Raw genomic sequence first — 56,228 nt, 5'->3', positions numbered from 1 at the left:
GTGACCGGGTCCATCCAGCTGCCGGAAGGGGTAGAGATGGTGATGCCTGGTGACAACATCGAGATGACGGTGGAGCTGATAAACGGTATCGCAATGGAAGAGGGCGTGAAGTTCGCCATCCGCGAAGGTGGACGTACCGTCGGTGCTGGCTACTGCACCCAGGTTATCGAATAAGAAGAACTTTCACACGTGGACGCTACTGCCTGGCGGATGCGTCCACGTTGTTTCGCTAGCAGACGGTCACTATCCACTCAGGCTGTAGTGGCAAGCCAAGCACGAAACGTTAACGGAGAAAGTCATGGCTAAAGGCAAAGAAAATCGTATTGTGGTAACGCTGGCTTGCACAACCTGCAAGAGCCGCAACTATACCACTTCGAAGAACAAGAAAAACAATCCAGATCGCCTTGAACTGAGGAAGTTCTGTACCACCTGCCGGGTACATGTTCCTCATCGTGAAACCAAGTAGGGTCGTAAAGTACTCGCTACTCAACTAGTGATGTCTAACTAGTACGACGGTCGCTACTGATCGGGAAAGGCTAAACGTGGCAAACAAGATGGCCGAAAAGAAGAAGAGTACTAGCCAGAGCCAAGTGGCAGCCTCGAAAAGCGGCAGTGAAAAAGGGGCGGCTAGAAGCGCCAGAACAGCACCGAGGACGAGCAAACAAGAAGGAAAGTCGGCTCGTAAGGGAAAAAATACCTTACTGGGTCGTTTCCGCAGTACTCGTTTCGGCGGCTTTATCTACGATGCCTATTATGAGCTCCGCTATAAAGTAACATGGCCTTCCTTTCAGCAGGCAAGGAACATGACGATAGCGGTCTTAATTATCTCTGGTGTGGTTGGCTTATTGCTGTGGCTAGTTGACACAGGACTATATTATCTGTTCATCCAGCTTATTGGCGGCGGTAAATAGCTTCGTCACCTGGAAACCAGAAGGGGAAAGCCGTGTTTACTGAACATACCGGTGAGGAAAAAGAGAAATCTGGCGAGAAAACCGGTGAACCGGCCTGGTATGCAATTCACACATATTCAGGCTACGAGAACAAGGTCAAGAGTCACCTCGAAGCCCGTATTGCGTCGATGGACATGAAGGGCAAGATCTTTCGTGTGATTGTGCCGATGGAGGAAGAGGTTGAGATCAAGCAAGGCCAACGGCGTACGGTCCAGAGAAAGGTCTTCCCCGGCTATGTGCTGGTTGAGATGATTATGAGCGACGAAGCGTGGTATGTCGTTCGTAATACTCCTGGTGTCACAAGCTTTGTGGGTTCGGGGAACAAACCGGTTCCCCTGCAAGAACACGAGATCAAATCGATCTTGAAGCAGGTAACGAAAGAGTCCGAGAAACCCAAAGCCAAAGTCAGTTTCACGAAGGGCCAGAGTGTTCGCGTTATCGATGGTCCCTTTGCTGATTTCATTGGCACGGTAAGCGATCTGAATATGGATAAGAACAAGGTCACTGTTCTGGTCTCTTTCTTCGGTCGTGAAACCCCCGTGGTACTGGACTTCCTGCAGGTAGAAAAGATCTAGCGACTTTTTGACGGTTTTACCAGACACGTACGTACGAAAGAACGATTGTTTGAGTTGAGTCGGCCCGGTTCTAAGGGCTGGATCTCGCATAAGCAAGACACAACCGTACCGATAGACAATCGGGAACGGACAGGGGATTTCCCCTGACAATTGCAGAAATGCTTCTGGACCGGCCGCTTCTCCTTATGAATGCGGCGACTGGACGAAGCAAGCATCCTCGCCCAGGGGCGAGAAACCTGTCAATTGGTACATGTTGTAGAGGTATCTTGAGGAGTTTGAGCAACCTATGGCAAAGAAGATTAAGGCTGTAGTACGCCTACAGATTCCAGCAGGTAAGGCAAATCCTGCTCCTCCGATCGGTACAGCGCTTGGCCCTCACGGCGTCAACATCATGATGTTCGTGAAAGAGTATAACGCGCGTACAGCGGACAAAGCGGGCATGATTATCCCTGCTGATATTACGATTTACGAAGATCGCTCGTTTACTTTTGTTACCAGGACTCCCCCCGTTTCCTATCTGCTGAAGAGCGCGGCGGGTCTTGAAAAGGGTTCTGCTGCCCCCAACAAAGATAAAGTGGGCACGATCTCCCGCGAGAAACTGCGCGAGATTGCAGAACTGAAGATGCCGGATCTGAACGTCAATAGCATTGAAGCGGCTGAGAATACAATTGCCGGCACTGCCCGCAGCATGGGCATCACGATCGAATAAGAAGATGCAGGCTACCCGGTAGTCACTGCGGCTTATAGCCTCAAGGAGGGCACACGAGAGAATGGCGAAAAATCAACACGGAAAGAAGTATCTGGAGGCCGCCAAGCTCGTCGACGAGACGAAGTTGTACGAGCCCCAGGAAGCTATCTCACTCCTCAAGAAGCTCAACTACGTAAAATTTGACCCTACGGTCGAGATTCATATGAAGCTCGGCGTTGACCCGCGCCATGCTGATCAGATGGTGCGTGGTGTGGCGAATCTCCCCGCCGGAACCGGTAAAGAAGTGAAAGTCCTGGTGTTCGCGCAGGGTGAGAAGGCGAACGAAGCTGCGGCCGCTGGCGCTGATTTCGTGGGTCTCGATGATCTGGTAAAGCAGATCGAGGAAGATTGGTTCGGTTTTGATGTCGCAATCGCGACTCCCGACGTCATGGCAAAGATCAGCCGCCTCGGTCGTAAACTTGGCCCTCGTGGCTTGATGCCCAGCCCGAAAGCAGGGACCATCACATTTGATCTGGCGAAGACTATCCGCGAAGTAAAGGCCGGTCGCGTCGAATTTAAAGTCGACCGCACTGCCCTGCTTCATATTCCTGCCGGAAAGCTTTCGTTCAGCGAAGATGCCTTGATGCAGAACCTTGCCTCTGTCGTTGATGCGGTCGTTCGTGCTCGACCCTCCGGCGCAAAGGGCACCTATGTGAAGAGCATTGTGTTGACATCAACGATGTCACCGAGCGTCCGTCTGGATGTTCCGTCTGCTCTGGCGCTCAAAGTCTCATAATCGCGCCACCCTGCCGCACCCGTACCGATCGGGCTATCGGGAACGGGAAAGGGATCTTCCCTGGCAGGTGAAGTAGAGAATGCTTCTGAGCAGGCTGTAGCGCGTGTATACTCTGGCCTGCTGGAAAGAAGAAGCCCTGCCATGAAAGGCAGGACATGCCCCGCCTGATCTTCGGGTCGGGTGTTGTACGCGGCTCATGCAACTGAAGACAGCAAGTATGCTTTTAGAGCATGTAAATGATATGCCAGATGGCGTATCGGCTTGCCGAGGGATTGTTTGCCATACTGTTTGCGTTTCGGCTGGCGGCACTGCAAGAAAGAATATGCCGTGAATGTGCTTGAACGCACGCACAAAACAAGAATCTCTCTCTGCCTTCGGTTGCACTGACCGAAGGCTTTTTTCATGGCAAATTCGCAAGTATTAGGGAAGAAAGGAGGGAGAGCTCCCATGCCTACAGAGGCAAAGGCCCAGAAGATCGAGGAACTTGCTGAGAAACTGAATCGTGCCAGCATCGCTATTTTGATGCAGACGCAGGGCCTCTCCGTTAAGGATATGAACGACCTGCGCAAGAAGCTGCGCGACGTCAATGTTGAGCTTTCGGTGGCGAAGAACACGCTGCTGCGTATCGCTGCTGAGCGCAATAACATGACCGAGGTCGATAAGAATATCTTCAATGGTCAGACCACTGTTGCTTTCGGGTATGATGACGAGGTCGCTGCTGCGAAAGCAGTTGTTGACTTTGTGAGCGGTTCTAAGATCGCTGTTTTAAAGTCCGGGATTCTCTCCGGTCGCTCACTGTCCGCCGAGCAAATTGAGGGTATTGGTAAACTCAAAGGCGGCAAGAATCAGACAAAGGCCGAGGTTGTCGGCACCATTCAGGGACCACTGTCGAACTTCTATGGTTTGATCAGTGCTCCTCTGCGCGATCTTGCATATGTTTTCCAGGCAAGAGCTGACCAGTTGCAAAAGGGTGAAGCTGCCCAGTAATTCATTTGGAGGTTAAAAAATGTCCGCAGTCGAAAATATCATTGCAGAAATTGAAAAGTTGAACGTTCTTGAGCTCGTTGAGCTGAGCAAGACCCTTCAGGAGAAGTGGGGCGTGAGCGCTGCTCCTGCTGCCGTTGCCGTTGCTGCTCCCGCAGGTGAGCAGGCTGCTGCTCCCGCAGTTGAGGAGAAGACCGAGTTCGACGTTATCCTGTCCGAGGTTGGCCCCAACAAGATCAACGTCATCAAAGCCGTGCGCGAAATCACCGGTCTCGGCCTCAAAGAGGCAAAGGCTGTTGTCGACGAGGCTCCGAAACCCGTCAAAGAGGGTGTCTCCAAAGAAGAGGCAGACAGCATTGCTGCCAAGCTCCAGGAGGCAGGCGCAAAGGCAACCATCAAGTAAGATGGTCCTTTCTGCAGGGAGATCCCGCCGGTTGGGCCGGGCTCCCTGCGTCGCTTTTCCTGCATAGAACATATCAGATACCGGGGAAGTAATTGCACCCGTAGGCCGGTCATGTTATAATGCAGAAGATATTGTGTTGCAAGTATTCATCCTTCGTTGGAGGAGGTGAACAAGAAGCGTGGCTTTAACTGTCGAAAAAAAGAACGAAATTATTGAGAATACCCGTGTACATGAGACCGATACCGGTTCTCCTGAGGTGCAGGTTGCACTGCTGACCGAGCGCATTCGTCAGCTTGGTGCTCATCTGGATGCACATAAGCATGACCTTCATTCACGTCGTGGTCTGAAGATGCTTATTGGTCAGCGCCGCCGTCTACTTACCTATTTGAGTAAGAAGAGCCCGGATCGCTATCGCGCTTTGATCGAAAAGCTTGGCCTGCGCCGCTAATCACGGGGTCGCTGTGGATGCGGTCGGCGCACAAAGGCAAGCGCCATTCTGTTCATGCCCGACCGCTGCTCCATTTTCCCCCCACCTAGCAAAAGTGAGTATTTGCGGTTTCTGGAAGAAGAGGGAAGTACGGAAAGCGAAGAACGCATTAGAAGAGGACCTTTCTCCATATCGAGCAGAAAAAAAAGAAGCACACCAGGATCGAGAATGGTTTTGCAGTACGAGACTGAAGATTTCCCGAGAACATGTTTATGTAACTACACCCAGGCCCTGGCGTAAGATGGAGAGTTCCCAGAGACGAGAACAAGAGTATATTGGTTTTAAACGGTTAGATTTGTTTAGGTTAGGGTGCCAATAAGTCGGAGGCAATATGATTCACCGTCAAGAAGCTGTCATAGGCGGCCGCGTCATGAGTATAGAAACAGGCCGCGTGGCTGAGCAAAGTAGTGGCGCAGTGCTGGTTCGTTATGGAGATACTGTGATACTGGCAACTGCCGTCGGAAGCGACGAACCGCGAGAAGGTATTGATTTTTTTCCATTAACTGTTGATGTTGAAGAGCGTATGTACGCTGCCGGTAAGATCCCCGGTGGTTTTATCAAACGTGAAGGGCGTGCTACTGAACACGCAATCCTCGCCAGCCGCCTGGCTGACCGTCCCCTTCGTCCTCTCTTCCCGAAAGGATATCGCAACGATGTCCAGGTTGTGATCACTGTCCTTTCTGTTGACCAGGAAAACGATCCCGATATTATGGGCATCGTTGGCGCGTCCGCTGCTCTCTCCATTTCCGATATCCCCTTCGCCGGTCCGGTTGGCGCGGTTCGTATCGGCTATATTGATGAGCAGCTGGTTATCAACCCCCTTGAGTCTCAGATGGAGCAGAGCAAGCTCGATCTGGCAATCGCCGGTACTGCTGACGCCATTATGATGGTTGAGGCTGGCGCGAAGGAAGTTCCCGAAGAAGTTATACTGGAAGCGCTCCGTGTCGGTCATGAGGCTATCAAAGATCTGATCAAGATGCAGGAGAAGCTGGTTCAGGTATGTGGCAAACCGAAAAAGGTGTTTGAACCCGCTCCTGTTGATGAAGAGCTTCAGCGCAAGGTTGCCGAGTTTGTACTACCTCGCTTTGAAACTGCGGTAAACAACCCTGATAAGACAGCTCGCTCCGCTGCCCTTAATCAGGTGCAAGACGAGCTGCTTACCGAGCTAGGAACTGAGTATCCTGACCGCCTGAAGGAAATTATTGCGTTCTATGAGAAAGAACTGAAATCCTATGTTCGCAATATGATCCTCGATCAAGGTGTACGCCCGGATGGTCGCGATACAAAGACGATTCGTCCAATCACTTGTGAAGTTGGTCTGCTGCCCCGTACACATGGTTCAGCCCTCTTTACACGCGGTCAAACACAGGTGTTGAGCGTGGTAACGCTTGGCTCACCCGGAGAAGAGCAGGTACTTGATGGTCTGGGTCTGAGCGAGAGCAAGCGCTTTATGCATCACTACAACTTCCCACCCTTCTCAACTGGCGAAAGCAAGCCCTTGCGCGGACCCGGACGCCGTGAAATTGGTCATGGCGCGCTGGCCGAGCGTGCGGTTGCTCCCGTCATTCCTTCAGAGGGCGAGTTCCCCTACACGATTCGCGTCGTCTCTGATGTGCTTTCGTCTAATGGCTCAACGTCGATGGGCTCCGTGTGTGGTACAACGCTTGCACTTATGGATGCCGGCGTGCCCATTCATGCTCCCGTTGCTGGCGTTGCGATGGGCCTGATTACCGGGGAGGGTGAGCGCGAAGGGAAGTTCGCTATCCTGTCCGATATCCAGGGCATTGAGGATGCATTAGGCGACATGGACTTCAAGGTTGCTGGTACCGCGGATGGTATTACGGCCTTGCAGATGGATATTAAGGTCAAAGGCATTACTCCTGAGATTATGGCGCAGGCGCTGGCACAGGCGCGTGAGGGCCGTATGTTCATCATGGAGAAGATGCTTGATACCATCGATGCCCCGCGCGAAGCCCTGTCGACCTTTGCTCCACGTATCCAGACGGTCAAGATCAATCCCGATAAGATCGGGACAGTTATTGGACCGGGCGGAAAAACGATTCGCAAGATTCAAGACGAGAGCGGCGCGAAAATCGATATCGAGGATGATGGCACTGTCAATATCTCCGCAACCTCCGGTGAGGCGATGCAGACAGCGATCGATGCTGTGCGTGCGCTGACCGAGGATGTCGAGGTTGGACGCATCTATACCGGTACCGTTCGGCGCCTTGTTGACTTTGGCTGTTTTGTTGAGATTCTCCCCGGTAAGGAGGGTCTGGTTCGGACCTCGCAGTTGGCTGATTATCACGTGTCTCGCCCGGAGGACGTTGTCTCTGTCGGCGATCAGATCACGGTCATGGTCATTGAAGTTGACTCGCAGGGACGTATCAACCTTTCTCGCCGTGCTGCACTCAGCGGAGAGCTCCCTTCCCCGAGCGAGCTGGAAAGTGAACGCGGTCCTTCGCGTGGTGGTCGTGGCGGTGGCCGCGGCGGCTATAGCGGTGGTGGCGGTGTTCCCGGTGGTCGCATGGGAGGTGGCGGCTACAATGAGCGTGGCGGCGGCTACGGCGGAGGCGGCGGAAGAGGCTCCTATGGCGATCGCTATGGTGATCGTGGTGGCTATGGCCAGCGTCGCCCTATGGGGGGTGGCACCAGTCGCCCGGGCGGCGGACGCCGTGAGGGTGGCTACGGTCAGCGCCCCGGAGATCGTCGCTGGTAGGCTCGCTCTTCCTGCGGAATAGCAAGCAAAAAGATTTTTGGGGGAGACAAGGAAAGCCTGTTTTCCTGTCTCCCCCTTACTGGCAACCTCATTGATAGTTGGGAAAAGGGGTAAAAGTTATGTCGACGGAGGAGATTCTACAAGAAGTAGCGCTGGAAGTCTCCACGTGTTCAAAATGTAACCTTTGTAAGGGTCGGAAGCGGGCCGTGCCAGGCGAAGGAAACCCCAATGCCAGAGTCCTATTTATTGGTGAAGGTCCGGGTTATCACGAAGATCAGCAGGGACGCCCCTTTGTTGGACCTGCCGGACAATTTCTAGATGAATTGCTGGCAAGCATCAACTTGAAACGTTCTGATGTTTTCATTACCAATGTTGTCAAATGTCGTCCCCCCTCGAATCGTGATCCACTTCCTGAAGAGATAACCGCCTGCAATGACTATCTCGATCGTCAGATTGCCGCTCTGAAGCCCCAGGTGATTGTGACATTGGGTCGCTTCTCGATGGCGAAATTTTTCGGCAACGCGAAGATCAGCGCTATTCATGGACGTGCCCAGAAGAAAGATGGATATATTTGCATTGCAATGTATCATCCTGCTGCCGGGCTCCATCAGGCAAGCCTGAAAAACGTGATCCGCGAGGACTTTAAGAAGATCCCACTCGTGATTGCTGAAGCTGAGCGGATGAAGGCAACAGCCCCGAAAGAGGCCGGTACTTCTGCCCCGAAAGAGGAACCACCTCAGCAATTATCACTTTTCTAGTCTGTGAGAAGCCTGTGGGAAGTAAGCCGCAGGTTTTCTTTTTGGCTCGCTGCCTCCGAAGGAATGCCCTGCGGAGGCAGAAACGGCTATTGGCTTTTATTCCCCGGGAAGGGCGACATCCAGCACAAAAGCGTCAACTGCGGTTATTTTGCCCCGCCAGTATGGAACGGTCAACTGACTCCCTGCGCTGATAATAGTGGCATCACGCAGGTGCAGATATTCAAACAGAATTGGCAGGCCAGCAGGCCCGATTTCCGGTTGATCCTCTGGGGGAATCAGGTTGGAATACAGGTCTTCCAGCAACTCCGCTGCCTGCGGTGCCTGCTGAAGCCTTTCTCTGATCGAGGTGATATGCGACTCGACATATGCTCTGGTACTGATCAGTGTGCCGAAGATCAGCACCCCATGCATCTGAAGCATGATAGGAATCTCTCCGTTTTCCCGCTCGACCAGCTTGACCCAGACCTGTAAAGAGATATCGTGATCGCCGTATGACTTGAGCCACAGGTTTCGGCGTTCGGTGCGTGTAAGTGGTCGATAGTTTGGATCGACCGCAGGTGGCTGTTCTGGTTTATCAGCCATAATAGCGAAACCTCCCAAATAGCTTGTATGCCTTTGCCAACCCGGCAAAGAAACCAACATATTTACGCATATCATATCGCTCAAAGCAAGAGAGGCACCAGCATAGTGGTGCCTCTCTTTGATCTGTATGTTCCCGGTTGCTTACGGCTTCTTGTCGTCCTTTTTCGGGGGCGTACACGGTTTCCCGTTCTGGTCCTTCCCGTTGACACAGGTTGCGGTCGGGACGTAGTAGTTCGAGCCGTAGATGGTTGGCTGCAAGCTATCAATCATCCAGTCCTCGTTGACAGGATCGCCTGCTCCCGGAAGGAGCCCGGTGTAATTGGAGACGGGCACTTTATGCACGTTTCCTGGCGGGGTGAAGCCATCCATTGGGAAGTTATACTTCTTCGAGGCGTAGTCCATCACCTGATTCCAGATCGGGCCTGCACCTGTCAGACCGATGACGTCATGCATCTCGCTGTTATCGCTGTTTCCTGCCCAGACACCGACGGTCAGATATGGTGTATAACCGATCGTCCAGTTATCTTTGAAGCTATCGGTCGTACCGGTTTTCACTGCTGCCGGACGGCCATCAGGCAACTCAAGATCGTTTCCGGGTGGGAATTCCAGGTAACGAGCCTCTTTATCTGAGAGCATATCGCTGATCATGAAGGCAACTTCAGGCTTGACGACCTGCTGACCTTGCGGCTTTTTGGGATCGTACTGATAGATGGTTCGTCCCTGGTTGTCGACAATCTTGAGAATAGAGACCGGTGGAACGCGCTTTCCTTTGTTGGCGAAAACAGCATATGCGCCGGTCATCTCATACAGCGATGCCTCTTTTGCACCGAGTGCCAGCGATGCGCCGGTGTTTTTTGGATCTACTTTGGCAACGGTGTCAATTCCCAGACGTCCGGCCATGTTCAGCACGTTGGGAATACCCGCGAACATTACTGTGTCAACCGCGGAGATGTTGAACGAGTTTCCGAGCGCTTTTCGGGCGGTCATCGGAATATTGGTGCGGAACTGACGGTCATAGTTCTGCGGGGTGTACCAACCGTTGACGCCGTTCCCATCAGGATAGGGATAGAGCGTTTCTCGGTCTGGCAGGATCATGCCAGGATACCAGCCCATCTCAAAAGCGGTTGCATAGACGATAGGCTTGAAGGATGAGCCCGGCTGCCTGAAGGTCTGGGTGACAGCATTCACCTGCCCTTGCGCTTCTGGCGTTGAGCTGTTGTAATTGACGCTTCCGTTCATTGCCAGAATCTCGCCAGTGCGTGGATTCATGACCATGACTGCCGCATTGTTCACGTTCCGATCCCGGCTCAGGACGGTATAGACGCCGTTCAGCTTATCATACGTTTCCTCGTAGAGGTTTGAATAGGTGATCTGCTCTACCTTCTTTTCCAGATCAAGATCAAGGGAAGTGTAGATGCTATAACCACCATTGCGCAGATTTTCGGGACCGAGCACCTGGGCAAGCTGATCAATGACAAAGTTGACAAAGTGAGGTGCCTGCATTTTCTGCTGCGATGAGTGAGAGACAAACTTGAATTTTTTCATCTCATCGGCAGCTTGCTTTGCTTGCTGCTCGGTGATCTTTTTATCGCGCAACAGCGAGGCCAGCACCTGTTGCTGACGCTTCAGGGCATTCTCTTTGTTGTAGATTGGGTTCAGCGTGGTCGGGCTATTTGGCAGGCCCGCTAGCAGCGTTGCTTGCCCCAATGTCAGCTGAGCGACTGCCGGGATGCACGTATTGGTTTTCTTGTCACATTTTGGCTTCAGACCGAAGTAGTCCTGTGCTGCCGCCTCAACGCCGTAGTTAATATTGCCGTAGTTGACGGTGTTGAGGTACATTTCCATAATCTTCCATTTCGGGTACTGCTGATTGAGTCCTGCCGCAAGGAAGATCTCCTGTATCTTTCGCTCGGGTGTACGAGGCAGCCCTTCAAAAAGCTGGACTTTTATAAGCTGCTGTGTAATCGTGCTACCACCGCCCGCAGAACCGCCGCTGGTGATTGCACGGCCAATACCCTGGAAGTCAAACCCGGGGTTCTCCCAGAACGATTTATCCTCAACCGCTACTGTGGCCTCAACGAGCAGCGGCGAGATATTTTTGTAGTCAACATATGTGCGTCGGCCTTTGCCGATCTGCTTGTCATAGAGATCATACAGTGGCTTGCCGTTGCGGTCATAGATATGGGTTGTCTGGAAAAGTGAGTGATCCGCGATGCCTTGAAGCTGAGGCAACTGCGCCTGATAGTAAGCAAAAGCTGCGCCTCCTCCTCCCGAGGTTAAGACGATGAGGATCAAAAGGATAATCACGGCAATACGCGCAAGCAGCGGAAAGCGTTTTCCTTCTTTGCGTTCCTTACGCCGTTTCTTGACGATCATGACGCGGTTCACACGCGCTCGACGCTCCGCAAAGTCTTCGGCGCTTTCAAAAACGTCATCGCTGCGAACCGGAGGCATGCCCTGCTGTAGTGATAGATCGGTGCCGTTATCCTGGCCCGGGGGCGGCGTTGTTGGCAATGTATGCCCCGGCACTTTAGAAGAGGGTTGCGGAACCGGTTGGTGCTCCAGCAAAACCGTATTCTGGGCCGCAAGTGCATCAGCATTTTTTGGCAAGGACGAGCGTTCAATGGCGGCTGTCTTTTGTTCCGAAATATCAGCCAGTTTCCCGGGTTTCTCTTCGCTCGATATCTTCGTTATGCTGACTGTATCCTGCTCTGCGATATCCGCTTTGCCCGATTTTTGTGGCGCTGCGGCTTTGGGAATAGCTGTTGTTTTCTGCTCAGCAATATCAGCCTGCTGCTTTGATTTCTCTTCTCCACCCTTTTCGGTGTGTGGCGCCTGCTTCTCTGGCTGCTTGCTTGAACCGGATGCAAGACCAGGAGAAGAGGGTGTTTGCGCCGGACGCCTGGGAATCGCTGGACGACCGGCATTTTGCTGACCGGACTTCTGCGCGTTCTCTGCTTTGGGTGCTGGCTTCTGCTCCTCCGCAGTCAAACCGGGAGAGGATGGCGTATTCTGCACAGGGCGTTTGGGGATGGCAGAAGCGACACTTTTCTTCTCCGCCTGCTGCGGTGTTATGCGCACCGTTGCCTCATCAGAAGAGCTGGCGATGCCGGGAGAAGAGGGCGTTTTGGGTGTAGAGCGATCCGCTTCAGATACGCTTTTGCCCTTTTGCTCTTCCCGGCTAGAGGCAATGGGACCACCAGGGCGCCTGGGAATAGGCGCAGCCGTTCTCCCTGCCTGTGGTGCTGGCTGTTCCTTCTTCTCAGAGGAAACCGCTTTTTCCGTATCCGAAGAGCCTGTTTTCTGCCCTTTCAGAGTATCAGAACCCTGCGTTGATTCTTCCTTTTTCGCCGTTATGCTCTCTTTTTCTTGCCTATCCTCCTGTTTTTGAACAGGTGAGGAAGGAGAAACGGGTTTGGTATGCTCATTTGCTTTTTCAGGTTGTTTGGTTTCTCCTTGAGATGGAGTTGCAGTCTGTTTCTCCTTTTCATTTGAAGTGGAGGGCATAGAATCGGCTTTTTCTATATTATTTTTTTTATGGCCTTCTATGGACATAGTAGTATATATCCCTTCCTGGCAAGTGTGGGTTTTCAAGGGTTATGACAAATGCCGGGTCTCTTTCTCCTTTGTCCGCACCGCATCCCAGATCACTATGTTCCCCGCAAGTGAAAGTGAGTAAGTGAGGAAAAACGATAACCCACACAGACAAAAAGACGCCTGACTGAGAATAGTTCTAGAATATGAAACCCTTAACACATATCGACGACTATAACGTTTTGAGAGATTGTTTTGTTGTAAGTCTGGTACTATGAGCTAGCCGGTGTAATCGGCATGGCTACCAGGAATGTTCTTGTGTTGTCATTGTGATGGAGATAGGCGCGTTGTCCGGCCTCCACGCTGAGGAAAGCATCTGCGCTTTCGATCCTGGAACGGATCAACGACCCGCTCTCTATTTGTTAGAACGATTCTATTGATCGAATGGAACAGTTTTCTGAAGCGAATCCTGATGAGCGAAGAACGAGCCTTCTGAAGAGATATATGGTAATATGGTGTATGATAGTTGGCCAGGGTTCTCTAGTGCAGAATGACAAACTGGTGGTAGGCTTGAAACAGGAAGTTCGGAAGACGAAGCCGTTATGCTCATGGAACCACGGGTCACCAATCATTGTAGTGAGATTGAAACAGCGAAATGAGCTGTTGTGTGCTTCCCTCTCAGAGTTGCTGAGGGCTAAAAGACTGAGATACTGTTTGTAAGCAGGAAAGTGTGGGGATCGGTTCTGTGTCTGAAACAAGAGATAAGTTGTTAAGCGATAAAGAAATAGCCTCGCTCGATTTAACCAATGTCCGGGATTTGCGAACGCTGTTATTCGCTCATCAGATGCGTCCCAATAAATCGTTCGGGCAGAATTTTCTGATCAACCGTGGCATTCTGGAACAAATTGTTGCCGCGGCAGAGCTACAGAAAGATGAGCAAGTGCTGGAAGTCGGCGCAGGAACCGGGGTTCTGACACGTGAACTGGCTCTCCATGCTGAAAAAGTGGTCGCGGTAGAACTGGAACGGGACATGTTGGCCCTGCTGAGAAGAACGACTGGGCATCTGCCGAACGTGGAACTGGTTGCGCAAAATATGCTCTTCTTGAATCCCGATCATTCCTTTGAGGGTAAGCCATACAAGCTTGTTGCTAACCTTCCTTATTATCTGACTGCCGCCGCCTTCCGGCATTTCCTGCAAGATGTGACGCATAAGCCGCGTCGGTTGGTTGTCATGGTTCAGCTCGAAGTGGCACAGAGAGCTGTGGCTGAACCGGGGGATTTGAGCTTGCTTGGTGTCAGCATTCAGTTTTTTGGCAAGCCCAGGATCATTACGCGGGTACCGGCTCAGGCGTTTTATCCTGCCCCAAAGGTTGATTCAGCTGTCTTGCAGGTGGATGTTTATGATGAAGTACCGCTTGCGCCAGAAGAGCAGAAGCGCTTCTTTAAGCTTGTACAGGCGGGGTTTTCAGAAAAGCGTAAGCAGATTCATAATGCGCTGGCCCGGGGGCTACATCTGAAAAATGAGGAGGTTCGTGGCTGGTTAGCTGCCGCACAGATTGATCCGATGCGCCGTGCTGAGACCTTGAGTATCGATGAATGGCTTCAGCTCTGGCGGGTGACAGAAGCTGGTAGCCCCACTGTGGGCACAGATATGCTATCATAAGAGCGGTACAGGTAAACTGCATATGCAGAAATTTCCTCTTCGTATGAGGAATTTTCTTTGTTTTTGCAACAAAGAGCCATCCGAAACGTTTAACTGTTAAAATCTATTTTGCAGTGAAGAAGTGTAGCGAGACCTATGTCAATAGAGGAGCAGTTCTGCGAGAGCTGTGGGGCCGCCAATCCGGCTGAGGCACGCTTCTGCCAGTTTTGTGCTGCTCCACTCCCGTTTAAACATACAACTGGAACACTCCCGGAACAAACCCTGCTTAATGGGCGGTATCAACTTGAATTCCGCATCGGTCAGGGGGGAATGGGCGCTGTCTATAAGGCGTCTGATACCCGTTTCAATAATCGCCCTATCGCGATTAAAGAGATGAGCCGCGCTGGGCTGACCGGTAGCAGTATTAAAGAAGCCGAGGAGTCATTCGAGCGAGAAGCACAGCTTCTGGCTGAGCTTTTACATCCCAATTTGCCCCGTATCTATGACCATTTTAATGAAGGTGAGCGCTCATACCTCGTGATGGATTTTATCGAGGGTGAGAGCCTGGAAGATACGCTTGAAAAGGCAAATGGCGGTCCTCTTGAGCTTGAGCGGGTGCTGAACTGGGCAAAACAGCTCTGTGACGTTTTGTCCTATCTGCATAATCATCAACCGCCGATCATCTTCCGCGATCTGAAGCCGTCAAATGTGATGATCAGTGGAAATGGACATATCTATTTGATAGACTTCGGCATTGCACGCGTTTTTAAGCCCGGGCAGGCCCATGATACGATTGCGCTTGGTTCACCCGGCTATGCTGCTCCTGAACAATATGGGAAAGCCCAGAGCACTCCACGCTCCGATATTTATAGCCTGGGGGCGCTTCTTCACCAGTTGTTGACGGGAGTTGATCCAAGCGATCAGCCGTTCTTCTTCAAGCCCGCAAGTGAGTTGAATCCGCAGGTTCCACAGGAATTATCTGACCTGCTTCAACAGATGCTGAATATGGATTCGGCGTTGCGTCCAGAAAGTGCTGAAGTGGTGCTCGAAACAATCCGACGGATCGAGCAACAGCAGGTAAGTGGCGAGACCTATGGGCTCTCGGCGATCAATACACCACGTTCAATACCGGTCTCTAATCCGGTTGTTGTGACCCGGACCAGGCAACCTGAAACGGACCGTCTGTTGCAGGATGCCTACCGCCTGTATTCTGAACGACGGATCAAGGAAGCACTGGAAGCCTATGACCGACTGATTCAGGTTGATGGCTCCAATGTACAGGCGTGGCAGGGCCGAGGGCTAACGCTGGCGATGTGGGGCAGGCATCAGGAAGCCTTGCAGGCATTTGAACGCGCCTTGCAGGTAGACCCCAATTTTGTTGGGGCGCTAAACAGCAAGGGAGCCGCGTTGAATCGTTTACGCCGTAATCAAGAGGCGCTCGATGCCTTTGATAAAGCGATCTTACTGGACAGAGCAAACGCTGTTGCCTGGAATGGAAAAGGGGCTGCCCTCAGCGCACTGGGTCGACATGAGCAGGCGCTTCATGCATTCGATCAGGCGTTACAGTATGATCCGAGTATGGCGCTGGCCTGGGCAAATAAAAGTCTGGTCCTGCGACATCTTAAACGGTATCAGGAGGCGCTTGATGCGGCGGAAAAGGCGCTGAACTATGATAGCAATGCAGCCGCCAATTGGAACAATAAAGGGCTGATTCTCTATGAAATGGGACGGCTCAAAGAGGCCAGTGTGGCCTATCAAGAGGCGCTGCGGCATGACTCTCGTTTCGCTCCCGCGTATTATGGTATGGGCAACGTACTGTACGCACAGCAACGCCTGAAAAGCGCGCTGGAACAGTACGAGCAGGCGCTTCAGTTCGATCCCTATTATGTGAAGGTCTGGGAGCGCAAAGGGCAGATTCATTATGAGATGGGAGCATATGCGAGAGCGCTTTCTGCATTCGATCGTGCTTTACAACTCGATCGAAACTACGCGCTGGCATGGAACGGCAAAGCGAATGTCTTGAGCCATCTGGGGCGCTATCAGGAAGCGCTGGCTGCCTATGATGAGGCGCTGCGGCTGAACCCGAATGCGGCTGCTACCTGGAACGGAAAAGGCAATGTCCTGTATCGTCTGAACCAGTACAGGCAGGCGCTCGATGCCTATGATCGTGCTCTGATCCTGAACCCACGCATGGTTTCAGCCCTCCATAATAAATCGTTGATCTTAAAACTGATGGGGCGGTATGGTGAGGCCCTGATAGCCGCAGATGAAGCGATCAGGCTCGCGCCAAATGATCCCGATAACTGGCTGCGAAAAGCCGAGGCGCTTCGTAAGTTATATCGCCGGCGTGAGGCGCGTGCCGCGGAAGAGGAAGCCGCTCGCCTGCGTGGGGGCATGTAGCGAACGAGGAAGAAGACCAAAAAAGGAGACAGGGCCAGCACATTCTTGCCAGCCCTGTCTTTTCGTTTCTCCTCCTAGCGGAGTTTACGGGCAACCTGGTTCTGAATCACGATTCTTTCGCTGGTGCTGGAAACAATCGCGTCGGCAGGAAAGGTCTTTGTTCTGCTAGAACCCTCAGGGGTGATTTCGAGCGCGCCCAGGCGCAGTGCCACCAGAGGCTCAGTGGCAAGCCAGATATCACTAACTCTGCCGAGAACGTTGTCCTTTTCGTCCACAACCGGGCGTCCGATCAATGCTTCACTCTGGGGATGTGCTGGCAGGAGTCTGATGAGCATGTTTTCGTTAGCTATAGTTACTCGATCGCTTTCCAGCCGCTTGAGTGCCATGACTGGCAGCGCATAATCTCCCTCTACACGTGTGCGCACGCGCAGAGCATTGATCGCGCCTGTATCTTCCTCAAAGTAAAAATCAACGATGGTTCCCAGTGATTTACCCAGTTTCGGGACATATACTGCACGGTTGCGCAGATCCGCCCACTTGATCAATGTATTATTGTTCACCGGTAATACTCCTCAAAAAAGAGATAATGACCTGGAAACATCTGTTTCCCTGTCCATCTGGCTCCAGGCCTGGACAAGCAGCATGCGCTGTTGCGGGTATGAAAGATAAGGTGTCCTGTTCTTTTCAGCGCCGGCGGAGCCAGGCATTTCGGTTCGCGGTTTATTATACCCCTGTTCCGCAGTGATGAATAAGAGCGGAAGAACGGAAATAACGTATCCTCAAGAGAGCCATAATTGTATATGGCTATGTTCATTGTAGCATAGGGAGGGGGATATAGGGGAGATGCCCTTCACTCACAGCGGGAAAAAATGAGGGCAACGTTGTAGCCCCCAAAGCCGCTGGAACAGGAAAGCACCGCTTGATGCTGATGGGCTCTGGTATGCCGAACAAGCTCTAGATGGGCACAGGTTGGGTCAACCTCGGTCAGGGTGATAGTTGGCGGAAGGCACTGTTTCTGTAGTGCCTGGACTCCTGCGATACCCTGTACCGCTCCGGAGGCCCCGAGCAGATGCCCCAGACTGGCTTTTATCGCGGTTACAGGGATATGGGCGAGCGTGGGTCCAAATGCCTGTAAAAGCGCCATTGCTTCCGCCGTGTCACCCAGGCGGGTACCTGTCGCATGGGCAAAGATAGCATGAATGCTCGCCGGATGCAGGTTCGCTTTTTGGAGTGCCTGCCGAATTGCCAGGGCCAGATACGTTCCCTCGGGATCCGGGCGGGTCATATGAGTTGCATCGATCGTACAGGCATAGCTCTTCAGTTCGGCATAGATCGGGGCGTGACGTGTGCATGCATGCTCATATGCTTCCAGTACGAGGATGCCTGCGCCTTCTCCGGGCACGAAGCCATCACGCTTCAGATCAAAGGGGCGGCTCGCCTCTTCCGGGGCATTGTTGTGCCGAGAGAGTGCGCCCGTTGCCTGATCCCCCGCCAGTGTGAGCGGTGTGATACAGGCCTCCGCGCCTCCACAGAGCATGATATCAGCGTCTCCATGTCGGATTCGTTCTGCGCCCTCACCAATTGCCTGAGCGCCAGTCGCACAGGCGGCATTCGGGGCAAGGGTTGGGCCGTGCAGACCGAAATGGAGAGCGATCTGTGCTGCTGCCCTACTGCTGAGCATTCCCGGGATGATATACGGACTGATCGGGCTCTGTGTCTGAAGGGCCGCCGCGCCTGCAAGTGCGAACTCTTCTCCCCCATGACTGGACCCGATAGAGACGCCAGCCAGGCAGGGATCAAACGAGGCGGTATGAAGTCCGGCATCCTGCCAGGCCTCAAGGGCGGCCAGAAGGGCAAAAAGGGCGAAGCGGGGTAGACGCCGCCGCAGCTTTTCATCGAGAAAAGGCGGAAGCGTCAGGTTCCGTACCTCGGCGGCTATCTGAGTCTGGAAGCGCGACGCATCAAATTGCGTAATCCGACCTATACCGCTGTGCCCCTGGCATAAGCGGAGCCAGAAGCTTTCTACCGAGTTCCCAAGCGGGGTAATCGCTCCCATGCCGGTTACTACAACTCTACGCTTGCTCGTTTGCATGCTCATCTGTTTCCTCAAGCTCAAACCCCATATCAGCAATCATCTGGCGGGTCTCCTGATAGCCCTGACCGGAAGATGTCAGATAGCCGGAGACAAAGACTGAGTTCGCAGCGTAGAGCGCCAGCGGTTGCAGGGAGCGAAGGTGTACTTCGCGTCCTGCCGAGACTCGTAGCTCCTGGGCCGGATTGAGCAGGCGCATCAGACAGAGGATCCGCAAGCAGTCATATGGACGGAGGTAGCGGTGATGGGCAAAAGGCGTTCCCTCAAAGGGAATAAGGAAATTGATCGGGATGGATTGGGGAGCCAGTTCCCGTAAAGCCAGCCCAACATCAATGATATCTTCTTCTGTCTCTCCTTGTCCGAAAATCGCGCCAGTACAAAGCTGTAATCCGGCACGTCGAGCGGCATGGAGTGTGTTCAGACGATCCTGGTAGGTATGCGTCGTGCAGATCATCGAGTAATAGCGTTCGCTGGTGTTCAGGTTATGATTGAGCTGTTCGACTCCGGCTTCACGCAGCATCTGCGCCTTTTCCTCGGAGATCAGACCAACCGTGCAACAGATACCGATATCAACATTCTCCTTGATGTGACGAATGGCCCTGGTGAGAAAGGCGATCTCGCTGTTATTCGCGCCACGGGTACTGATCGCGATGCAGTAACGTCGACACTGCGCCTCTTTCGCTTTGCGGGCACCCTCAAGCAGGCGTTGCATGCTGACCATCGGGTAGCGCTCGATCTCGGCCGTAGAGATGTGTGACTGAGAGCAGTAATGACAATCTTCGGGGCAGATGCCACTTTTGGCGTTGATCAGCATATGGAAATGGACCCGGTTCCCACAGTAGTGGTGGCGCACGCGATAGGTGGCGCTGAGTAGCTCAAGGATATGGTGATCTGGACAGCGCAGAACAGAGCGGCATTCATCCCGGCTGAGCGTTGTCCCTGCAAGCGCCTTGTCTGCCAGATGGTGAAAGTCCATGCGAATACCTCCTGCCGTGTCATATGAGAATCAGGAAAGACATGATAAAAGGGGCTCAAGCGGTATCTGCGAGCCATAGTGCAGGAATGTTTCCTCTGTGTGTTCAGGGAGAAACGGGATCTCTCCAAGCACGGGCGCCCCGCCCCATCGCATCAGAGCCTCTTTGTTTGTTCTGGTCGCCTCATCGCTTGCCGGGCAGGGATGGTTCAGAAGAATACCCAGCACCGGGACGCTCTGTCGGGCAACGCGGATCGTCAGCGCGGTGTGATTGATGACACCGAGCACGTTTCGTGCAACTACAAGTAGTGGTACATCCAGCCGTTCGATCAAAGTGAGAAAGGTTGCCTGCCCGGTCAGGGGAACGAGCAGACCACCTGCACCCTCGATCAGTACAATATCATGTTCTGCTTCCAGTTGGCGGTAGCAGGCGATGAGATGGTCAAGGGAGATACTTTCTCCTGCCCGCTCCGCTGCCAGCGCAGGAGCAAGGGGTTCCGCGTAGCAATAAGGTGTTATGGTGCGGGCGGGAGCGTGACACCTTGAAAGATGCCGCAACAAGAGCGAGTCCTGAGGTTGCAGGCCGTCCTCATCGCTCTGACATCCTGTCTCAACCGGTTTCATCACACCAACACGCATCCCCTGCTGCCGCAGCGTTACCGCGAGCATGCCACTGATCGTCGTTTTCCCGACGCCCGTATCGGTACCCGTAATGAAGATTCCTTTTGTACTCATACACCGTTCCTGTCTGCTAGAATGATTGAGAGGGTGTTGAGCAGGAAGGTCATTTCCTGCTCAGAGATCACCAGCGGCGGCATGACCACAAGCACATTGCCAAGTGGGCGCAATAGAATGCCACGTCGACGCGCCTCTTGCAGAACGGGGCGCTCTGGATGAGGCTGTTCCGGGCTGGTTTGCAGCTCAATGCCCGCCATGATGCCACACTGACGTGTCGCGACGACTCCGGGCAGTGTGGCAAGCTGCCGTAGTCCCTGACCAAGCTGGTCAATTCTGCTTTGCAGTCGGTCCAACGTGTGCTCTTGCTCAAACAGGGCCAAATTTGCCAATGCAACGGCGCAACAGAGTGGGTTGCCCGTGTAGGTATGTCCATGATAGAAGGTGCGCTCAGGGCCCAGAAAAGCCCTGTAGATCTCTTCTGTGGTAAGGGTGGCGGCCAGGGGGAGGTAGCCACCGGTAATACCCTTTCCAAGCGCCATAATATCGGGCTCGATTCCCTCATGTTCGCAGGCAAAGAGCCGCCCCGTTTTGCCAAAGCCAGTAGCGACCTCATCGACAATAAAGAGCAGGTGATATTGTTTTGCCAATTCCCACAATGCGCGGGTGTAGCCTGCCGGGTAGACACGAATGCCCGCCGCTCCCTGCACCAGTGGCTCAACAATCATCGCAGCCAGTTCGCGGTGATGAGCTGCAATGATACGCTCCACTTCGTGAATGCAGGGAACGCCATGACGCGTACAGGAAAGCGGACAGGAGCAGGGAATCCCGGGATCAGCGTGCACTGGTGAGAAGAGAAGCGCTGCATAGGCCTGCCGATACAGATCAATTTGACCGACACTCATAGCTCCCACCGTATCGCCGTGATAGGCGTTTGCAAGCGAAAAGAAGCGCTGTTTTTGTGGTTGAGGGTCAGGACACTGTTGCCAGTATTGAAGCGCCATTTTAAGCGCTATTTCGACCGCTGCAGCTCCTGTATCCGAGTAGAAGACGCGGGTGAGTTGACCGGGCGTCACGGTTGCCAGGCGTTGTGCAAGCTCGATCGCGGGTGGATGTGTCAGACCGAGAAAGGTCGTGTGAGCCACTTTCTGAAGCTGTGCCTGAAGGGCTGCATTGAGTGCCGGGTGATTATGTCCATGTACATTGACCCAGAGCGAGGACACACCATCGAGGTAGGGCCTGCCTTTGCTGTCGAAGAGATAGCAGCCTTTAGCGCGTTCAATAATAAGCTGTGGCTCTGCTTCCCAGGCCTGTTGCTGAGTAAATGGGTGCCAGAGAAACCGCTTGTCTGCCTGTTCCAGCCTGATTGTATTACTCTCCACAAATCCTCTCCTGGAGTAGTTTTAGTTGCTTGCCTACCTTTTCCAGTATGTTTACCGCAAAGAGCAGATCCTGTTGTGTATGGGTTGCCATAACGCTCAGCCGAATACGCGCCTGACCCATAGGCACGGTCGGCGGGCGGATCGCGACAGCGTACAGACCGTGTTCGCGGAGGAGTTCGGCCATGCGCAGGGCTGTGGTGGACTCCCCGACAAGGAGCGGGATAATATGCGTTTCGGATTGAAGTGTATGGAAGCCCAGGGCTTTGAGATGAGTGCGCAGGAAGGCTGCTTTTCTTTGCAACTCAGTTATCCGGCTCGGGTCCTGTTCGATGAGATCGAGCGCAGCCTGAGCGGCGGCAATCGTGGCCGGAGGAAGCGCCGTAGTAAAAAGAAAAGGCCGAGCCACATTGAGAAGATACTGGTAGACCAGTTCGCTCCCAGTGACAAAAGCGCCGAAGCCGCCAAGCGCCTTGCTCAACGTATGGACCGCTACAGTGACATAGGGCGTAATCCCCAGATGCGCGGCCAGTCCACGCCCGCCGGGGCCGAAACAACCTGTTGCGTGTGCCTCGTCGATAATCAGGAGGGCGTTGTGTGTGTGGCAGAGCCGAGCAATGTCTTCTAGCGGGGCGAGGTCGCCATCCATGCTAAAAACTGTCTCCGTAACCACCAGCCGGACGCCCTTCTTTCCCTCAAGATCGAGCGCTGCAAGGAGTTTGGCAAGCGCGGCCGTATCGCAATGGGGATATGTTTTATAGGTCGCGCCGCTGAGCCGACAGCCATCAATAATACTGGCATGGTTGAGGGCATCGCCGAGAATGACATCTTGTGGGCCTGCAAGAGCCGTAATCACGCCGATATTAGCGCTATAGCCGCTGGTAAAGAGGAAGTGCCCTTTCCTGGCCGATAAAGCGTGCCAGCCGCTGTTCAAGCTGCTGATAGGCGACGCTGTTGCCTGCAATCAGGCGAGAGGAGCCAGAACTACAGCCGTCCCGTCTGGTTGCCTCAATGGCCGCATCACGCAGGGCAGGGTCTGTTGCCAGGCCGAGATAGTTATTGGAGCTCAGATTGAGCAGGCTACGTCCGGCAAGCTCTATGCGGGGCTCGTTCCCATGTTCCAGAAGAGGTAACGTGCGCAAGAGATTCCGCTTTTGCAAGGCGGTCAGACGCCGCTGCATAAATTGTTGAATATGCGTGGTTGAAACTGGTGGTTGCTCTTCTGTCAACGTGCCATCCCCTCCCTTTGGTGATATTATGTAAGGCCCTTTTGCTTCTTAACATGAAAATCATGCCACTGTCAAGTTTATTGTGTAACAGATAGAAGAATATGTATATAGTGTTTGAGGGAGATGCAGGGAGGGAGGGCAGGACTCAATGAGCCCTGCCGCCAACGATGTTATTGGTTATCAATCTGTGCTTTTTGCAACTTACCGCTGTAGTCCGTATAGACGACTTTCCACTCGGTAAACACATCCAGGCCAGCAATGCCGGCCTCACGGTGTCCGTTGCCGGTGCCTCTGGTACCACCGAAGGGGAACTGAATTTCTGCGCCCGTCGTTCCCGAGTTTACATAGAGAATGCCAGTAGTGATATCGCGTACGGCTTGCTGTACACGATTGACATTCTGTGTGTAGATGGCGCTGGAGAGACCATATTTGGTGTCGTTATTGACGGCAATTGCCTCTTCAAAGGAAGCGACCTTGATGGCCGAGAGGACCGGACCGAAGATCTCTTCTTTCGCAATGCGCATATCTGGCTTCACATCTTTAAACAGCGTGGGTTGATAGAAGAAGCCCTTACTCAGTTCGCCCTCTGTCGCCGGTTTGCCGCCGATGACAAGCGAAGCTCCCTCGCTCTGACCAATCTTCACATACTCGTGGATGGATTCCAGTTGTCGCTTGTTGATGACCGGTCCAACGTCGCTTGCTTCGTCCAGCCCATTTCCGAGGCGTAGCTTCTCGATGCGTGGAATCAGCAGGGTCAGCAGCTTCTCATACACATCCTGATGGATAATCAGGCGGCTACAGGCGGTGCAGCGCTGTCCGGTGGTGCCATAGGCGCTCCATAAAATACCCTCGACAGCGAGTTCGAGGTCAGCATCATCCATCACGATAATGGCATTTTTGCCGCCCATTTCCAGTGAGACGCGTTTCAGCGATTTAGCTGCCTCTACAGCGACGTGGCGTCCTGACTCGGTTGAACCGGTAAAGGAAATAATCGAGACATCAGGGTGATGGATCAGTGCCTCACCGACGGTCTGTCCGGAGCCAAAGACGATATTCACGACTCCTTCGGGAATCCCGGCTTCGTGCAGGATCTCCACAAGCCGGAACGCGCTTTGCGGTGTATCGGAAGCAGGCTTCAACACAATGGTGTTGCCAGCGATGAGAGCGGGAAACATTTTCCAGGTGGGGATAGCAACCGGGAAGTTCCAGGGAGTGATACAGGCAACAACGCCGACCGGATCACGTAGTGCCATGCCAGATTTATTGGGTAGTTCTACCGGAACGGTATAGCCAAAGAGACGACGTCCTTCACCGGCCATATAATAGGCCATATCAATGCCCTCCTGGACATCGCCGCGTGTCTCCTTTAAAACCTTACCCATTTCCCGGGTCATAATGCGTGCAAGGTCTTCTTTGTAGCGGGACAACAGTTCGCCGACTCGGAAGAGGATTTCACCGCGTTTGGGAGCCGGGACGAGCCGCCAGTGCTCAAAGGCAGTGCGAGCGGCGGAGACGGCTGCCTCTACATCAGTTTCGTCAGAGAGAGGGAAAGTGCCAAGCAGTTCACCTGTGGCGGGGTTGATGTTCTGAAACGTCTTGCCGCTGTGCGCGTCCTGTCGCTTCCCTCCTATAATGTTCTGGAAGGTTGTGCTCATAGTACCTCCTGCACCAGAAAAAGCCAATCCATGAAGCCCGCTCTAGAGCGAACTATGGCTAGCAGATATATTCTTCACAAGCCACACACCTTATGCTATCGCACATACTGGAATATCTGCAAGAGATAGCGTTCTAGAGCGGCCCCTTGTATCCGAGAGAGTTTCCCGACTCGTAACGGTCAGGTGTGGCGGATCACTAGGAAATGTTCCCCTTGAGGGTTGCCAGAAACTCCATGTTGTTGCTTGTTTTGGACATATGTTGTAGCAACGCTTCCATCGCTTCCAGTGAGCTGCGACCTGGCTGATCTGCCAGCGTTGAGAACATACGTCGCATAACCACCACAGCGCGCAGGGTGCGCTCGTCGAGCAGCAGTTCTTCGCGGCGGGTGCTGGAGCGAGAAATGTCGATAGCGGGGAAGACACGACGTTCGGCGAGTTTGCGATCAAGGACCAGCTCCAGATTGCCGGTGCCTTTGAACTCCTCGTAGATCACATCGTCCATGCGGCTCCCTGTATCAACCAGACAGGTTGCAATAATCGTCAGGCTGCCGCCTTCCTCAATTTTGCGTGCTGCGCCGAAGAAGCGCTTGGGAGGAAAGAGGGCGCTTGGATCAAGGCCGCCGGAAAGGGTACGGCCACTGGGCTGTACAGCCAGGTTGTACGCGCGGCTCAAGCGGGTGATGCTGTCCAGCAAGATCACAACATCGCGTCCACCCTCAACCAGGCGCTTGGCGCGGTCGAGCACCATTTCAGCCACACGCGTATGGGCTTCGGTTGGCTCGTCGAAGGTTGAGCTGATGACCTCTGCTTTGACTGAGCGTTTCATGTCTGTGACTTCTTCGGGGCGTTCACCGATCAGGGCAATCATCAGGTGAACATCGTCATAGTTGGTGGTGATGGAGTTGGCGATAGACTTGAGAAGCATCGTTTTGCCGGCTTTGGGAGGGGAAACAATCAGGCCACGTTGTCCGCGTCCGATAGGAGCAACCAGGTTGATGATACGCCCGGAAATATTCGAGGCTCCTGTTTCCAGATTAAACATCTCGCGCGGGGAGATGGGAGTGAGCAACTCGAAATGTGGGCGTCTCTTTGCTGCTTCTGGATCTCCTCCATTGATTGCCTCAACACGCAGCAGGCCGTAGTACTTTTCGTTGTCCTTTGGTGGCCTGACCTGTCCGATGACCATATCTCCATTGCGAAGACCAAAGCGGCGGATCTGCGATTGAGAAACATAGACATCCATATTTCCCGGCAGGAAGCGTTCCTGTCGCAGGAAGCCAAAGCCCTCGTCAACAATTTCCAGGACACCGGCACTGAAGATATTGCCCTGCTGTTCAGTGTTTGCTTGAAGAAGTCTGAAGACGAGGTCCTGTTTCTTGAGGGTACTGTAACCGGAGAGTTCGAGATCGCGAGCAATTTCGCGTAGCTCCGGTAAGGTTTTTTGTTCTAACTCGGCTATGTTCACGTTACGTAGGGCGACAGCATTAACATGCTTGAGGAATGCGCCCTTTCTCCTTTCTGGCTTGAACCTGAATATTTGGTGGGAAACAGAGAATACAATACATGTATCAGGAAGGGTATTCCTCCCTTGTATGAGAATGTTTGTGGCAACGGGTAGTTTTTGATGAAGTAAGAGGTGCCAGCACATGAACCAAAGACAATGTACTACACTGAAACACTTCAACGAGTCGGGAAAATGTGAAACTGATCGTTTTGTAAGGTGGCGTGGTACATAGCTTCGGAGCTAGCAAGAATATATCACAGGCAAAAAGAGATGTCAAGATATTCCTCTGCCCCCCTCTATGCAGCGTCAGTAATTATACTCTACTTGAGTTTGATTATCAGTTGATTCGCTTCTCGTGAAATACTGCTGCTTTATAGAACGGTTTGCCGCCTCGCTGTGTAGAGTGCGCTCAGTAGACGAACCCGACCGCGGGCCTTTTGCTCCTCGTAGAATGGGTACCAGTGATGGTCCAGCCATTCGTTGCATTCCTGCAAAAGGGGGCCCAGAGACCGTGCCTCAAGCTCCTTCTCAACAATGCCATTGGCGTGTGGATGCTGCTGTGCGCGTGGCAGAGGCGAACCAAACCCATGCGCATAGTGTACCAGCTCATGCGCGATGGTCGTTACAAGCACGCTCTCCGGGACGTTTGCAAGCTGGAGCAGTGAGTTGATACCTATAAACGAATGGGAGTTGTCCAGGGCAAGGCGGATCAGTCCGAGACGCGTTTTCCAGGGAAAGCAATAGCCAATATAAATCTCGTTCGGACGCTGAACATCTGAGAAATAGCGTTGCCAGATATCTTCAAGATAGCTTGCAAGCTCCAGGCGTTTTGGGACGATTCGCATGCTGTGAGGGTGGTCATCCCCCTTTCTCTTTATGCTATTTCTATTGGCAATACGAGACATAGTGGAACTCCTCGGGTGTATCTTTCTGCTTGTGTTCTGCTTTTTGCTTCAGTATACAGAGGCGCTGTAGTTATAAATATGATTTGATGAGTTCACTATTATAAGATGCTCTGTTTTTATAGAACCCATGAGAAACTACGCCTGCTTCGGGGGAGCTTTTTTGCAAAGTTGGCGAAAATTAAGAAGAGACTGAGAAACTGAATGCGCCTGCATAGAAAATAAAAGCTGCCTTGTAACTGGTTAAGAGTCTGCTTAAAGTTGTCAGAATGGGCTATTTGACCCCTGTTTTTCTGTCTTTTTTCCGATAAGATAGGGCGTGTAGAGAATAGATAAGCAGGTTAGGAGGTAATGCAATGAACGCAACGCTCTGTACTCCCGATATTTATAAGAGCACAAATCCTTTACAGGTGCAGGAGTCTCAGGAAATGACGAACAGCTATGCCACCGAGCCGATGCTTCGTGTCTCTGACATCTTGAAGGAGATGCCCCGGACGCATGAGCGCGAGGCGCACAGGTCCGAACAGGACGAAATCGAGGAGATGTATAGCGAGTTTGAGGAAGCAATCAGCCGCCGCTCTGGTGCGCTCCGTCTTGCCCTGATAAACACTGATGCCATGCAGCGTACATCGCGCCGTGTTCGCAAAACTGTTGACCGCTCTTCTCTCTATCGCTCGCTGATTACAGCGGGTATCGCCTTTAATTGCCTGTTGCTTGGCTTTGACCTGATGGGACTGTTGGTTCTGTTGGGCCGATAGTGCGCGCCCTTTTTCTCCCTGGTTTGCTCCTGGTTTTCAACCACCAATTTTCTGCTTTGCCTCGTTTAGATAGATAACTGTATCAACACAGCTTTTCTCAGCTTATTTTTAGGTTTCTTCTGCCGATAGTAAAAAAAGGGATGAAGTGGCCTGTAGGGACGGTTGCGGGTCATCTTTTTTTCTCTCCACATACAATAATGTACAATAAAGGGAGAGCTACGGAAGCGGGTGCATGATTCGTGTTTCTATTGTAAGGAGTGCATGTGCAAAACCGTCCAAAGAGATCACAGCCTGGGATACGGGTTGAAACAAGGATAACGTCAGCGATAGGCCGGGAGGAAACGGAGGGTAGGAGGCGAGCCAGAAGTATTTCTTTTTTTACGCATACGGTGCTCTGGCTGACCGGGCTTCTGTGCCTGGCTCTGTTGCTTGGCTCGCTGGCGCAGGCCTGGTCTAATAGCGGCTTGATGCAGCAGCTTGACCAGGAGAAACAGAAATACGCACAGCTTCAGCAGGAGCATGAAACGCTCAAGAAACAGGTAGACTACTATACAGATCCGAAAGTGATTGAGCAGGAAGCGCGGAATATTGGTTATGTCAAGCCCGGGGAACAACCTGTTATTCTGGTGAATGAGAAGGAAACGCCGCCAGCGCAGGTGAAACCAGAAGAGCAGCAACAACCGGCGCGAGGTTTCTGGGAAGAATGGTGGCGTATCTTCTTTGGAGGCTGACAGAATGCTAAAAGGGCCAATAGTCCTTCATTCTTGACATTACTTGTATGATAAATGTATAACATCCCCAAAGAGATGTTGTAACAATTAAGAAATATAGGGAAGTTCGAATTGAGACAAGAACGCATTCGCGAAGTATTAACCCGTAATATTGTTCCTTTTCTCATTATTCAGCTCCAGTGTTGGCTGGAGCTGGTCGGGTTTATGCTTTCAAGGCTGCGTTTCGTCGTATGAGAGATAAGCACTCATCATTGCGGAACGCACAAACAGAAAAGTTTGGTGTTTCGCTTTTTTTATTATCCTTTATAGTTTTTGGAAATTGTTTTGAACTCATCGTCAGTTAAAAGGAGTGGCTGGTAATGCGTCCATTAATAGGTATTCCCTGTCATTCAGGGGTGGGAGCGGAATCGGATAGACCGATATTCTTTAACAACAAAGCCTATATTCGTGCGGTGGAGTTGGCAGGCGGTGTTCCCATTTTGATTCCCATTTTTGAAGATCTTAGCGGTTTGGAAACTCTGTTACCTCGTCTGGATGGTATCCTGTTCTCTGGAGGCATTGACGTGCATCCAAGCGTCTATCAGGAAGAGCCACACCCCATGCTTGGTGAGACAAACCCGCTGCTGGATAAGCTAGAACTGGCTCTGATGCGCTATGTCAAAGAAAAAGAGCTTCCGACACTTGGGATTTGTCGCGGTATGCAGTTGATGAATGTCGCGCTTGGTGGCAGCCTGTATCAGGATTTGCAGAGCCAATATCCTGGTAGCCTGAAGCATCCGAACTGGGAGCTCCCGCGCAATCATATGGTTCATAAAGTGATTATTGAGCCCGGTTCGCGAATGGAAAAGATCCTCGGTGTGCGAGAGACCAGAGTGAACAGTCTGCATCATCAGGCGGTCAAGAGCAAAGGAACCGGCGTAGTGATCAGCGGGCACGCCGAAGATGGTGTCCCTGAGCTGCTTGAGGTCCCTGGGCATCGCTTCATGCTTGCTGCGCAGTGCCACCCGGAGGAGATCTGGCGCGATGAGCCTGTATGGGGAAAACTCTTCCATGCCTTTATTGAAGAGTGCTCCAATGCCCATAAGCGGACAACGCTGACCATTGATAAGCTCTTTGCTCCAATTCAAACCCATATTCAGGCCATCTAGAAAGAACTTCCGTGCTTTGTTCCTGCATTCTCTTCTAGAGCGGACCCCTGTAAGAGTTGTTTGAGAAACAGAAAGACAGTTCTTACGGGGGTCCTTTCTTGTGTGCAATAGAAAAGAGATCCGAGAGGCTGAATACGCTCTCGGATCTCTTGTTTTTGCTCTTGCGTTGCCGCGACAGTTTGCTTTACGAACGGATTTCTTCGAGCATTGACAGATTGATGAACAGGTCGCAGCTCTGGCGCAGCGTGGCTGACATGGCCTCGTCGAACGCGGCTACCTCAACCCGTACCCCATGATCGGAGCAGTAGTCGAGCATCGGCATAAAGTCGCTGTCTCCACTGACCAGTACAACGCAGTCGACTGCCTTGCCTTCGACCAGACGCACGACGTCCATACAAAGGTCAAGGTCAAGGTCTGCCTTTTTCGCACCACTTGAGAAGGTCTTATAGTTTTTCGTCGTGATGCGGTAGCCCAGGCCCTTCACTGCCTGCAAGAACATCTGCTCATCGCCCTGTTGCGGGCTGGTTGGACAGTAGGCATGTGCGCGAACCAGACGACGATTACCGCGCAGGAAATCCAGCAGCTTGCCGAAGTCGACAGAGAGTCGCAGCGTGCGCGCCGAGTACAGCAGGTTTGCCACATCCACAAAGACGCCGACGCGTTCATTGGATGGGAAGGGCGGCAGTGACACCGAAACGTTAGTCGGAGCCTGAGCCTGACGCCGCAGTTCTGCAACCATGCGGTCCGTCTGGAGCTGGAAGGCCTGCACAATCGTATTTGCCAGATGATTGAGGGCAGCGGTGTTCATCTGTTCCTGCTGCTGATGCTGCGTTGAGCGTCCCGTACTGCTGGATGTACTACCACCCGGGTAGATCTGAGGCCGAAGTAGCTCGGCGCGGGTGGTGCGTCCATCGCGTGAGAAGACGCTACCGCGAGCCGGTGAAGGCTCTGGAGCCATAAACGGTCCGGCAAGATCGTTGCCCTGATTCATCTGATTGACGGTATAGCCGGAAACAATCGAGTACGAAAGGCCGCTTCCCGTCGGGAGGGTCGGGCTCGGACGAGACGATGTCGGCTGATTCTGTTGCGGTTGCGTCGGTGTCTCGGTTGACGATGCCGCAGCGGTTCCGTTATTGGAAGCGCTTGAGCGATGGCGGCGACGGCGACGCGATGTTTTCTGTAACTCTGAATACTCGAGAGGAGGAAGATCTTCCGGTGCGATCTCCTCTACATGTCGGGAAAGTTCAGTCATAGGAGGAACCACCTCTGAGGCTGGAGGAGTTGCAGGGGCGGCCTCTTTTTGCCGTTCCTGAGAACGACGACGACTATGTTCTGCTTTCGTTGTTGTTGGAGAGGCATTTTCCGCTGTCTCCTGCCCTTGTGATTTAGTAGTCGTTGTAGGTTGTTGTTCAGGTGTTGTTGAATGAGCGGTCGCTTTCGCCTGAGGAGCCTGTTCCGTAGGTATTTCGGCGCGGGTTGCCCGTGCCTCTTTGGTCTCCTCGTTCCGTGCGACCTGAGAAGTGGGTGGGTTAGCAGCGGCTGCCGGTGTGGTTGGATTACTGGTAGCGGCAGGCCGATCAAACCGATAGCGGCGAGCCGGACGTGGTTGTTCCGGTTCTGCGGGCGCGACCGGAGCAGGTTGTACCTCTGTCGGCTGCTCCGTTTCTGCCTTTTCCACAACTGGCTCTTTGGTTTCCTTCGCTTCCTTTTCCTCTCGGTGATGACGATTGCGGGACCGAGAGCGGCTGGCGGGCCGCAAAAGAGGCGAAACAGCGCGCTCAGGAGCAGCGGCGGGCTGCTCTTCTGGCTGTGCTTCAGCAGACTGGGAGACCGGTTGCTCTTCTGTTTGGGGGCTGGCCTCGGCTGCCTGGACCTCTGGCGCCTGCTCTTCTTTAGGTGCTTCTTGTGTCGAGGGCTGTTCTTCCTCTTTGACCTCAATAAAAGGCGTCTCGGGTGTGGGTGAGAGAAGCGAGAAGGTATCCAGTTGTGATTCTTTTAGCGAGGCTTGAATGCGTGCCTGCGCCTCAGCTTGCTGGAACTCCTCGATAAAAGCCGTAAAAGGCCGAATGACGTTCTCTTCTGCATCAACCAGTGGAAGGGCAAAGGCTGCCGATCCCTCCTCTTCTTGCTTTGTCTCATTCTCTTTCTTCATATCGGCTGATTTTTCAGGTTCTTGAGCAGCTACAGGGGCTGGAGATATCTCCTGCTCCTTCTGTTCGGGCTTCTGCTCTTTTTCCGTTTCTGGTTGTGCGGATACAACGGCAGGTTCTTCGGCCTGAGACTCATGCGTGGTGGTAACAGCAACAGGTTGCTCCTCTGTTGATTTCTCCGGTTGCTGCTCTGTCTCAGCCTCAGAAGAAGGCGCTTCTTCTGTCACCTGCTCTTTGGGCTCAATGTCAGCAGGGGATTCCTGCTGGTCGCTGGGTTGCTGTGTTGACTCCTCAGTTGAGGCAGTCGTTGCTTCCTCGGTTGTTTCTGTTGCCCCGTTTGCTACCTCGGTCACAGACGAAGCGGCGGCATGTTTCGTCTTCTCCTCTTCAGCGGGCTGCTCGGCAGAGGGGTCCTTTGCTTCTACCGCCGCAGGAGTCTCATTCTCAGAAGCAGTAGAATCAATTGTGGATTCGGGGACAGAGGGATGCTGAGCGACAGCAGCATCAACGTCGTTGTGCTCGTGATCTGTATTATGTGTTGTCACTAAGATCTCCAGTCTCAGTCACTACGGACGGAGCACAGGGAATCACCATAGAGTATGCTCGACTGAAGATAGACGGGCGAACGCGTATTTCGGGCCTGATTGAGCTACCTTCGTTGCTGTCCCGGTGAAAATGCTGTGTACGACATTGTAGCCAGGTTTTATCACTACCGGGCCAATTGCACGTTCTGTATTGTGTACGGATATGCTCAACAAGGGCGGAAAGGAAATTCTCTGCCTCTTTGGTTGCCCTTTACAAATCCGCCCCCTTGCTTTCTCTTTAGAGCCGTGACTTACCTGTAAAGCTATGATGATTAGGATGAACAAACAGGCGGGATTCCACTTACATGCTCACATCCACGCACGATTAACAAAAACAGTTTGTTCTTCTATGTACTCAGTCCGATCTTGTGTTCTATACGCCATTTTGAGTTAGTCTTGCTGTGAACCCCCACCGAACGGCGGCACGGTGGAAGGGATGGAACGAACATCTTGCTCTCTCTCGCTGTTCGCTCCCTGTGTTCCAGTCGGATAACTGCCACTGATATTGCTGGCCGGTTGTTCTGTGTGCGTTCGCGCATGAGAGTCTTGGCGAATGGTGTGCCAGACTGCAATCATACGCTCGACCGCGGTCACATTTGAGAACACCGCTAGCAGGGCAAGCGCCCAAATACCAGTGTTGGTTAAAAGTCCAAGTGCCAGTAGAATGACACGTTCAGGGCGGGCCAGAATTCCAACCTTACACTCTATCCCTAATCCTTCGGCACGAGCTTTTGTATAGCTTACCATTAAAGAGCCGACCACAGAGAGATAGATGAAAGTAATCATCCACATCTGTTCATTCTGAAAAGGCCATAATGGGTCCTGTAGATTGGGATGCCAGTATGCATAAAGAAGCATGCCCAACAGGATGATACTTTCTGAATAGCGGTCAATCGTCGAGTCCAGAAAAGCGCCAAAGGTTGTGGCGGACTGGCGAACTCGGGCCATTGCCCCATCAAACATATCAAAAATGCCCGCTAACAGCACCAGACACCCCCCAATAACCAAATAACCCCGAGCAATGACTATTGCGGTGAAGACACTCAACAATAGCCCGATGCCGGTGAGCATATTGGGAGTGATTCCCAGGCGGGCCAATGGTTTTATCAATATCATGACCAGCTGCCTGGCTCGTTGCTGTAAGCGACTGCTAAACATACACTTATTGTATCACACTTGCCCCTGAGAGGACTAGCACTTTTTGGTAGAGATATTTTGCTTTTCCCCTGATAAAGATTATCGTCCGACCATTCTACTTCTTAAAGGGGGATTGGGGCCTGCTTCCTGCCCTAAGGGCTGTTGTAAAGCTCCTGTGTGACCCTGCTGTTGGCCTCTTCTCAGGCGACGAAAAAACCCACAGTCTAAATGTTGTCGGAAAAAGTATACCTGGAATGTGAGTCCTTTTCAATAGGATATGGACTTACGGATATGACTTTCCAGCCGATCCTGGATTCGATAAAGGCTTGCATCCCGCTCTTTTCGATTGGGAGTGCAAGCCTTCTCGTGCAAAGTGGCTGCTCAGGCGAGTTCTGCCTGCTGTTCAAAGCTCAGAAGCTCCGCATGCTGGCGGCGTCCCTGACGGCCTTCCTTGCTCATCAGGTAGCGTACCCACTGGACATACGCCTGCATATCCCAGAATGTGCCTCCTGGGGCTGTCTGGCCTGCGGTAATGTTGGCGCGAATCTCCTGTGCCGTCTTTCCGGCAAACCAGGTGCACCCTCGGCCAACGGCGCTCAATGAATGGGCGTCGCTGTTTCCAAGCTCGGGTAAGCCATAGACTGAGCGATTGACTACCATAGCGTGGCGGTTCGCATAGATACCGCAGAAGCTGGCATTCCAGGTCTCAACACCATCAAACCAGACGTCTTTTGCCGCGTGAATGCGATCCATCACCGAACGCTGGCAGCTATGTCTGAAGAGGCGATGGAGTGGATGGGCAATCACGGCTAATCCACCCTGTTCATGAATGAGATCAATGCTGCGCTCCATGCTCAGACCAGAGGGGATACGGTGCTCGATAAACAGGCCGAGCAGGTGCCCTTCTTTTGTCGTTATCTCTTCGCCAACGATAAAATCAAAGCGATATGAGCCCTTTTCCCAGAGATCGCGGGCGCGTAACGCCCCTTCAATCACATCATGATCGGTGATCGCGATAACGTCCAGATCGGTATTGTGCTGTACGTGGTCGAGAATCTGCTGAATGGTGGCGCACCCATCGCTATAAGTGCTATGCATGTGCAGGTCAGCTTTTCCGGTTTTTCCGCTTTGCAGGGCCTGTTGCTGTGTCATTGCTTTTCCTCTGGCGAGCATGGCTGTGCCCTGTAAAGCCTGGTCTGAAGCGGGAGGCGCACTATTGCGTGTTTGGGTTATCATGTGATTCCTTTTCTACCTCTGCAAAAACGAATTGGATTATCTATTGCTAAAAAAGACGTATCATACATTCTTTAACGCCAGATACATGCACTGTTAAATGTGCGTAATGTTTTTCTCTGGCTCATCTCAAGCAATGCTTCCTCGTCTTGAAAAACTCGTCGGGATGCTGACATTACCTGAGCAATGATATCTTGAGGTCATGAATAGGTATCGGCTATACCTGCGTCTTTGTGTAGACTTATGGTATGAATGGGTAATTTTCATGAATCTTCCCTTTCCGCTTCAGCCTCTATCAGGGCCGCTCCTACCGGGGGCATGCTCTGTACGGATGGATCAATCAGTCCTTCCAGGTGCTGCAAGCAGGATCGGAAACGCTGCTGATTGAAGATGCAGTACACCTGTCGCCCTTCACGGCGCGTCTCGATCAGACCGGCGCGGCGCAGCTTGCGCAAGTGCCAGGATACCAGCGGTTGGCTGATACCAAGAGTGATCGAGAGATCGGAGACCGATATTTTTTCGTCTCGCGAGAGGTGGTAGATGATGGCCAGCCGGGTAACTCCGGCAAGGGCTTTCACCATCGCTTTTAGTTCGCGCCAGTTTTCCATAGCTTGTATCTCGACCGGAAAAGTGAAACAGGATGTATAAAGATTTGTTTCATAAACGTATGTTTATATTTTATCGGGGTGGTGCAAAGTGTGTCAAGGTCGGGGGAGTTTGGTAATAGCCAGAGCAGGGAGGAAAAAAAAGACCGACTCTTTAGTGAGCCGGTCGAATGGGTGACCAGGGACTCGAACCCTGAACCTAGCGATTAAGAGTCGCTTGCTCTGCCAGTTGAGCTAGTCACCCGACTGCGAGAAGTATAATATCATACTGAGCTACTGAAGTCAAGCGGTTTTACTTACAATTTTTTGCTGACTTTGGGAATTGGCGACCAGTGGCAGCGTAAAGGTAATGCTGGTTCCCTGATGGGGAGTGCTGGTTGCATGGATGGTGCCTTTGTGGGCTGTAATGATCGCCTTTACGATCGCCAACCCGAGCCCGCTCCCGCCTGTTTTCCCCGTACGAGAGCGATCTGCGCGGTAGAAGCGCTCGAAAATATGGGGTAATGCCTCAGGTGCGATTCCTGAGCCTGTATCGCTGACATGAATGTGCAGATAGTTGTCTCGTGGCTCCGCACCAACCACAATGGTTCCTCCAGGTGGGGTATGGCGACGGGCATTGTCTAACAGATTGAGCAGTACCTGTGTGATGCGGTCGCTGTCAGCCTGCACCTGTGGTGTATGTGGATCGATTTCATTGCGAACGGTCAGACCCATCTGCTCGCATTCTGGCGCGATGACCGCAAGCGTTTCCTCTACCAGCGTGTGGATATTCAGCGGCGCAAGATCAAGCGTGGTACGCCCGGATTCGAGCGCGGTCACCTGTTGCAGGTCTGCGACCATCCGTCGCAGACGCTGCACCTCGCGTCCGATTCGCTGCGCAGTCTCCTGGCGCTGGGCAGGGTCAGAGATAATATCATCGGCCAGTGCCTCACTGAAGCCCTGAATGGCGGTCAGCGGCGTCGCCAGATCATGCGCGATGTTTGCCAGCAGCTCACGCCGGAATTGTTCCTGCCGATGAAGCTCGTTCACATCAGCCTCAATCGTGTCCGCCATCTCGTTAAAGGTGCGTGCCAGCATCCCTAGCTCGTCATGTGAGGGCGGAACATCGACCCGCTGCGTATATTGGCCCCGCTTCATTTTCTCGGCTGCCAGCGTGAGCCCTTTTAGAGGCGAGGTGAGGTGCCGGGCGAGCAGCAGGCTGAAGAGCAAGACGACAATGCCGATAATAATGGCGGTAATCAAAATTGTCTGGTTAATCTGGTTCAGCAGGTCACTGATATCCGGGCGCACGTCAACGATGACGAGGGCGCCGATATTCTCTCCCCTCAGCTCCAGAGGCTTGCTGATATAGAGTGTCGAAGAGGTTTTCTTTGCGAGTGTTGGTATCATCGCATAGCCTGTGCGAGTCTCTCCTTGCAACGAGGCTTTGAGGGCGGCGGGTAGAACGGGATGTTCACAGTTGCTGAAAGGATAGCCGATCGGCTGGTTACAGAGAAACATATTGCCCTTGTGGTCAAAAATCTGAACGAGGTAGGAGGTTGTGCTTAACAGCTCTTGAAGCTGATCGATCTTGGTTGTATCTCCTGTGATATAAAACCTGATATAGCTATTGGCGATCAGCTCTGCGTCATTCTGAATCAAGCGCAGGTGTGTATTGTAGAAGTAACTTTGGATTGCCAGAGAGGTGACCAGTGAGAGAAGAAGAATGGCCCCTAAGGCGACAAAGAGCATGCTGGAAATCACCTTGATGTGCATACTCAAGCTTCTGATCCAGCGCCAGAAATGCGCAAGAGCTGTCTGCATACGTTTTAGCCTCCAGATGATGACGCCGATTGTGGCACGAATTTGTAACCCACTCCCCAGACCGTCTGAATAAAGTGTGGTCGATGTGCAAGCGCCTCAAGCTTTTTCCGCAATGTCCCTATATGGACATCGACCGTGCGTCCATCCCCGAGGTACGAATAGCCCCAGATCTGGTTTAGAAGTGCCTCGCGAGTGAAGACACGATCTGGCGCTTTTGCCAGTGTCACCAGGAGATCAAATTCTTTGACGGTCAGCGAGATCTCCTGTCCATTGATGGTGACGCGTCGGGCAGGGATATTGATCAGAAGATTGCCATAGTGTAACTCTTCTGCCTGTTCGGGTTTTGCCACCTGCTCTTCACGCTCCGTTTTCTGCTCTGGATGTGAAGCCATACCAGTTGTTCGACGCAGGATGGCTTTTACCCGGCTGACCACTTCGCGCGGGCTGAAAGGCTTGACCAGATAGTCATCTGCCCCGACCTCAAGCCCGGCTATGCGGTCATCCTCGCCCTGTCTGGCTGTCAGCATGAGAATAGGAGTATTGGCCCAGGAACGAATGCGTCGGCATACTTCCATCCCGTCAAGCATAGGGAGCATAAGATCCAGGATCACCAGATCCGGTTTTTCCCGGGCATGCAGCTCTATGCCTGCTATACCATCTTCCGCACTGATAACGGTATAGCCAGCCTGCTCCAGGTAGAGGCGCAAGACCTGCACAATATTTGCTTCATCCTCAATTACGAGAATCTTCATTGATATTGCTCCCGACTGTGCGACTTTCTAAGGTAACATATCAAGAGTTTGTAAAAAAAGCACTGATAATTTGTAAGATTTTTATAAGGTTGAACGCAGAATGCCAAGCCGTTCAAGTGCCATATAAGCCGCTGCGATCTGTCCCTGCACCGGGAATTCTCCGCTGTGGAGCAGGTGAAGCAGCTCGGCGGGCGTCACCAGAAAGTTCTCAATTTCTTCTGCCGGGTCAAGTTTCTGGGCGCCGGTTCGCCGGACGTTGCGGGCCAGATACCACCAGATCCGGGTGCGAGCACCAGTCGGATTGGCGATCATCTTTGCCAGTGGCTCGAAGTGCTCAGGTTCTGTGCTATAGCCTGTTTCTTCCATTAGCTCACGCTGTGCGGTCAGAAGGGGCTGCTCGTATTCTCCCGGATCAATCATCCCCGCTGGAAATTCAATTACCACCTGCCCGATTCCGTGCTTGTATTGCCGATTGAGGAGAAAGCGCCCATCTTCCGTGACAGGAACGATCCCGACCCACCCGAAGTTCTCAATGATAAAGTAGTCGTCAATGATCTTGTTGTCAGGGAGCTGAACGCGTTCGCTTCTCACGCGGAGATATGGGGAATCAAGCAGTTGCTTGTAAGATAGTGTTTTCCAGGATTGTCTGACTTCCATGTATCTCCTTTTTTGCTCTTATTCAGGGTACAAATGCCTGTGCAGGCAGTGGTAGCCTGCCTTCCACAGACATTGTACGACACATTTCGTTTGTTTGAAACTATCGGCTGCCGCTGTCATCTGGAAGAGTACGAGCTGTGTCGCGCAGGCGGAAACGTTGGATTTTCCCGGTCGCGGTTTTTGGCAGCTCGGGTAGAAAGGCGATGGTGCGCGGGTATTTAAAAGGGGCAAGCCGTTCTTTCACAAAGGCCTTGAGCTCTTCTGTCAGCTCCTCTGTGGGTGTGAGCCCTTCTTTCAGCACAACAAAGGCTTTTGGCTTGATGAGTCCCTGGGCATCAGGGGCCCCCACAACCGCCGTTTCCAGCACTGCCGGATGCGCGATCAGGGTATTTTCAATCTCCACCGGAGAAACCCATTGCCCGCTGACCTTCAGCATGTCGTCTGAACGGCCTGCATACCAGAAATAGCCGTCGCTATCCTGAAAATATTTATCACCGGTCTGAATCCAATAGCCATGCATGGTCGCTTTGGTTTTTTCGTGCTTGTTCCAGTAGCAGGCTGCGATACTATCGCCAGCTATCAGCAGGTTTCCGGTTTCGCCCTGTGCTACCTCGTGCCCCTGTTCATCGACAAGCAGCGCACGATAGCCCGGCACAGGCTTGCCTGAGCTTCCCGGCCTGATATCTCCGGGGCGATTGCTGATGAAGATATGCAGGATCTCGGTTGAGCCAATGCCATCGAGAATCGGCACGTTGAAAGTTGCCTGCCAGCGTTGTTGTAGCTCTGCCGGAAGGGCCTCGCCTGCCGAGACACAAAGGCGCAAAGATGAGCAATTGTAACGCGCCACATCGGGTAGAGAAAGCATACTGGCATAGAGCGTCGGCACGCCGAAGAAGATGGTGGGGCAATAGCGCTCGATAAGCTGAAACATTGTTGCTGCCAGGGGCCGTCCGGGATAGTGAATGGCCTGTGCGCCAACGCTAAAGGGGAAATACAGGCCATTCCCAAGCCCATAAGCGAAGAACAGCTTTGCTGCTGAGAGCATAATATCCTGTTCGTTGATCTCAAGAATGGACCGTGCATAGTACTCGGTGCAGTAGATCATGTCGTGTTGGAGATGAACGCAGCCTTTCGGGAAGCCCGTACTCCCCGAGCTATAGAGCCAGAAGGCGCTGTCATCCTTACTGGTAGGGGCCAGGTCAAGCTGTGGTGAGGCATGGGCGGTCCAGTCATCGAAGTCGTGCGTGGTGCTATCGAGTGGAACGGATGCCTCGAGATCATTGACGATGACGACATGACGCAGGTAGGGAAGTTCAGGGCGGAGTGGGGAGAACGTTTGCCAGAGAGAGGCATGGATCAGGAGCACGCGGGCTCGACTATCGTTGAGCATGTAGCGATAGTCGTCAGGGCGGAGCTGGGTGTTCAGGGGAACTGGAACCGCACCCATTTTGATCGCGCCAAAAAAAGCGGCGGCAAACTGCGGTGAATCGAGCAGCAGCAGGGCGATACGCTGTTCAAGATCGACACCGAGGGAGAGCAGCCCATTCCCGACGCGATTGGCCAGTTCGGCAATCTGTGCGTGGGTGTAGTGTTGTCCTTCATAATGGATCGCGACGCGGTCTCCTCTGCCTTCACGAAGATGGCGGTCAAGAAAGGCATCTGCTACGTTGAACTGTTCGGGGATGGTGACAGTGGGCGCAGCAGGGTCCAGTGGTGGTTGTCCGTAGAGCATGCTGTTGACTCCTTTCACGTCGTCGGCCTTGTGGGCACAGAGGACGTGTTGTTCAAGAACCACTCTGTTCATTACGGTACGAACAACAACATACAATGCCTGTTTTTTTATTGGGAAAAGCGGAGATGGAAGAGGAACTCGCGATTCCCGTCACGACCGAGAATCGGTGAAGCTGTTACCTCCTTTACTTGAAATGCTGTGTGTTGGGGGATCCATTCCTGAAGTTCTGCTAAAACACGCTGATGTACGGCTGGATCGCTGATAATGCCGCCTCCTCGGTCCGCCTCCTTTTTCCCTGCCTCGAATTGAGGCTTGACCAGTGAGGCAATCCATGTCTCAGGAGAACGCTCTAAAAGCTGCTCAAGGGCGGGAAGAACCAGCCTGAGCGAGATAAAGGAGACATCAATTACGGCGCACTGCACTGCTTCGGGAAGTTCGGTCAGATGCCGGATGTTTGTGCGCTCCATCACAACGACACGAGGGTCATTCCGAAGCGACCAGGCAAGCTGACCATGACCGACGTCAACCGCATAGACCCGGCTGGCTCCGCGTTCAAGTAAGACCTGCGTGAAGCCGCCGGTGGAAGCGCCGACATCAAGCGCGACCTTGCCAGACGGGTCAAGATGGAAGGTGTCGAGCGCCTTTTCCAGCTTTAACCCGCCCCGACTGACATATTTCAGTTCGGGGGTGACTTCCGCAATGCGGCATTCGGCGTCAAGCGCAACCTGAACACCGGGTTTGGTCTGTTGCCGATCCCCCACATAAACCTGTCCGGCCATGATTAAGGCCTGGGCACGCTCGCGAGTTGGAACCAGGCCGCGCCTGACCAGTGCTACATCAAGACGTTCTTTTTTTGCTGGCATTGCCTGTTGAAGCCTCCCAAACTGTGAGAATAATTACCTGTTCAGATGATAGACCAGGGCACCTGCACCGATCAGGCCGACATTTGCGCCCAGACGGGCTAAGGCGATGCTTGCGCAGTTGTGTGGCTCGCGCATGGTGCGTTTCTCAACGATGCGATACGCTGGCTGCAACAGAATGTCGCCCATCTGTGTCAGCCCACCGCCGAGAATGATTTTTTCGGGATTAAAAATATGAATGATATTGACCAGACCAAAGCCCAACGCTTCTCCGGCTTTTTCTATGATATCACGTGCGACAGGGATGCCTGCTTTTGCCGCCTCTCCAATGACCCGGGCATCGATCTGCGTGGGAGGAACGTTTGTCTGTCGGGCGTATTCCAGGAGTTCCTCAGCCTTGCCCTGTGCAATCGCTTCCTGAGCTTCTAGCGCGATACCGGTACCCGAGGCCAGCCGCTCCAGACAACCGATGTTGCCGCAATTACAGATTGGTCCGCGCCAATCAATAGTGATATGGCCCAGTTCACCGGCCATACCGGCAACACCTTCCAGAATCTGTCCGCCTGCTATGACGCCGCCACCAATGCCAGTGCTGATAGTCAGATAGACCATTTCGTTACAGCCCTGGCCTGCGCCAAACATATATTCGCCGAGGGCCGCTACATTGGCATCATTTTCGACATAGATGGGCATCTGATAGCGCTCCTGAAACAGGGTACGCAGTGGTGTGTGATCCCATCCGGGCAGGTTTGGTGGTGAAAGAATCTCTCCGGTTCGGTTATTTAAGGGACCGGGACAGGCAATACCGATGCCGCTGATTTCTTCAGGGGAGATACCCGCCTGCTCTATCGCCTGCTCTACTGTGGCAAAGAGCCGGGGGAGAACGCGCTCGGGTGTCGGGTTCTCTCCAGTAAGCGTATTGGCCCGTGAGAGCAGTTCGGCTCCCTGCAGGACGGAGGCGCGAATTTGAGTTCCTCCGAGGTCCACGCCGACTACCAGCGGTGTGGTATCCCTCTTCTCTTCTACCATGTCATCATGCTCCAAAAAGACTTGTTCGAGATAGATCATACTGCATTTAAGCCGGAGGGACAAGCCCACACCAGAGCTTTTGACCGCAATCGGTCAATGGATCAAAGCTGAAAAACTGAAGTGATTCCGGCATTGGTGGGGTCTCTGTAGCACTGGTAGAATTCAGGAGAAGTGTTCGTTGGGATACGCTCTCTGAACCTGCTCTTGCACGCTGTACTCGGCATAGGGCTCCTGTGGTGGTGGCGCAGGCTCTGGCAGACGTCTCCCCTTGCTGATGAGACCCCCCAACGCGCCAAATCCCGCACCCAGACCCAGACCAACAATGACCCAGACGATCAGCGAAAGGAGCAGAGCAACAATCGAGTTCGCGATAGCACCTTGAGCGGAGCGGCCTGCAAAGCCGATAAGCAAAGGAATGGTTATCAGGAAGAGAAAGAAGAGCGAGCTCAGAATATACAGAAGGCTAAAAGCAACGCTGGCCCAGAGCCCGGCCTGAATGCCTGTTCGCAACTCGCCGGTTTTTTTCGTCGCCAGGATGCCCGCTATGCCATAGGCGATGCTGCTGAGTCCCCCCATCAATAACACATTGAGCAGGCTTGTAAGTATCGGTATATAAGTGACCGGGAAGGGTGTTCCTGTTGCTGCTACGACGGTGAGGAGATTCGGGCAAAGCCTGGCAAGTGTGAGAATAAAAACACCAGAGATAGCCCCGGTCACCAGACCATACAGGGCGGCTGTTTTCCCGGAATTCGAGGTTTTCATGTGATATGCTCCTTCAATCTGTAGTGCGATCCGTGCGCGGGCGCTTCTTCTCTCACTCTACCCTGTTTTGGTGCAAGAGGGAAGGGGATGATGTGTTCTCTGTGTACTATTTTCCCGGATTTAGCTTTTGCGCTGTCCTAGCTGTAGCGCTAGTAGCAACCCGAAGGAGACCGCAAGCAGGACAACGGCGATCGCAATCGCTTTATCCAGATCGATCTGTGAGGAGATATAGACCGCGATAGGGAGCGTCTGTGTTGTGCCGGGGAAGTTTCCGGCAAACGTGATCGTAGCACCAAATTCCCCCAGAGAGCGGGCCCAGGCCAACCCAATACCGGAGAGAAGCGCGGGGCGCACAAGCGGTAAAGTCACATGCAGAAAGGTGTAGAGAGGCGTCGCGCGAAGGGTATAGGCTGCCAGCTCGTAGCGGGTATCGAGTTGTGCGAAGCCTGCACGGGCGCTGTTGATAAAGAATGGGGCGGCGATAAAGAACTGCGCCAGTATCACGGCGACCGTGGTGAATGGCAATGTGATGCCGAAAAGGGCCAGATAGCGCCCGATCAGGCCAACACGTCCGAAGGCCAGCAGGAGCGCGACGCCTGCCACCACTGGAGGAAGGACCGTGGGCATAGTGACCAGCGTTTCCAGCGCTCGTTTGCCCGGAAAGGTTGTGCGGGCAAGCAGGTATGCAATCGGTAAACCAAGCAGGACTGCTAGCACGGTGCTGATGGTTGTGGTGACAAGGCTGAGCTGTAGCGCCCGCAAGGTATCCGGTTGGAGCAGTTCTTCCCAGACCCGCTGGGGCGCTTGCTGAAATAGCAAAGAGGCAAGTGGGATGCCGAGAAAGAGAAAAAAGAGAATGGCAGGCACGCCAATCAAAAAACCTGTGAGCAGTGATGGACGTATCGTGCGGATCGGTTTTGCTCTTGCCACGGCATCTGGTTCCTTTCTCTCTGCTTTACTTTGGGGCCAGGAAACGATATTTTGTCAGAACGCTCTGCCCCTTGTCTGACAGGATATAGTCAAGGAAGCTCTGCGCTTCGGCACTATGCTGCGTCGTTTTGGTTACAGCAATCGGGTATTCGGCAATAACATTGAAATTATCTGGAATATCAATCGTATGCAGTTTCTGGGCCACATTGGCTGTCACGTCGGTGCTATAGACAAAGCCAGCATCAGCCTCGCCGAGCTGAACCTTCTGCACCACTGCTTTCACGTTCTCTTCTTCTGAGACAATGTTCTTCTTCACTGCCTCCACATAGCCAGTTCCATAGTCGGGTGATTTCCCCAGTTTATCCAGCACCTGCAATGTATATTTTCCAACCGGAACCGCCTGTGCTGCAACCACGATTTTTGTTTTGGCCCGAGCAAGATCTTTGAGCGTCTGAATATTGCTCGGATTTGCAGCGGGGAGAATCACAACCAGCTTGTTGCGTGCGAACACCTCGGGCTTGTTCACCAGACCCGCCGAGCTGGCCTTTTGCATATTACGTTGATCGGCAGATGCAAAAAGATCGGCGTTGGCTCCATTCTGCATCTGTTGCACCAGGATCTGGGAGCCATTGAAGTTATAGGTAATGTGGATATTTGGATGTTCCTGTTGATAACTGGTGGAGATTTCAGTAAATGCTTCGGTGAGCGAAGCCGCGGCAAAGACATTGAGCGAAATAGGGGACGGTTTGTTCTCTGCTGTTGGGTTGCCACAGGCGGCAAGCAACAAACAGAGCGTTGCAAGCAGGGTTACTGCCAATCGTGTAAGCTTCAAGGTAGCTCTCCCTTACTGTGCTTTACTCCATACATGATTATTCATAGATTGAGTATATACATGAAGTGTGATACCGTCAAGATGTGTGTGTGGCGTCTGGATTTTCTCGGCAGGCAAAACGGTGTCAGGCGAAATCCTTCAAGGCCTCATAGACAGAAGAAATGTTCTCCTGAATTGCTGCTACGTACTCATCCATTTGCAGCGCTCGAAACACTTCCAATGCGTGTTCATAGCAGGCAAGTGCCGCTTCCAGATTCTGACGCCGATTGCCACGGTGCAGATCGCGATATGCGTTCCCACAGTTATTCTGACTGGCTGCCCACTCTAAGGGAGAGGTATCTAGGGTATAGATCGAGAGGGTCGCCTGATAGAGTCTGATCGCGGCTTCCAGGTTCTCCTGACGGTCTCCCTCTTCGTACTCGCGGTACGCGTTCGCTAGATTAAAGAGCAGCAGTGCCCATTCCCGGGGCTCAACCTGTCTGAAGTCGACCTTGAGCGCCTGCCTGTAATGGTCCATCGCTTTGCGCAGGTTGTGCTGACGTCTTCCCTCGGATAGTTCGGAGTAGGCATAGCCGAGCTTGCCGTGTACTTTGCTCCATTCGAGCGGATAAACGTGACGCTGATAGATCTGTAATGCCGCCTCATAACAGGCGATGGCACGTTCGAGCATCTCCTGACGTTGCTCGCCAGAGATATTGCTGTAGGCGTCACCCAGGCTGCTCTGGGTCATCGCCCATTCTTCGGGCGTAGTGCCTTTGTTATAGACCAGCAGAGCGGCCCGGAAACAGCCGATTGCCTTGTGCAGGTTCTGCTGGGCATTGGTCGTGAGATTGCCGTATGCGCTCCCGAGCGTGTGCTGAAGCCTTGCCCAATCGAACGGGAACGCCTTGCGATTGTAAACGGAAAGAGCCGCTTCAAGCGCTGCTATCGCGTTTTGCAAATTCTGCTGAATATCTCCTGAACTGAGATTGAAATAGGCGTGTCCCAGATTGCTTTGCACCGTGGCCCAACCAAGCGGAAAATCGTGCCGGGTATAGACCTGAAGCGTTGCTTGAAAGCACTCAATTGCCTTTCGGAGCGCTGTTTGATTGCTGTCATCTGGCATATCAAGATAGGTCAGGGCCAGCATGTTCTGCGTCTTGGCCCACTCAATCGGGTGCTCCTCGCGGGTATAGACGCGTAGAGCCTCGTAGAAGCAGCCGAGTGCTTTTTCCATCCGCTCCTCTTCATTCTCTTCGGTCAGAAGGTTATAGGCAATGCCTAACCGATTCTGGACAGCAGCCCATTCGAGCGGCGTTGTTTCGGGCGCATAGACGCGCAGGGCGTTCTGGTAGCAAGAGATAGCTGTTTGCAGGTTGCTATTGGGGTCGTCTCCAACCAGCAGCCGATAGGCATTCCCCAGGCTGTGCATGATGTCGGCCCAGTTGCGGGGAGCGGCATCGAGCGTATTGACCTTCAGGGCTTCCTGATAGTGGTATACCGCCTGCTGAAGGTTCTCCTGCCGATCTCCGCCGGGAAGAAAGGCATAGACATTGCCCAGGTGATGTTGTGTCAGGGCCCACTCGACAGGGTTCGTTTCCGGGGTATACACTTTCATCGCGTTTTCATAGCAGCGAATCGCCTGTTTCAGTGCTTCATAGCGGTCTTCCCCGGGCTGAAGACAGTAGAGATTGCCCAGATGGCTCTGTGTTTTAGCCCATTCCTCGGGAAAGCTCTCATAGGTGAAGACTTTCAGGGCCGCTTGGAGGCAGGAAAGCGCCTTCTGAATAGAGATATGCTGCTGCTCTTGAGGGATGGGGAGCCGGAGCAGTTGTGCATAGCCAACGCCGATCCCATATTGTGCCTGAGCCCAATCAATCGGAGTGGTTTCGTAGGAGAACACTTCGAGTGAGGCTTGAAAGCTGGCTATCGATTTGCGGAGATTGGTAAAACGATCTCCCCGTTCCTGCATTCGATAGGCGGTACCCAGTCGACACTGAATCTGTGCCCATTGGTCAGGATATGCTGCCAGCGTATAGAAATCAAGCGCCGCCTGAAAACTGGTAATGGCCTTTTCCAGATTATCCTGTTGATCGCCAGAAGCAGCCGCACTGCTATAATTGATCCCCTGTTGATAGTGCTCTTCTGCCTCAGCGCGCTTCCTGTCGGTATCCATAAAAACTACATCCACTGCCTTGTTAAGAGGAAAATACCCCTGATCGTGTACAACCTGTTATGCATGTTTCACGCACAATCCTTTTTACCCTCTCGATTCTACGTGCTGTTTCAGCGCTTGTCAACGGGTCTGTTGCCATCTCCGATAGACATTCCTGCCATTCTCTGTGCAGAAATGGGAGCAGGCTGTGTCTTTTCCCGAAAACGTCCTGTATATTATGTATTGTTGCTTTTATAAAGCTGAATGGATAGAATCTGAGAAGCGTGTACGCTTCTCAGCCTCTGGTAGAAGGAGTTTTTTTGTGATTACGAAAGACATCTTTGCTGTTTTGATGATTGTCAGTATCGTGGGGGGGCTTCTCGGGCTGCTGATCGCTATATTGATGACTGTGAGCTTCTGGAAGATATTTGAGAAGGCCGGTTTCAGTGGCGCTCTAGCTCTGATTATTGCGTTTATCCCGTTGGCAAATATTATCATGTTGCTCTGGTTTGCGTTTACTGAATGGCCGATTGAGCAGGAACTACAGCTTTATCGGGCTGGCACTCAACCGAACAGCTCGCATCCGAGTTATACTCCCACTCCTCCCTATCCCCCTCAGCATTAGTTGAGAAGAGGCTTCCCGATTCCGGGGAGCTTTCTTTTTTTTAACCTGACGATAAACCTCTGTTAACAGCAAGCAGCTATACTCTTTCATGTGCGGATACTCCGCCACTCTCTCTTATCACCTTGCTCCCGGTGGTCGCACCCCGTGTCACTGTGTCTTATGAGGAGGACGTAAGGCACAATGCGAGAGGAAATATCCCCTCTCGCACGCTGGCCGGGGGAGCTCTTTTTCTGGCTTGACAAGGCTTTCTTCACTCTCTTATACTGCGTTGGCACTTATCAATGCGTATTTTTCAGAGGGGAAGGAAGTGTCTTTATGTCGCTTCAGTTGCAGGAAGAGTCGCTACGCGAACGGGTACGCCTGATGGTTGCGCCAGTCTGCGAGATGTTGCATAGTCTCCATGTTCTGGCCGATCCCTCACATCATCTGCCCAATCAACGATGGGCCGAGGCCACCGTGCAACGGCTGTCACCGGCCTTGCGCGAGGATATTACCTGTTTCGGGCGCTGCTGTGAGCAATGGCTGACCATTGTCGATCTGGTCTATCTCGTGGGGGCTCCTGATCTCCCCTTTGCGGCCTTTTGCGAGGGGGTAGCAGCGCTTGAGCCGGAACAGGTGGTGATGACGGCCTTCATGGGTCTGTCCACTGCACCGCTTGAGGATGAGCGAAGGCTTTCGTCTGACCCGGCAGTAGTGCATGCCTATCAGGAGGCCAGAAAGCAGCCACAGCGTTTTGTGGAGCTCCTGCTACGGACGCTCTCCGCATATCAGGAAACGATATTTACTGAGGAGTGGGAGCGGCGACGTCCCTTGCTCGAACGCAAGCGGGCATTGCTGGCGGCACGTCTCAAGGCTACCGAGCCTGCACACTGGTTGGAGACGCTCCATGCTCGTATCTCTGTTGAGCAGGCAACGCTGGTTGTCCAGAAGTATCGTGAGTTTCGTTTCCCCCTTGATGCACTCAAACACCTTCATTGTATTGTTTCCAGTTTTACTGCTCCGCATGTCATTGCTACATATAGTCGCGAAGAGCTGTATCTGTATATCAATGTGCCTCCGGTTCTTCCCGCCCCTGAAACGATCCCGATCGAAATTACACAACTGACGAAAGCGCTGGCTGACGAGACCCGCCTGCGCTTGTATCAACTGGTGCTACAGCATCCCCGCTCGCTTCAGGAACTGGCTCAGCGGGTGCGATTGTCCGAGTCGACGGTGTCGCGTCACCTCAAAGTCTTGAAAGCCGCCCGGCTGGTTCAGAGCACAAAAGAAGGGGCCACGCTGCTCTATACGGGCACACTTGCCCCGGTTGATACGCTCCCTCTGCTGCTTCGCGAGTTTGTGCAGCCGTGAGCTTGACAGATTCTGCTCATATAACGTAAGATATATACGTACTTATCAGTTGATAAGGAATGAGGAACGCTGAGGAACAATGGGAACACAGAAACGACGCCGTTCTCTCTCCAGAGAAGAAGTAGAGGAGACGCGACGCTCTATTATTCGGGTGGCAAGCCAGCTCTTTATGCAATATGGCTATCGTGCCGTGTCAACGCGACAGATCGCTGATACCTGTGGGCTGACACAGCCTGCACTGTATCATCATTTTGCCGATAAGCAAGATCTTTACATCGCGGTGGTGAAAGAGCAGCTCGCCCGGACCCGTGCTGGCCTTGAACGGATCGTACAGCGTCAGGAGAGTGTACAGGATCGTTTACGCCTGGTTGTGCGCTTCTTGTTGACCACAAACCAGCATGATATCAGCATGATGCTCCATGATATTGCCTATGAGCTGGATAAGCAGGCATATAAAACCCTGTTTGACCTCTTTCAGGACGGTATCATTGCTCCCATTGCTTCTCTTTTTGCGGACGGGATTCAGCAGGGAATTCTGCGTGATCAGGAGCATGGAGGCTTGCAGCCGGTGGCGGCAGCCGAAATGTTTATGCGTGTATTGAAAAGCTTCGTTCCACGTGAGTCATCGGGCTCCTTGCATCCTACAGCACCACGTTCGGGGTACCTATCCGAGCATATCGCTGAGGCGGAGCGGGTTGTTCCGCTGCTCTTCTATGGTCTGGCGTATCCCGATTTTGAACAGGCGCCCTATCTGCGCAAAGAGTAGGACCTGTTCTTTTTTTGTCTGTTCCTTATCAATCGATAAGCATACGCTGCACCGTGTAGTGGTCGGCCTGCCAGTATGGAGTGTTTTTTGTATGTCTGAAACTTATCGCTTGATAGACAAGCTTTGAGAGGGAAGAGAACTGTTATGGATCTTGCAAAGAGCGGGATTGAAGCAGAACAGGGCGATCCCGGGTATAAGTGGCGTGTGCTGGTTTCAGTGATCGCTGGAACCTTTATGGTGATCCTGGATGCAACGGCGATTAATGTCGCGATTCCTACACTACAGGCAGCTTTCGGCGTGAACGGACAGAAGGCCGCCGTTGACCAGATTGATGCCGTGATTACGGCCTATTCGCTGGCTCTGGGAGTTGTGACGCCGCTGGCTGGCTTTTTAGGCGAGCGTCTGGGCGTCAAGCGGGTCTATCTGTTTGCGCTTGGCGTCTTTGGGGCAGGCTCATTGCTCTGCTCGTTTGCGCCTTCGTTGACCTGGCTGATTGTGTTTCGCGTGATTCAGGGCGTTGGTGGTGGGGCGCTGGTTCCTTTAGGGACGGCGATGTTGACCGGGGCTTTTACCGAGAAGCAGCGTGGGATCGCCTTCGGCCTGTTTGGGATTGCGATGGTGATGGCTCCGGCGCTTGGCCCGATTCTGGGCGGCTACTTTGTCGAATATTGGAGCTGGCACTACATTTTCTATATCAATGTGCCGGTCTGTATTGCCGGTATTGTGATGGGCAGTCTCTGGCTGAAAGAGTATCGGCGTGGCGCTCTGGCCCGCTTTGATTTCCCGGGGATCGTGCTTTCAAGCGTGAGCTTTGGCCTGTTGCTCTATGCGATCCAGCAGGGGTCACATGAGGGCTGGACGGCGCTTTCTGTTATCATCTCTCTGGTGGCGGGCGTGGTATTGTTTGCTTGCTTTATCGTGGTCGAATTGCGCGTCCCCGAGCCTTTGCTTGATCTGCGCCTGTTTCGGAAGCGGACCTTCAGTTCGGCCAGCGTAGTAGGCTGGGTCAGCACGATCGCGCTCTTTGGCTCGGAGTTCCTGCTACCAATCTATCTTCAGAGTCTTCGTGGACTCAGTCCCTTACAGGCTGGTCTGCTGCTCTTGCCGCTGGCGGTGGCGGCAGGCATCGTCGCTCCATTCTCTGGAGCGCTCTATAACCGCATCGGGCCGCGCTGGCTGATTGTGGGGGGAAGCCTGCTTCTGGCTATCAATACCTGGAATATTGCGAATGTGGCGCTCGATACGCCGTACTGGTTTTTAATGATCCTCTTTGCGTTGCGGGGGATCGCGGTTGGATTGGCTCATCAAACCACGATCAACGCGGCGTACACCGGCTTGCAGCCGCAGCAGTTGCCACGCGCCTCTTCGCTGATTACGTCGTTTCGCAATGTCTTTCAGTCCTTTGGTGTGGCTGTGCTTGGCACGATCGTGACGCATCAAACGGAGGTATATGTGTCGGCAGCGAAAAGCGACATGCAGCATCCCGCGACCGCGCTTGGAAAAGAGGTGGTACAGCAGGCAACGCTTCTGTTTCAGCAAATGACGGCAAAAATGCCGCATCTTCCACCGGAGGCCTTGCAGAAAATGCACGAGAAGGCGACAGCAGCCGCTACCGGGAAGGTGCTTGGGACCCATATGCCGCATTATCTCTTGCAGGCAATCAATGACGCCTACTGGCTGACCTTCTGGCTCTCTATCGCGACGATTCTGCTGGCGCTGACCCTGCCAGGGGCGAAGAAGCGAGAGGCCGCAAAGAACCCCTCAACAGAGCTACGTGAAACGGTTTCCTGAGCAGCAAGAAGGGCGGCCCTGTAACGAGCCGCCCCTTTGCTCTCCTGGCTCTTAGTGTCTGTACAGGTCATCAAGCGATATCTCATCATTTGATCTGGTTGTCTCCTCCTCTTCACCCAGTGGCGGTAAGTCTTCCGGCGTTGGTGGGTTAATCATACCAATCAACAGGCGGATAATGCCGACGATAAAGACGATAGCCCCTATGCCAATGAGAAGCCCTTCCGGAGAGTAGTAGACGCCACCGCTGAAAACGATTCCCGCTCCTATGAGGAGAAGTCCCAGGATAACGAAAAGAAGTCCACTCCAGATGTATCTGTTGGATTTATTCCAGATGGCTCGCTCAAAAATGCGTAGTCGTCGCTTGGGACCAATACGTTGTTGTTCCATCACGGGATCTCCTTTTTTGTAGGCAGGCAAGGCAAAAAATGGGAGTATAACTATACTCTATTAGTATTATACTTGATAAAATATGCTCTACCTGTTTCGGTTGACTGTCTGCTTACTGGCATATAACTATGCTCTATATGTGTGTTTACGGAAAAGAGAAATGTTTAGACTCATTGATGTATCCATGCGGAAATATCTCTCTACGAGGAAAGGATTGTGTGAATATTGAAGGTTTTCTATCTATGGGCTGCTTCTTGAAACGAGAGCCGTTACGAAAGCAGCTTAATCTTTATATAAGCTCTATCATCAAAGGAGATGTTGCTTTTTTGTAGGCCTTTGGTTGTCTTGTATTTGCGGAAAAGCAATGGGTCTTCGTGCAAAATCTCTTTTAATGCCTGCTCTGTCTCTTGAAGAGTTTCTTTCAAGACAGGGTATCCATCAGAGGCAAGAATGACAGTTTCCACCTTAGAGGGTATAGGAATAACTTTAATGCCCTCTGGAGGCACATAGAAACCATCAATAGCAGGATACCAGTATTGCCCAGTTGAAGGTTTATTCTGGAAAAGCAATTGTCGCTTGAGCAAAGGAAGGATAAAGTCCCTGCCTGTATCATGCAAACGTAAGTCTTCGATAGTTTTTCCTTGTGCTATTTCTGCTTCCAAAAAGAGTGATCTAGCATTTGCGGTGATACTGTCAATTTTCTTGTTATTTGTAATATGTTCCTCGGAGATTAGACATTGACAATCGCCAACAAACCAGATTTCTTTACGGTACAAACTCAGGATAACAGTGCTGGCGGTAATTCTTTGGACAGGATCAGCCTGTACAATCTCGCTGGCATTTTGCTGTTCATAATAACGCTGGAGGGCTGTGTTTAGAAGATGAACAGCTTGTGATGCTGTAGCATCTGGGGGAATGGTATCGAATGTTTTTTGCAGCAGAAGCGCCCCTGCTCTTCCACCAGTCAGGCCATTCCAGCGGCGTTCTGTTTTAGTTGTTGCGCCATCAATAACGGCAACGAAGTGAGGACCATGATAAATAGCATCTTCACAGTCTTCAGCGTTCCCTGTTTTAGAGGCTATGAATAGCTCTTCTATGGTGTAGGATTGTGGATCTGATTGTGCGGGTTTGATTGGATGCCCTGTATTTACCATGTGTAGCTCTTTTCTATGTTTAGCTTGGTTGGATACCCTTCTACAATATGAGCGCTAATAAGTAAGACGAAATTCTTTTTCCCGCCCTTTGTTAACTTCCTGATATGTTTATGAAGACATTCTGTGAAGAATTTCGCTGCCGCTACTGTTCCATACGTATGAGTGCCAGAAAAGAAGACAACGGTCCGTTTGCGAGATGTAAATGGACTCTGAGTGCGGATGATAAGTCCATAGTCCAGTATAACCTTGCGATTGACTGCGTGCCCATCATATTCAAGCGCTCCCTGATCTATCCATTGGCCCCTTATTTGTTTTGTTTCGCCAGTAAATGGTGGTCTGTATCTGCATTGCAGGCTGTTCCTCATTTAAGAGATGTAAGAGCTTCTCTGCAATCTGGTTATTTTTGGGCCCACCAAGAATAAGGAGATCTTCTTCTATGTGTTGATGAAGTGGTTCTGTAGAGAGCAGAATATTACGAACATCAAGCTGTTTATGGTAAGCGCTGTGTAAAGATTGAAGGGCGAGAGCTATTGCCCGTACCTGACCTATTCCTGTTGCTGGACGGTTGTAAACATCAGTACGTGTTGTTGTGGAGTTGGCTGCACAGATTACCAGATGCGATGGCTTATATAATTGCCAGAGTCTTCTATGAGGCAGGCGGACTTGAAAGAAGAAGCCAAGATATGCAAGGAGTACACCAATTGGCAACCAGAGAAGATTAGACACGAGGTTTACAAGAATAGCGCGTATGTCATCCATTTTATTCGCGCCTCCGTGCGAAATACGGACGATGCTACGTTCTACAACCTACGGTAACTGCTCAAGAGGATACCGGGCCTTGTGTTTCAGTGTGTGATTGTTGTTGCCAGATTAAAGGTGGTGTGCGGGTGTATTCGATGAGTTCGGCAGGTTCAACGCCTAAAGCCCATGATAGTTTATCAAGGGTGTTAAGGCCGATTTCCGCTCCGGGATCTCGGAATAACTTTCTCACTGTCTTGTAATCTACATCTGAGAGTTTCGCTAGACGAGTCATGCTGATCTTTTTCTCTTCAGCAACTTCTTTCACTCGAAGACGTATCATACCCCTGCCTTCATGCTTTGTTTGAAATGAGTGTAGCATTTTTTTCTACTTGACAAAACTTGGTTTTGATTCTATGATAGAAATACAATGGATATGATACCTGGGAGTAAAACCAGGTAGCTAAATTAAATGGATCGATCCGCAAACTTGTTTTTTGAGCAGGGCCTGTTGTCTCGGTGTGGAATAATGTTGTTTCTATTATGAAGGAGGAAGATAGTATGAGTGGACGACCTTTTGTGTATGCTGAGATGCGAAATGAGATGCAGCCGCGGACGTTTGTGCAGCTTTTAAACAGGTACAGATTGAATATGGTACGGCTTTCAAAGCTGGCCGGGGTGCATATTGATTACCTGTATGCGATGGCGTGGAGTTTGCCGGTGGAGCGACGTATTGCGGAGAAGGTGCTAACGACTATTTCCAGATTGGTGGGGACATCATTTTCGTGTGCGATGCTTACCATTCAGGTGATTGATGAGGGGATAACTGTGCGGGGAGGAGAGACGCGGGGGGCATTGCGTCCGGTCAGGTTGGTAGCAAAGAGTGAGGACAAAAAAACAAAGGACCCATCAAGTTCTATGGGTCCTTCTCACGGTAGCGGCTGTAGGACTCGAACCTACGACACGGGGCTTATGAGTCCCCTGCTCTACCACCTGAGCTAAGCCGCCAGATCTTTTTTCATCACCTATCTTACCACAGTCTGTCAAGAGGTTGAGCTTGTTTCCTCGAGAACGGCTCTTCCTTTTGTCGTGGAAGAAGGGAAGTGGTAGCGGGAGCAGGATTCGAACCTGCGACCTCCGGGTTATGAGCCCGACGAGCTAACCACTGCTCTATCCCGCGTCAATAAAATGCTCCCTGAAAGGGAGGCTTGGTAGCGGGGGGAGGATTCGAACCTCCGACCTTTGGGTTATGAGCCCAACGAGCTAACCACTGCTCCACCCCGCGTCGGTATCTATAGGATATACCATACTTTGCGTCCTGTCAAGTAGTTTTGGTGAGGTATTCTTTCCATTTTGCCAGAAGGAAATATAGGCACTTTGTTCATTGACAGGTCAGGTATATTCAGGGAATAAAAGGGCAAGCAAACTTGTACTAAGAGAGAGAAGATGTGTCGAGTGTGATGAGCGGTGGCCCCTACAGTGAAACTTTCATCTTGCCGACTCGTATGTATAGCGATACCTCTCTTCATCTGCCAGTAGAGCGTGAAAGCCCTTCTTATTGTGGAGGTTGATGACTGGATTTTTCTTGTTTTCTGAAAGAAAGAGAGCGTTTTTGGGTTTTCAACCGTAGAGATTAGTAGAGAAAAGAGTGGACGAATACTGTGCATACGTGTAATATTCATAGTACCGTATGCTGCATATAGATTTTTCCTATTATTGACAGACAAGAAAGCAGGTCTGATCTAATGGTCGCTCAGGCTATATATAAGTATCAGAACAACAACAATGAACCGAGAGACCCAGGCGCGCCCCGGCTCAATGGGGGCGGAGGTGGCAACGGCAATTCCTCCGGGGGGCCGGGAGGTGGCTCGCTGATCTTGCGGGCTATCCTCTTTGTGATTTTGCTGCTCGCGGCCTGGTGGCTCATTCAACTTATCTACAACGGCATCAGCGGCGGAAACGATGGGAAAACAACGGAAGTTGACTACAGTCTGTTCTATAAACAGGTTGAGAGTGGCAACGTTGAATCGGTCATTTTCCGAGGACAGGAGGCGACCGGTACCTTCAAGAAAGCGGTCTCTGTTCCGACTGGCAATGGGCAATCCACCAAAGCCGAGCAGTTCCGCGTCAATCTTTTCCCCAATGGCGACACACAGCTTGTTCCACTGCTGAATGAGAAGCATATCCAGTTCCGGGCCGAACCGGTCAATGACAACAGCCTGTTCTGGGGGATTGTCCTGAATGTCGCGCCCTGGTTGCTGTTGCTCGGCTTTGTCTTCCTGATTATGCGGCGAGCCACGCAGAGTCAGCAAAACATCTTCAGCTTTGGCAAGAGTAAGGCGAAGATGGTGCTTGAAGATCGTCCGAGCACCACCTTCGCGGATGTGGCGGGCGTTGACGAAGCGAAAAACGATCTTGTCGAGATTGTTGATTTCCTCAAGACGCCGCAGAAGTTCCAGCGTCTGGGCGGCAAGATTCCTCGTGGTGTGTTGCTGGTGGGCCCTCCGGGAACTGGTAAAACGCTGCTGGCCCGTGCTGTCGCTGGTGAAGCAGGCGTGCCCTTCTTCTCCATGAGCGGCTCTGAGTTTGTTGAAGTGCTGGTCGGTGTTGGTGCCAGTCGCGTGCGTGACCTGTTCGATCAGGCCAAGAAAGC

Annotated in this window: 51 protein-coding genes and 4 tRNA genes; 21 read left to right on the top strand and 34 right to left on the bottom strand. The window is 52.5% G+C overall.

The window, feature by feature from the left end:
* From EI42_RS27565 to EI42_RS27515, 11 genes are all read left to right on the top strand, one after another.
* The coding region (locus EI42_RS27565; protein ID WP_487248051.1) for an EF-Tu C-terminal domain-related protein at positions 1-174 on the top strand (174 nt) is incomplete at its 5' end.
* 124 nt (positions 175-298) lie between these two features.
* Complete coding sequence (gene rpmG / locus EI42_RS27560) at positions 299-466, top strand: 50S ribosomal protein L33 (protein ID WP_111325858.1); 168 nt, start codon at positions 299-301, stop codon at positions 464-466.
* Between the two features lie 76 nt (positions 467-542).
* Positions 543-911: a preprotein translocase subunit SecE gene (gene secE, locus EI42_RS27555; RefSeq protein ID WP_111325857.1), complete on the top strand. Its 369-nt coding sequence runs from the start codon at positions 543-545 to the stop codon at positions 909-911.
* A 32-nt stretch (positions 912-943) separates the two neighbouring features.
* A complete protein-coding gene (nusG, locus tag EI42_RS27550) occupies positions 944-1,525 on the top strand; it encodes a transcription termination/antitermination protein NusG (RefSeq protein ID WP_111325856.1) in 582 nt (193 codons plus the stop codon).
* A 286-nt stretch (positions 1,526-1,811) separates the two neighbouring features.
* Positions 1,812-2,234: a 50S ribosomal protein L11 gene (gene rplK, locus EI42_RS27545; protein ID WP_111325855.1), complete on the top strand. Its 423-nt coding sequence runs from the start codon at positions 1,812-1,814 to the stop codon at positions 2,232-2,234.
* 61 nt (positions 2,235-2,295) lie between these two features.
* Positions 2,296-3,009: a 50S ribosomal protein L1 gene (gene rplA, locus EI42_RS27540; RefSeq protein WP_111325854.1), complete on the top strand. Its 714-nt coding sequence runs from the start codon at positions 2,296-2,298 to the stop codon at positions 3,007-3,009.
* A gap of 447 nt (positions 3,010-3,456) precedes the next feature.
* The gene (gene rplJ, locus EI42_RS27535) at positions 3,457-3,996 is read left to right on the top strand and encodes a 50S ribosomal protein L10 (RefSeq protein ID WP_170142956.1); all 540 of its coding nucleotides are present in this window, start codon (positions 3,457-3,459) and stop codon (positions 3,994-3,996) included.
* A gap of 19 nt (positions 3,997-4,015) precedes the next feature.
* Positions 4,016-4,396 carry a 50S ribosomal protein L7/L12 gene (rplL, locus tag EI42_RS27530; RefSeq protein WP_111325852.1) on the top strand — a complete coding sequence of 127 codons (381 nt, stop codon included), beginning with the start codon at positions 4,016-4,018 and terminating at the stop codon, positions 4,394-4,396.
* Between the two features lie 178 nt (positions 4,397-4,574).
* The gene (gene rpsO, locus EI42_RS27525; protein ID WP_111325851.1) at positions 4,575-4,844 is read left to right on the top strand and encodes a 30S ribosomal protein S15; all 270 of its coding nucleotides are present in this window, start codon (positions 4,575-4,577) and stop codon (positions 4,842-4,844) included.
* Positions 4,845-5,214: 370 nt separating this feature from the next.
* Positions 5,215-7,602 carry a polyribonucleotide nucleotidyltransferase gene (locus EI42_RS27520; RefSeq protein ID WP_111325850.1) on the top strand — a complete coding sequence of 796 codons (2,388 nt, stop codon included), beginning with the start codon at positions 5,215-5,217 and terminating at the stop codon, positions 7,600-7,602.
* Positions 7,603-7,721: 119 nt separating this feature from the next.
* Positions 7,722-8,360 carry a uracil-DNA glycosylase gene (locus EI42_RS27515; RefSeq protein ID WP_111325849.1) on the top strand — a complete coding sequence of 213 codons (639 nt, stop codon included), beginning with the start codon at positions 7,722-7,724 and terminating at the stop codon, positions 8,358-8,360.
* 96 nt (positions 8,361-8,456) lie between these two features.
* On the opposite strand, the gene EI42_RS27510 is transcribed toward EI42_RS27515, so the two are convergent.
* Together EI42_RS27510 and EI42_RS27505 are read right to left on the bottom strand one after the other, a co-directional pair.
* Positions 8,457-8,942 (bottom strand): hypothetical protein, encoded by a 486-nt coding sequence (locus tag EI42_RS27510; RefSeq protein ID WP_111325848.1) that lies wholly within the window; start codon positions 8,940-8,942, stop codon positions 8,457-8,459.
* Positions 8,943-9,083: 141 nt separating this feature from the next.
* Positions 9,084-12,449 carry a transglycosylase domain-containing protein gene (locus EI42_RS27505; protein WP_211326372.1) on the bottom strand — a complete coding sequence of 1,122 codons (3,366 nt, stop codon included), beginning with the start codon at positions 12,447-12,449 and terminating at the stop codon, positions 9,084-9,086.
* Positions 12,450-13,221: 772 nt separating this feature from the next.
* Here EI42_RS27505 and rsmA point away from each other — a divergent pair.
* Both rsmA and EI42_RS27495 read left to right on the top strand, forming a co-directional pair.
* Complete coding sequence (gene rsmA, locus EI42_RS27500; RefSeq protein ID WP_137686149.1) at positions 13,222-14,139, top strand: 16S rRNA (adenine(1518)-N(6)/adenine(1519)-N(6))-dimethyltransferase RsmA; 918 nt, start codon at positions 13,222-13,224, stop codon at positions 14,137-14,139.
* Positions 14,140-14,274: 135 nt separating this feature from the next.
* Positions 14,275-16,518 carry a tetratricopeptide repeat protein gene (locus EI42_RS27495; protein ID WP_111325845.1) on the top strand — a complete coding sequence of 748 codons (2,244 nt, stop codon included), beginning with the start codon at positions 14,275-14,277 and terminating at the stop codon, positions 16,516-16,518.
* Positions 16,519-16,592: 74 nt separating this feature from the next.
* Here EI42_RS27495 and EI42_RS27490 read toward each other — a convergent pair whose 3' ends face one another.
* From EI42_RS27490 to EI42_RS27445, 10 genes are all read right to left on the bottom strand, one after another.
* Entirely contained in the window at positions 16,593-17,078 is a 486-nt protein-coding gene (locus tag EI42_RS27490) for a PRC-barrel domain-containing protein (RefSeq protein ID WP_111325844.1), read from the bottom strand.
* A 290-nt stretch (positions 17,079-17,368) separates the two neighbouring features.
* Positions 17,369-18,610: a beta-ketoacyl-[acyl-carrier-protein] synthase family protein gene (locus EI42_RS27485; RefSeq protein WP_170142954.1), complete on the bottom strand. Its 1,242-nt coding sequence runs from the start codon at positions 18,608-18,610 to the stop codon at positions 17,369-17,371.
* A complete protein-coding gene (gene bioB / locus EI42_RS27480) occupies positions 18,591-19,586 on the bottom strand; it encodes a biotin synthase BioB (protein WP_174843905.1) in 996 nt (331 codons plus the stop codon). The genes EI42_RS27485 and bioB overlap by 20 nt, the downstream gene beginning before the upstream one ends.
* 30 nt (positions 19,587-19,616) lie before the next feature.
* Positions 19,617-20,318, bottom strand: a complete 702-nt coding sequence (bioD, locus tag EI42_RS27475) for a dethiobiotin synthase (protein ID WP_111325841.1) — start codon at positions 20,316-20,318, stop codon at positions 19,617-19,619.
* The gene (bioA, locus tag EI42_RS27470; RefSeq protein ID WP_111325840.1) at positions 20,315-21,640 is read right to left on the bottom strand and encodes an adenosylmethionine--8-amino-7-oxononanoate transaminase; all 1,326 of its coding nucleotides are present in this window, start codon (positions 21,638-21,640) and stop codon (positions 20,315-20,317) included. Before bioA ends, bioD begins: the two co-directional genes overlap by 4 nt.
* Complete coding sequence (locus EI42_RS27465; protein WP_170142953.1) at positions 21,630-22,571, bottom strand: aminotransferase class I/II-fold pyridoxal phosphate-dependent enzyme; 942 nt, start codon at positions 22,569-22,571, stop codon at positions 21,630-21,632. Before EI42_RS27465 ends, bioA begins: the two co-directional genes overlap by 11 nt.
* Positions 22,507-22,866, bottom strand: a complete 360-nt coding sequence (locus EI42_RS27460; RefSeq protein WP_111325838.1) for an aminotransferase class I/II-fold pyridoxal phosphate-dependent enzyme — start codon at positions 22,864-22,866, stop codon at positions 22,507-22,509. The genes EI42_RS27465 and EI42_RS27460 overlap by 65 nt, the downstream gene beginning before the upstream one ends.
* Positions 22,867-23,036: 170 nt before the next feature.
* Positions 23,037-24,521: an aldehyde dehydrogenase family protein gene (locus EI42_RS27455; protein ID WP_111325837.1), complete on the bottom strand. Its 1,485-nt coding sequence runs from the start codon at positions 24,519-24,521 to the stop codon at positions 23,037-23,039.
* A gap of 196 nt (positions 24,522-24,717) precedes the next feature.
* Positions 24,718-25,986 carry a transcription termination factor Rho gene (gene rho, locus EI42_RS27450; protein ID WP_111325836.1) on the bottom strand — a complete coding sequence of 423 codons (1,269 nt, stop codon included), beginning with the start codon at positions 25,984-25,986 and terminating at the stop codon, positions 24,718-24,720.
* A 410-nt stretch (positions 25,987-26,396) separates the two neighbouring features.
* Positions 26,397-26,870, bottom strand: coding sequence for a hypothetical protein (locus EI42_RS27445; RefSeq protein WP_111325835.1), 474 nt, complete (start codon positions 26,868-26,870; stop codon positions 26,397-26,399).
* Between the two features lie 413 nt (positions 26,871-27,283).
* Here EI42_RS27445 and EI42_RS27440 point away from each other — a divergent pair, with 413 nt between their 5' ends.
* The 3 genes from EI42_RS27440 to EI42_RS27430 all read left to right on the top strand — a co-directional run bounded on the left by EI42_RS27440 (position 27,284) and on the right by EI42_RS27430 (position 29,564).
* A complete protein-coding gene (locus EI42_RS27440; RefSeq protein ID WP_111325834.1) occupies positions 27,284-27,685 on the top strand; it encodes a hypothetical protein in 402 nt (133 codons plus the stop codon).
* Between the two features lie 389 nt (positions 27,686-28,074).
* Complete coding sequence (locus EI42_RS27435) at positions 28,075-28,416, top strand: FtsB family cell division protein (RefSeq protein ID WP_111325833.1); 342 nt, start codon at positions 28,075-28,077, stop codon at positions 28,414-28,416.
* Between the two features lie 359 nt (positions 28,417-28,775).
* Complete coding sequence (locus EI42_RS27430) at positions 28,776-29,564, top strand: gamma-glutamyl-gamma-aminobutyrate hydrolase family protein (protein ID WP_111325832.1); 789 nt, start codon at positions 28,776-28,778, stop codon at positions 29,562-29,564.
* A gap of 184 nt (positions 29,565-29,748) precedes the next feature.
* Here the strand turns inward: EI42_RS27430 and EI42_RS27425 are convergent, their stop codons facing one another.
* The 15 genes from EI42_RS27425 to EI42_RS27355 all read right to left on the bottom strand — a co-directional run bounded on the left by EI42_RS27425 (position 29,749) and on the right by EI42_RS27355 (position 46,785).
* On the bottom strand, positions 29,749-32,259 hold the full coding sequence (locus tag EI42_RS27425; RefSeq protein WP_111325831.1) for a LabA-like NYN domain-containing protein: 2,511 nt from the start codon (positions 32,257-32,259) through the stop codon (positions 29,749-29,751).
* Positions 32,260-32,688: 429 nt separating this feature from the next.
* On the bottom strand, positions 32,689-33,414 hold the full coding sequence (locus tag EI42_RS27420) for a CDP-alcohol phosphatidyltransferase family protein (RefSeq protein ID WP_211326371.1): 726 nt from the start codon (positions 33,412-33,414) through the stop codon (positions 32,689-32,691).
* A 402-nt stretch (positions 33,415-33,816) separates the two neighbouring features.
* Positions 33,817-34,671 (bottom strand): PHP-associated domain-containing protein, encoded by an 855-nt coding sequence (locus EI42_RS27415; RefSeq protein WP_111325829.1) that lies wholly within the window; start codon positions 34,669-34,671, stop codon positions 33,817-33,819.
* Between the two features lie 260 nt (positions 34,672-34,931).
* Positions 34,932-35,276 (bottom strand): ArsR/SmtB family transcription factor, encoded by a 345-nt coding sequence (locus EI42_RS27410; RefSeq protein ID WP_111325828.1) that lies wholly within the window; start codon positions 35,274-35,276, stop codon positions 34,932-34,934.
* A gap of 168 nt (positions 35,277-35,444) precedes the next feature.
* Positions 35,445-35,517, bottom strand: a tRNA-Lys gene (locus tag EI42_RS27405).
* A gap of 38 nt (positions 35,518-35,555) precedes the next feature.
* Positions 35,556-37,076: a sensor histidine kinase gene (locus EI42_RS27400; RefSeq protein WP_111325827.1), complete on the bottom strand. Its 1,521-nt coding sequence runs from the start codon at positions 37,074-37,076 to the stop codon at positions 35,556-35,558.
* Positions 37,077-37,081: 5 nt separating this feature from the next.
* Entirely contained in the window at positions 37,082-37,828 is a 747-nt protein-coding gene (locus tag EI42_RS27395; protein ID WP_111325826.1) for a response regulator transcription factor, read from the bottom strand.
* A gap of 81 nt (positions 37,829-37,909) precedes the next feature.
* The gene (locus EI42_RS27390) at positions 37,910-38,485 is read right to left on the bottom strand and encodes an NUDIX hydrolase (protein WP_111325825.1); all 576 of its coding nucleotides are present in this window, start codon (positions 38,483-38,485) and stop codon (positions 37,910-37,912) included.
* Positions 38,486-38,585: 100 nt separating this feature from the next.
* Positions 38,586-40,217 (bottom strand): benzoate-CoA ligase family protein, encoded by a 1,632-nt coding sequence (locus EI42_RS27385; RefSeq protein WP_111325824.1) that lies wholly within the window; start codon positions 40,215-40,217, stop codon positions 38,586-38,588.
* 107 nt (positions 40,218-40,324) lie between these two features.
* Complete coding sequence (locus EI42_RS27380) at positions 40,325-41,080, bottom strand: TlyA family RNA methyltransferase (RefSeq protein WP_111325823.1); 756 nt, start codon at positions 41,078-41,080, stop codon at positions 40,325-40,327.
* A 33-nt stretch (positions 41,081-41,113) separates the two neighbouring features.
* Entirely contained in the window at positions 41,114-42,106 is a 993-nt protein-coding gene (locus EI42_RS27375) for an ROK family protein (protein WP_170142952.1), read from the bottom strand.
* Between the two features lie 162 nt (positions 42,107-42,268).
* Complete coding sequence (locus tag EI42_RS27370; protein ID WP_111325821.1) at positions 42,269-42,868, bottom strand: hypothetical protein; 600 nt, start codon at positions 42,866-42,868, stop codon at positions 42,269-42,271.
* A gap of 120 nt (positions 42,869-42,988) precedes the next feature.
* Positions 42,989-43,798, bottom strand: a complete 810-nt coding sequence (locus tag EI42_RS27365) for an ABC transporter permease (RefSeq protein WP_111325820.1) — start codon at positions 43,796-43,798, stop codon at positions 42,989-42,991.
* Between the two features lie 25 nt (positions 43,799-43,823).
* Positions 43,824-44,630 carry a molybdate ABC transporter substrate-binding protein gene (modA, locus tag EI42_RS27360; RefSeq protein ID WP_111325819.1) on the bottom strand — a complete coding sequence of 269 codons (807 nt, stop codon included), beginning with the start codon at positions 44,628-44,630 and terminating at the stop codon, positions 43,824-43,826.
* A gap of 124 nt (positions 44,631-44,754) precedes the next feature.
* On the bottom strand, positions 44,755-46,785 hold the full coding sequence (locus tag EI42_RS27355; RefSeq protein WP_111325818.1) for a tetratricopeptide repeat protein: 2,031 nt from the start codon (positions 46,783-46,785) through the stop codon (positions 44,755-44,757).
* A 301-nt stretch (positions 46,786-47,086) separates the two neighbouring features.
* Between EI42_RS27355 and EI42_RS33530 the strand changes: the two genes are divergently transcribed.
* The 4 genes from EI42_RS33530 (at position 47,087) to EI42_RS27335 (ending at position 51,296) form a co-directional block, all read left to right on the top strand.
* Positions 47,087-47,389, top strand: coding sequence for a hypothetical protein (locus EI42_RS33530; RefSeq protein ID WP_174843907.1), 303 nt, complete (start codon positions 47,087-47,089; stop codon positions 47,387-47,389).
* 315 nt (positions 47,390-47,704) lie between these two features.
* Positions 47,705-48,739 carry an ArsR/SmtB family transcription factor gene (locus tag EI42_RS27345; RefSeq protein ID WP_170142951.1) on the top strand — a complete coding sequence of 345 codons (1,035 nt, stop codon included), beginning with the start codon at positions 47,705-47,707 and terminating at the stop codon, positions 48,737-48,739.
* 79 nt (positions 48,740-48,818) lie between these two features.
* Positions 48,819-49,505: a TetR/AcrR family transcriptional regulator gene (locus EI42_RS27340; protein ID WP_111325816.1), complete on the top strand. Its 687-nt coding sequence runs from the start codon at positions 48,819-48,821 to the stop codon at positions 49,503-49,505.
* 144 nt (positions 49,506-49,649) lie between these two features.
* A complete protein-coding gene (locus EI42_RS27335) occupies positions 49,650-51,296 on the top strand; it encodes a DHA2 family efflux MFS transporter permease subunit (protein ID WP_111325815.1) in 1,647 nt (548 codons plus the stop codon).
* Between the two features lie 51 nt (positions 51,297-51,347).
* Here the strand turns inward: EI42_RS27335 and EI42_RS27330 are convergent, their stop codons facing one another.
* From EI42_RS27330 to EI42_RS27300, 7 genes are all read right to left on the bottom strand, one after another.
* Positions 51,348-51,683, bottom strand: coding sequence for a hypothetical protein (locus EI42_RS27330; RefSeq protein ID WP_111325814.1), 336 nt, complete (start codon positions 51,681-51,683; stop codon positions 51,348-51,350).
* Between the two features lie 269 nt (positions 51,684-51,952).
* Entirely contained in the window at positions 51,953-52,837 is an 885-nt protein-coding gene (locus tag EI42_RS27325) for a hypothetical protein (protein WP_111325813.1), read from the bottom strand.
* Positions 52,838-53,110: 273 nt separating this feature from the next.
* Entirely contained in the window at positions 53,111-53,596 is a 486-nt protein-coding gene (locus EI42_RS27320) for a hypothetical protein (RefSeq protein WP_111325812.1), read from the bottom strand.
* A 61-nt stretch (positions 53,597-53,657) separates the two neighbouring features.
* Positions 53,658-53,918: a helix-turn-helix domain-containing protein gene (locus EI42_RS27315; protein WP_170142950.1), complete on the bottom strand. Its 261-nt coding sequence runs from the start codon at positions 53,916-53,918 to the stop codon at positions 53,658-53,660.
* A gap of 592 nt (positions 53,919-54,510) precedes the next feature.
* Positions 54,511-54,583: transfer RNA gene (locus EI42_RS27310), tRNA-Met, on the bottom strand.
* 96 nt (positions 54,584-54,679) lie between these two features.
* Positions 54,680-54,755, bottom strand: a tRNA-Met gene (locus tag EI42_RS27305).
* 29 nt (positions 54,756-54,784) lie between these two features.
* A tRNA-Met gene (locus EI42_RS27300) sits at positions 54,785-54,860 on the bottom strand.
* A gap of 460 nt (positions 54,861-55,320) precedes the next feature.
* Here EI42_RS27300 and EI42_RS34530 point away from each other — a divergent pair.
* On the top strand, positions 55,321-56,228 hold a 908-nt coding region (locus EI42_RS34530), incomplete at its 3' end, for an ATP-dependent metallopeptidase FtsH/Yme1/Tma family protein (RefSeq protein WP_146505437.1).

The sequence above is a fragment of the Thermosporothrix hazakensis genome (assembly GCF_003253565.1).
Taxonomy (GTDB): domain Bacteria; phylum Chloroflexota; class Ktedonobacteria; order Ktedonobacterales; family Ktedonobacteraceae; genus Thermosporothrix; species Thermosporothrix hazakensis.
The sequence above is the reverse complement of the archived record's forward strand: the minus strand, read 5'-3'. Positions and strand labels throughout refer to the sequence as shown.

Excerpts from the sequence above, each read along its gene's own strand:
- EI42_RS27315 (WP_170142950.1), bottom strand. The coding sequence starts at position 53,918 with ATGATACGTCTTCGAGTGAAAGAAGTTGCTGAAGAGAAAAAGATCAGC.
- EI42_RS27455 (WP_111325837.1), bottom strand. The coding sequence starts at position 24,521 with ATGAGCACAACCTTCCAGAACATTATAGGAGGGAAGCGACAGGACGCG.
- EI42_RS27440 (WP_111325834.1), top strand. The coding sequence starts at position 27,284 with ATGAACGCAACGCTCTGTACTCCCGATATTTATAAGAGCACAAATCCT.
- EI42_RS27370 (WP_111325821.1), bottom strand. The coding sequence starts at position 42,868 with ATGAAAACCTCGAATTCCGGGAAAACAGCCGCCCTGTATGGTCTGGTG.
- EI42_RS27505 (WP_211326372.1), bottom strand. The coding sequence starts at position 12,449 with ATGCCCTCCACTTCAAATGAAAAGGAGAAACAGACTGCAACTCCATCT.
- rplL (WP_111325852.1), top strand. The coding sequence starts at position 4,016 with ATGTCCGCAGTCGAAAATATCATTGCAGAAATTGAAAAGTTGAACGTT.
- EI42_RS27340 (WP_111325816.1), top strand. The coding sequence starts at position 48,819 with ATGGGAACACAGAAACGACGCCGTTCTCTCTCCAGAGAAGAAGTAGAG.
- EI42_RS27335 (WP_111325815.1), top strand. The coding sequence starts at position 49,650 with ATGGATCTTGCAAAGAGCGGGATTGAAGCAGAACAGGGCGATCCCGGG.
- EI42_RS27330 (WP_111325814.1), bottom strand. The coding sequence starts at position 51,683 with ATGGAACAACAACGTATTGGTCCCAAGCGACGACTACGCATTTTTGAG.
- bioD (WP_111325841.1), bottom strand. The coding sequence starts at position 20,318 with ATGAGTACAAAAGGAATCTTCATTACGGGTACCGATACGGGCGTCGGG.
- EI42_RS27395 (WP_111325826.1), bottom strand. The coding sequence starts at position 37,828 with ATGAAGATTCTCGTAATTGAGGATGAAGCAAATATTGTGCAGGTCTTG.
- EI42_RS27355 (WP_111325818.1), bottom strand. The coding sequence starts at position 46,785 with ATGGATACCGACAGGAAGCGCGCTGAGGCAGAAGAGCACTATCAACAG.
- EI42_RS27325 (WP_111325813.1), bottom strand. The coding sequence starts at position 52,837 with ATGGTAAATACAGGGCATCCAATCAAACCCGCACAATCAGATCCACAA.
- rplK (WP_111325855.1), top strand. The coding sequence starts at position 1,812 with ATGGCAAAGAAGATTAAGGCTGTAGTACGCCTACAGATTCCAGCAGGT.
- EI42_RS27485 (WP_170142954.1), bottom strand. The coding sequence starts at position 18,610 with ATGCAAACGAGCAAGCGTAGAGTTGTAGTAACCGGCATGGGAGCGATT.
- EI42_RS27520 (WP_111325850.1), top strand. The coding sequence starts at position 5,215 with ATGATTCACCGTCAAGAAGCTGTCATAGGCGGCCGCGTCATGAGTATA.
- EI42_RS27495 (WP_111325845.1), top strand. The coding sequence starts at position 14,275 with ATGTCAATAGAGGAGCAGTTCTGCGAGAGCTGTGGGGCCGCCAATCCG.
- rplJ (WP_170142956.1), top strand. The coding sequence starts at position 3,457 with ATGCCTACAGAGGCAAAGGCCCAGAAGATCGAGGAACTTGCTGAGAAA.
- EI42_RS27445 (WP_111325835.1), bottom strand. The coding sequence starts at position 26,870 with ATGCGAATCGTCCCAAAACGCCTGGAGCTTGCAAGCTATCTTGAAGAT.
- rplA (WP_111325854.1), top strand. The coding sequence starts at position 2,296 with ATGGCGAAAAATCAACACGGAAAGAAGTATCTGGAGGCCGCCAAGCTC.
- EI42_RS27415 (WP_111325829.1), bottom strand. The coding sequence starts at position 34,671 with ATGATAACCCAAACACGCAATAGTGCGCCTCCCGCTTCAGACCAGGCT.
- EI42_RS27380 (WP_111325823.1), bottom strand. The coding sequence starts at position 41,080 with ATGCCAGCAAAAAAAGAACGTCTTGATGTAGCACTGGTCAGGCGCGGC.
- rpmG (WP_111325858.1), top strand. The coding sequence starts at position 299 with ATGGCTAAAGGCAAAGAAAATCGTATTGTGGTAACGCTGGCTTGCACA.
- EI42_RS27385 (WP_111325824.1), bottom strand. The coding sequence starts at position 40,217 with ATGCTCTACGGACAACCACCACTGGACCCTGCTGCGCCCACTGTCACC.
- EI42_RS27515 (WP_111325849.1), top strand. The coding sequence starts at position 7,722 with ATGTCGACGGAGGAGATTCTACAAGAAGTAGCGCTGGAAGTCTCCACG.
- EI42_RS27375 (WP_170142952.1), bottom strand. The coding sequence starts at position 42,106 with ATGGTAGAAGAGAAGAGGGATACCACACCGCTGGTAGTCGGCGTGGAC.
- EI42_RS27390 (WP_111325825.1), bottom strand. The coding sequence starts at position 38,485 with ATGGAAGTCAGACAATCCTGGAAAACACTATCTTACAAGCAACTGCTT.
- EI42_RS27400 (WP_111325827.1), bottom strand. The coding sequence starts at position 37,076 with ATGCAGACAGCTCTTGCGCATTTCTGGCGCTGGATCAGAAGCTTGAGT.
- EI42_RS27410 (WP_111325828.1), bottom strand. The coding sequence starts at position 35,276 with ATGGAAAACTGGCGCGAACTAAAAGCGATGGTGAAAGCCCTTGCCGGA.
- EI42_RS27345 (WP_170142951.1), top strand. The coding sequence starts at position 47,705 with ATGTCGCTTCAGTTGCAGGAAGAGTCGCTACGCGAACGGGTACGCCTG.
- EI42_RS27430 (WP_111325832.1), top strand. The coding sequence starts at position 28,776 with ATGCGTCCATTAATAGGTATTCCCTGTCATTCAGGGGTGGGAGCGGAA.
- EI42_RS27320 (WP_111325812.1), bottom strand. The coding sequence starts at position 53,596 with ATGGATGACATACGCGCTATTCTTGTAAACCTCGTGTCTAATCTTCTC.
- bioB (WP_174843905.1), bottom strand. The coding sequence starts at position 19,586 with ATGGACTTTCACCATCTGGCAGACAAGGCGCTTGCAGGGACAACGCTC.
- EI42_RS27510 (WP_111325848.1), bottom strand. The coding sequence starts at position 8,942 with ATGGCTGATAAACCAGAACAGCCACCTGCGGTCGATCCAAACTATCGA.
- EI42_RS27420 (WP_211326371.1), bottom strand. The coding sequence starts at position 33,414 with ATGATATTGATAAAACCATTGGCCCGCCTGGGAATCACTCCCAATATG.